The sequence below is a fragment of the Streptomyces sp. NPDC017993 genome (genome assembly GCF_044328065.1).
Lineage (GTDB): Bacteria > Actinomycetota > Actinomycetes > Streptomycetales > Streptomycetaceae > Streptomyces.
Genome location: NZ_JBIRGO010000005.1, coordinates 1 through 56039, shown reverse-complemented (window position 1 = coordinate 56039; position 56039 = coordinate 1). Strand labels below are relative to the sequence as shown.

The 56039-nt window shown below is 72.3% G+C and carries 52 protein-coding genes and 1 riboswitch (1 of these 53 running past the window's edge); of the genes, 27 read left to right on the top strand and 25 right to left on the bottom strand.

What is annotated here, in order from left to right; translation table 11 throughout:
* Both ACH4FH_RS09925 and ACH4FH_RS09920 read left to right on the top strand, forming a co-directional pair.
* Positions 1-99, top strand: the 3' end of a protein-coding gene (locus ACH4FH_RS09925; RefSeq protein WP_398555273.1) for a futalosine hydrolase. The gene continues 663 nt to the left of window position 1, outside the view; the window shows 99 of its 762 coding nt (coding positions 664-762); its start codon lies off the left edge, out of view; it ends in the stop codon at positions 97-99.
* On the top strand, positions 96-947 hold the full coding sequence (locus tag ACH4FH_RS09920) for a 1,4-dihydroxy-6-naphthoate synthase (RefSeq protein ID WP_398555272.1): 852 nt from the start codon (positions 96-98) through the stop codon (positions 945-947). Before ACH4FH_RS09925 ends, ACH4FH_RS09920 begins: the two co-directional genes overlap by 4 nt.
* 75 nt (positions 948-1022) lie before the next feature.
* Here ACH4FH_RS09920 and ACH4FH_RS09915 read toward each other — a convergent pair whose 3' ends face one another.
* Positions 1023-1406 (bottom strand): cold-shock protein, encoded by a 384-nt coding sequence (locus ACH4FH_RS09915; RefSeq protein ID WP_398555271.1) that lies wholly within the window; start codon positions 1404-1406, stop codon positions 1023-1025.
* Between the two features lie 249 nt (positions 1407-1655).
* On the opposite strand from ACH4FH_RS09915, the gene ACH4FH_RS09910 reads away from it, so the two are divergent.
* On the top strand, positions 1656-1853 hold the full coding sequence (locus ACH4FH_RS09910) for a hypothetical protein (RefSeq protein WP_398555631.1): 198 nt from the start codon (positions 1656-1658) through the stop codon (positions 1851-1853).
* On the opposite strand, the gene ACH4FH_RS09905 is transcribed toward ACH4FH_RS09910, so the two are convergent.
* Both ACH4FH_RS09905 and ACH4FH_RS09900 read right to left on the bottom strand, forming a co-directional pair.
* The gene (locus tag ACH4FH_RS09905; RefSeq protein WP_398555270.1) at positions 1817-2473 is read right to left on the bottom strand and encodes an HAD family hydrolase; all 657 of its coding nucleotides are present in this window, start codon (positions 2471-2473) and stop codon (positions 1817-1819) included. The two genes, ACH4FH_RS09910 and ACH4FH_RS09905, sit on opposite strands and share 37 nt — an antisense overlap.
* Positions 2474-2592: 119 nt before the next feature.
* Positions 2593-3828 (bottom strand): hypothetical protein, encoded by a 1236-nt coding sequence (locus ACH4FH_RS09900; protein ID WP_398555269.1) that lies wholly within the window; start codon positions 3826-3828, stop codon positions 2593-2595.
* Between the two features lie 176 nt (positions 3829-4004).
* Here ACH4FH_RS09900 and ACH4FH_RS09895 point away from each other — a divergent pair, with 176 nt between their 5' ends.
* Together ACH4FH_RS09895 and ACH4FH_RS09890 are read left to right on the top strand one after the other, a co-directional pair.
* The gene (locus tag ACH4FH_RS09895; RefSeq protein ID WP_398555268.1) at positions 4005-6521 is read left to right on the top strand and encodes a helicase-associated domain-containing protein; all 2517 of its coding nucleotides are present in this window, start codon (positions 4005-4007) and stop codon (positions 6519-6521) included.
* Between the two features lie 237 nt (positions 6522-6758).
* Positions 6759-8411, top strand: a complete 1653-nt coding sequence (locus tag ACH4FH_RS09890) for a DNA repair helicase XPB (protein WP_398555267.1) — start codon at positions 6759-6761, stop codon at positions 8409-8411.
* 264 nt (positions 8412-8675) lie between these two features.
* On the opposite strand, the gene ACH4FH_RS09885 is transcribed toward ACH4FH_RS09890, so the two are convergent.
* Together ACH4FH_RS09885 and ACH4FH_RS09880 are read right to left on the bottom strand one after the other, a co-directional pair.
* Positions 8676-9962, bottom strand: coding sequence for a glycosyltransferase 87 family protein (locus tag ACH4FH_RS09885; RefSeq protein ID WP_398555266.1), 1287 nt, complete (start codon positions 9960-9962; stop codon positions 8676-8678).
* 345 nt (positions 9963-10307) lie between these two features.
* On the bottom strand, positions 10308-10520 hold the full coding sequence (locus tag ACH4FH_RS09880) for a hypothetical protein (protein WP_398555265.1): 213 nt from the start codon (positions 10518-10520) through the stop codon (positions 10308-10310).
* Between the two features lie 344 nt (positions 10521-10864).
* Here ACH4FH_RS09880 and ACH4FH_RS09875 point away from each other — a divergent pair, with 344 nt between their 5' ends.
* Positions 10865-13063: a HelD family protein gene (locus tag ACH4FH_RS09875; protein WP_398555264.1), complete on the top strand. Its 2199-nt coding sequence runs from the start codon at positions 10865-10867 to the stop codon at positions 13061-13063.
* Between the two features lie 370 nt (positions 13064-13433).
* Here the strand turns inward: ACH4FH_RS09875 and ACH4FH_RS09870 are convergent, their stop codons facing one another.
* The gene (locus ACH4FH_RS09870; protein ID WP_398555263.1) at positions 13434-14180 is read right to left on the bottom strand and encodes a copper homeostasis protein CutC; all 747 of its coding nucleotides are present in this window, start codon (positions 14178-14180) and stop codon (positions 13434-13436) included.
* Between the two features lie 326 nt (positions 14181-14506).
* Between ACH4FH_RS09870 and ACH4FH_RS09865 the strand changes: the two genes are divergently transcribed.
* Positions 14507-15181: a hypothetical protein gene (locus tag ACH4FH_RS09865; protein ID WP_398555262.1), complete on the top strand. Its 675-nt coding sequence runs from the start codon at positions 14507-14509 to the stop codon at positions 15179-15181.
* Positions 15182-15355: 174 nt separating this feature from the next.
* On the top strand, positions 15356-16600 hold the full coding sequence (locus tag ACH4FH_RS09860; protein WP_398555261.1) for a Cmx/CmrA family chloramphenicol efflux MFS transporter: 1245 nt from the start codon (positions 15356-15358) through the stop codon (positions 16598-16600).
* Positions 16601-16738: 138 nt separating this feature from the next.
* On the opposite strand, the gene ACH4FH_RS09855 is transcribed toward ACH4FH_RS09860, so the two are convergent.
* The 3 genes from ACH4FH_RS09855 to ACH4FH_RS09845 are packed head-to-tail and all read right to left on the bottom strand — an operon-like array spanning position 16739 to position 18045.
* A complete protein-coding gene (locus ACH4FH_RS09855) occupies positions 16739-17269 on the bottom strand; it encodes a pyridoxamine 5'-phosphate oxidase family protein (RefSeq protein ID WP_398555260.1) in 531 nt (176 codons plus the stop codon).
* Between the two features lie 21 nt (positions 17270-17290).
* The gene (locus ACH4FH_RS09850) at positions 17291-17656 is read right to left on the bottom strand and encodes a DUF4031 domain-containing protein (protein WP_398555259.1); all 366 of its coding nucleotides are present in this window, start codon (positions 17654-17656) and stop codon (positions 17291-17293) included.
* A 26-nt stretch (positions 17657-17682) separates the two neighbouring features.
* A complete protein-coding gene (locus ACH4FH_RS09845; RefSeq protein WP_398555258.1) occupies positions 17683-18045 on the bottom strand; it encodes a hypothetical protein in 363 nt (120 codons plus the stop codon).
* 129 nt (positions 18046-18174) lie between these two features.
* Between ACH4FH_RS09845 and ACH4FH_RS09840 the strand changes: the two genes are divergently transcribed.
* From ACH4FH_RS09840 to ACH4FH_RS09810, 7 genes are all read left to right on the top strand, one after another.
* Complete coding sequence (locus ACH4FH_RS09840; RefSeq protein ID WP_398555257.1) at positions 18175-19119, top strand: MurR/RpiR family transcriptional regulator; 945 nt, start codon at positions 18175-18177, stop codon at positions 19117-19119.
* A 131-nt stretch (positions 19120-19250) separates the two neighbouring features.
* Entirely contained in the window at positions 19251-20189 is a 939-nt protein-coding gene (murQ, locus tag ACH4FH_RS09835; protein WP_398555256.1) for an N-acetylmuramic acid 6-phosphate etherase, read from the top strand.
* A gap of 37 nt (positions 20190-20226) precedes the next feature.
* A complete protein-coding gene (locus ACH4FH_RS09830) occupies positions 20227-21840 on the top strand; it encodes a PTS transporter subunit EIIC (RefSeq protein ID WP_398555255.1) in 1614 nt (537 codons plus the stop codon).
* Positions 21841-21931: 91 nt separating this feature from the next.
* Positions 21932-22795: a hypothetical protein gene (locus tag ACH4FH_RS09825; protein ID WP_398555254.1), complete on the top strand. Its 864-nt coding sequence runs from the start codon at positions 21932-21934 to the stop codon at positions 22793-22795.
* On the top strand, positions 22792-24201 hold the full coding sequence (locus ACH4FH_RS09820) for a hypothetical protein (protein WP_398555253.1): 1410 nt from the start codon (positions 22792-22794) through the stop codon (positions 24199-24201). Before ACH4FH_RS09825 ends, ACH4FH_RS09820 begins: the two co-directional genes overlap by 4 nt.
* Positions 24202-24522: 321 nt before the next feature.
* A complete protein-coding gene (locus ACH4FH_RS09815) occupies positions 24523-25500 on the top strand; it encodes a hypothetical protein (protein ID WP_398555252.1) in 978 nt (325 codons plus the stop codon).
* 55 nt (positions 25501-25555) lie between these two features.
* Positions 25556-26137 (top strand): Uma2 family endonuclease, encoded by a 582-nt coding sequence (locus ACH4FH_RS09810; protein ID WP_398555251.1) that lies wholly within the window; start codon positions 25556-25558, stop codon positions 26135-26137.
* A gap of 118 nt (positions 26138-26255) precedes the next feature.
* On the opposite strand, the gene groL is transcribed toward ACH4FH_RS09810, so the two are convergent.
* The 4 genes from groL to thrC form a co-directional block, all read right to left on the bottom strand.
* A complete protein-coding gene (gene groL / locus ACH4FH_RS09805; protein WP_398555250.1) occupies positions 26256-27881 on the bottom strand; it encodes a chaperonin GroEL in 1626 nt (541 codons plus the stop codon).
* A 304-nt stretch (positions 27882-28185) separates the two neighbouring features.
* Entirely contained in the window at positions 28186-28389 is a 204-nt protein-coding gene (locus ACH4FH_RS09800) for a cold-shock protein (protein ID WP_003986833.1), read from the bottom strand.
* Positions 28390-28802: 413 nt separating this feature from the next.
* Positions 28803-29081 (bottom strand): MoaD/ThiS family protein, encoded by a 279-nt coding sequence (locus ACH4FH_RS09795; protein ID WP_398555249.1) that lies wholly within the window; start codon positions 29079-29081, stop codon positions 28803-28805.
* 93 nt (positions 29082-29174) lie between these two features.
* The gene (thrC, locus tag ACH4FH_RS09790) at positions 29175-30458 is read right to left on the bottom strand and encodes a threonine synthase (RefSeq protein ID WP_398555248.1); all 1284 of its coding nucleotides are present in this window, start codon (positions 30456-30458) and stop codon (positions 29175-29177) included.
* Between the two features lie 17 nt (positions 30459-30475).
* Positions 30476-30636: riboswitch (SAM riboswitch) on the bottom strand.
* 171 nt (positions 30637-30807) lie between these two features.
* Between thrC and ACH4FH_RS09785 the strand changes: the two genes are divergently transcribed.
* On the top strand, positions 30808-31770 hold the full coding sequence (locus ACH4FH_RS09785; RefSeq protein WP_398555247.1) for a glucosyl-3-phosphoglycerate synthase: 963 nt from the start codon (positions 30808-30810) through the stop codon (positions 31768-31770).
* A gap of 48 nt (positions 31771-31818) precedes the next feature.
* A complete protein-coding gene (locus ACH4FH_RS09780; protein ID WP_398555246.1) occupies positions 31819-33300 on the top strand; it encodes a trehalose-6-phosphate synthase in 1482 nt (493 codons plus the stop codon).
* A 34-nt stretch (positions 33301-33334) separates the two neighbouring features.
* Here the strand turns inward: ACH4FH_RS09780 and otsB are convergent, their stop codons facing one another.
* From otsB to ACH4FH_RS09765, 3 genes are all read right to left on the bottom strand, one after another.
* On the bottom strand, positions 33335-34231 hold the full coding sequence (gene otsB / locus ACH4FH_RS09775; RefSeq protein ID WP_398555245.1) for a trehalose-phosphatase: 897 nt from the start codon (positions 34229-34231) through the stop codon (positions 33335-33337).
* Positions 34232-34317: 86 nt separating this feature from the next.
* The gene (locus ACH4FH_RS09770) at positions 34318-34596 is read right to left on the bottom strand and encodes a DUF3263 domain-containing protein (protein ID WP_398555630.1); all 279 of its coding nucleotides are present in this window, start codon (positions 34594-34596) and stop codon (positions 34318-34320) included.
* A gap of 106 nt (positions 34597-34702) precedes the next feature.
* Complete coding sequence (locus tag ACH4FH_RS09765; RefSeq protein WP_398555629.1) at positions 34703-35971, bottom strand: extracellular solute-binding protein; 1269 nt, start codon at positions 35969-35971, stop codon at positions 34703-34705.
* A gap of 278 nt (positions 35972-36249) precedes the next feature.
* On the opposite strand from ACH4FH_RS09765, the gene ACH4FH_RS09760 reads away from it, so the two are divergent.
* From ACH4FH_RS09760 to ACH4FH_RS09750, 3 genes are all read left to right on the top strand, one after another.
* Positions 36250-37182 carry an ROK family protein gene (locus ACH4FH_RS09760; protein WP_398555244.1) on the top strand — a complete coding sequence of 311 codons (933 nt, stop codon included), beginning with the start codon at positions 36250-36252 and terminating at the stop codon, positions 37180-37182.
* Positions 37182-38435 carry an N-acetylglucosamine-6-phosphate deacetylase gene (gene nagA / locus ACH4FH_RS09755; protein ID WP_398555243.1) on the top strand — a complete coding sequence of 418 codons (1254 nt, stop codon included), beginning with the start codon at positions 37182-37184 and terminating at the stop codon, positions 38433-38435. The genes ACH4FH_RS09760 and nagA overlap by 1 nt, the downstream gene beginning before the upstream one ends.
* Positions 38436-38692: 257 nt before the next feature.
* Positions 38693-39622, top strand: a complete 930-nt coding sequence (locus tag ACH4FH_RS09750) for a 1-phosphofructokinase family hexose kinase (protein WP_398555628.1) — start codon at positions 38693-38695, stop codon at positions 39620-39622.
* Positions 39623-39973: 351 nt separating this feature from the next.
* Here the strand turns inward: ACH4FH_RS09750 and ACH4FH_RS09745 are convergent, their stop codons facing one another.
* Together ACH4FH_RS09745 and cdgB are read right to left on the bottom strand one after the other, a co-directional pair.
* On the bottom strand, positions 39974-40909 hold the full coding sequence (locus tag ACH4FH_RS09745; RefSeq protein ID WP_398555242.1) for a CBM35 domain-containing protein: 936 nt from the start codon (positions 40907-40909) through the stop codon (positions 39974-39976).
* 373 nt (positions 40910-41282) lie between these two features.
* Positions 41283-42956 (bottom strand): diguanylate cyclase CdgB, encoded by a 1674-nt coding sequence (gene cdgB / locus ACH4FH_RS09740; protein ID WP_398555241.1) that lies wholly within the window; start codon positions 42954-42956, stop codon positions 41283-41285.
* Positions 42957-43256: 300 nt separating this feature from the next.
* Between cdgB and ACH4FH_RS09735 the strand changes: the two genes are divergently transcribed.
* Complete coding sequence (locus ACH4FH_RS09735) at positions 43257-43871, top strand: flavin reductase family protein (protein WP_398555240.1); 615 nt, start codon at positions 43257-43259, stop codon at positions 43869-43871.
* Between the two features lie 44 nt (positions 43872-43915).
* Here ACH4FH_RS09735 and arfB read toward each other — a convergent pair whose 3' ends face one another.
* Positions 43916-44344 carry an alternative ribosome rescue aminoacyl-tRNA hydrolase ArfB gene (arfB, locus tag ACH4FH_RS09730; RefSeq protein ID WP_398555627.1) on the bottom strand — a complete coding sequence of 143 codons (429 nt, stop codon included), beginning with the start codon at positions 44342-44344 and terminating at the stop codon, positions 43916-43918.
* Between the two features lie 257 nt (positions 44345-44601).
* Between arfB and ACH4FH_RS09725 the strand changes: the two genes are divergently transcribed.
* Complete coding sequence (locus ACH4FH_RS09725) at positions 44602-45177, top strand: TerD family protein (protein ID WP_227046785.1); 576 nt, start codon at positions 44602-44604, stop codon at positions 45175-45177.
* Positions 45178-45284: 107 nt separating this feature from the next.
* Here ACH4FH_RS09725 and ACH4FH_RS09720 read toward each other — a convergent pair whose 3' ends face one another.
* Positions 45285-45845: a heme-binding protein gene (locus tag ACH4FH_RS09720; protein WP_398555239.1), complete on the bottom strand. Its 561-nt coding sequence runs from the start codon at positions 45843-45845 to the stop codon at positions 45285-45287.
* A 447-nt stretch (positions 45846-46292) separates the two neighbouring features.
* Here ACH4FH_RS09720 and ACH4FH_RS09715 point away from each other — a divergent pair, with 447 nt between their 5' ends.
* The 3 genes from ACH4FH_RS09715 (at position 46293) to ACH4FH_RS09705 (ending at position 49159) form a co-directional block, all read left to right on the top strand.
* Positions 46293-47639, top strand: a complete 1347-nt coding sequence (locus ACH4FH_RS09715; protein ID WP_398555238.1) for a sensor histidine kinase — start codon at positions 46293-46295, stop codon at positions 47637-47639.
* Positions 47636-48346, top strand: a complete 711-nt coding sequence (locus ACH4FH_RS09710; protein ID WP_398555237.1) for a response regulator — start codon at positions 47636-47638, stop codon at positions 48344-48346. The genes ACH4FH_RS09715 and ACH4FH_RS09710 overlap by 4 nt, the downstream gene beginning before the upstream one ends.
* A 315-nt stretch (positions 48347-48661) precedes the next feature.
* A complete protein-coding gene (locus tag ACH4FH_RS09705) occupies positions 48662-49159 on the top strand; it encodes a hypothetical protein (RefSeq protein WP_398555236.1) in 498 nt (165 codons plus the stop codon).
* A gap of 87 nt (positions 49160-49246) precedes the next feature.
* Here ACH4FH_RS09705 and ACH4FH_RS09700 read toward each other — a convergent pair whose 3' ends face one another.
* Positions 49247-49891 (bottom strand): pentapeptide repeat-containing protein, encoded by a 645-nt coding sequence (locus ACH4FH_RS09700; protein WP_398555626.1) that lies wholly within the window; start codon positions 49889-49891, stop codon positions 49247-49249.
* Positions 49892-50270: 379 nt separating this feature from the next.
* On the opposite strand from ACH4FH_RS09700, the gene ACH4FH_RS09695 reads away from it, so the two are divergent.
* Both ACH4FH_RS09695 and ACH4FH_RS09690 read left to right on the top strand, forming a co-directional pair.
* Positions 50271-51443: an NAD(P)-binding protein gene (locus ACH4FH_RS09695; RefSeq protein WP_398555235.1), complete on the top strand. Its 1173-nt coding sequence runs from the start codon at positions 50271-50273 to the stop codon at positions 51441-51443.
* Positions 51444-51533: 90 nt separating this feature from the next.
* Positions 51534-52490 carry an alcohol dehydrogenase catalytic domain-containing protein gene (locus ACH4FH_RS09690; protein WP_398555234.1) on the top strand — a complete coding sequence of 319 codons (957 nt, stop codon included), beginning with the start codon at positions 51534-51536 and terminating at the stop codon, positions 52488-52490.
* Between the two features lie 62 nt (positions 52491-52552).
* On the opposite strand, the gene ACH4FH_RS09685 is transcribed toward ACH4FH_RS09690, so the two are convergent.
* From ACH4FH_RS09685 to ACH4FH_RS09670, 4 genes are all read right to left on the bottom strand, one after another.
* Positions 52553-53656: an aminopeptidase P family protein gene (locus ACH4FH_RS09685; RefSeq protein ID WP_398555233.1), complete on the bottom strand. Its 1104-nt coding sequence runs from the start codon at positions 53654-53656 to the stop codon at positions 52553-52555.
* Between the two features lie 75 nt (positions 53657-53731).
* Complete coding sequence (locus ACH4FH_RS09680; protein ID WP_398555232.1) at positions 53732-53920, bottom strand: hypothetical protein; 189 nt, start codon at positions 53918-53920, stop codon at positions 53732-53734.
* Positions 53921-54070: 150 nt separating this feature from the next.
* Positions 54071-54691 carry a sigma-70 family RNA polymerase sigma factor gene (locus ACH4FH_RS09675; protein WP_398555231.1) on the bottom strand — a complete coding sequence of 207 codons (621 nt, stop codon included), beginning with the start codon at positions 54689-54691 and terminating at the stop codon, positions 54071-54073.
* A 263-nt stretch (positions 54692-54954) separates the two neighbouring features.
* Entirely contained in the window at positions 54955-55785 is an 831-nt protein-coding gene (locus tag ACH4FH_RS09670) for a hypothetical protein (RefSeq protein ID WP_398555230.1), read from the bottom strand.
* Positions 55786-56039 lie beyond the last annotated feature (254 nt).

Here is a 56039-nt window from a genome sequence, read left to right as displayed (position 1 = left end):
GCCGCCCTGACCGAAGCGTTCCGGACGCTGCCCGACGCGCTGCTCACCGGCTCCGGTCCGGTTCCAGAAGAGCCGCCATCCCCGAGGAGGACCCCGTGACCCGGCCGCTGGACATCGCGTACTCGCCGTGCCCGAACGACACCTTCGTCTTCGACGCCCTGGCCCACGGCCGTGTCCCCGGCGCACCGGAACTCGCGGTCACCTTCGCCGACATCGACCTCACCAACGGCATGGCCGAGCGCGGTGAGTTCGACGTGCTGAAGGTGTCCTACGCGGTGCTGCCGTGGGTGCTGGAGGAGTACGCCCTGCTGCCCTGCGGCGGGGCCCTGGGGCGCGGCTGCGGGCCGCTGGTGTTGACCCGTGAGGCGGGACGGGCCGCCGACCTGGCGGGCCGGACCGTCGCGGTGCCCAGCGAGCGGTCCACCGCATATCTGCTGTTCCGGCTGTGGGCCGCGGCCGAGGTGCCGGGCGGCGTCGGCGAGATCGTCGTGCTGCCGTTCCACGAGATCATGCCGGCCGTCCGCGACGGCAAGGTCGACGCGGGCCTGGTCATCCACGAGGCGCGCTTCACGTACCAGGACTACGGGCTGTCCCGCCTGGCCGACATGGGCGAGCACTGGGAGGCCACCACCGGCCTGCCGATCCCGCTCGGCGCGATCATCGCCAAGCGGTCGCTGGGCGCGGACGCGCTGCGCGAACTCGCCGCGTCCATCCGCACCTCCGTCCGGATGGCCTGGGACGACCCGGAGGTCTCCCGGCCGTACGTCCTGGCGCATGCCCAGGAGATGGATCCGGCCGTCGCCGACCAGCACATCGGGCTGTACGTCAACGAGTTCACCGCCGACCTCGGCGAGGACGGCTACGCCGCGGTCCGCGGCCTGCTCACCCGCGCCGCGGCCGAGGGACTCGTACCGCCCCTCGGCCGCGATGCGCTGAACTTCGTCTGACGCCGCCCCCGCTTACGCACTTCGCCCCCGACCGCGGTGAACGGCCGGGGGCGAAGTGCGTTGACGGGCTGCCGGTCAGACGTCCAACTGGTCGGCGACCGCGCGCAGCATGCCGGCGATCTTGGAGCCGTGGACCTTGTCCGGGTAGCGGCCGCGCTCCAGTTGCTGGGTGACGTTCTCCAGGAGCGTGGTGAGGTCCTGCACGATCGAGGCGAGTTCGTCGGGCTTGCGGCGCTGCGCCGCCGCCAAGGAGGGCGCGGGGTCGAGGAGGGTGACGGTCAGCGCCTGGTCACCGCGCTGGCCTGCTACGACGCCGAATTCGACGCGCTGGCCCGGCTTGAGTGCGTCCACGCCGTCGGGCAGCACCGACGAGTGCACGAAGACGTCGCCGCCGTCATCGCGGGAGAGAAAGCCGAAGCCCTTCTCGCTGTTGAACCACTTGACCTTGCCGGTAGGCACGTCTGTCCTCGTCCTCGTACTCGTGGGAAAAAAGCTGGCCGGATCACTTGCGAAAATGTGTGGGAAAACGGGTCTGGATAGCAGTGCAGCGGGCCGCAGGGCCCGCCACAACACAAGGCTAATGGTCCGGTGCCCGGTGACAAGACGTCGCAGGGTGGTTCCTCTGTGCTTCTGGCCCGGACTTACCCTGGTCAGGTGTCTGACGAAACTCCCCAGGCCGGGGATCTGCTGGTCCGAATCGGCGCGATCATGTTCCTTGTTGGCGCGCTGGCCACTCTCGCCACGGTAACGCCGCTGTTCATCGGCGCCGAACCGCTGCCGTCCGTTTTCTACTGGGTCTGCATGCTGATGGGCGCCGGGTTCCTCGTCGCCGCGGCGGGCGTGATCCGGTCCGCCGTGGCCCAGCGCCGTCAGGCGGAAGCGGCGTCCGCGCCCTCGGTCACGTAACCGCCGTCGGCCACATACCGCTCCAGCCAGGCCGGGAACGCGGTCAGGTCGTCGAGCACTACATCGGCGCCGGCCGCGCGGAGTTCGGCGGCCGCGCAGGGGCCGGTGGCCACGGCCACGGACAGCGCGTCCGCGGCGCGTGCCCCGCGGACGTCACCGGTGTGGTCACCGACGTAGATCTGCGCGCCGTGCTCGCGCAGCGCGTCGGCCTTGGCCTCCGCCCACAGGGAGCCGATGACGGCGTCCGGCTCGATGCCGAGGTGCTGCAGGTGCAGTTCGGCGTTCGGCTCGAACTTGGCGGTGACGACCACGGCCCGGCCGCCCGCGGCATGGACCGCGGCGATGGCTTCCCGGGCGCCGGACATGGCCGGTGTGCCCGTGATCGCGTGCAGGGGGTACAGCGCGCGGTAGACCTCGCTGATCTCCGCCACCTGCTCCTCGGGGAACCAGTGGCGGATCTCCTGCTCCAGCGGCGGTCCGAGCCGGGTGACGGCGAGGTCGGCGTCCACGAAGGTGCCGGTCCGGGCGGACAGCGCCTGATATGCCGCCTTGATGCCCGGGCGGGAGTCGATCAGCGTCATGTCGAGGTCGAATCCGACCGTCAGGGGATGCGCAGCCATGCCCGCCATTGTGCCCGCCATGGCCGACGGCGGGGAAACGCGTGGTGAGACGCTCCTTGCCCCGCGGTGTGCATCGCGCACACACGGGCCCCGGCCCGGCGCGGCTCACCGCGCGCCCGTCACCTCGGGGCTCGCCTCATCCGCCAGACCAGGAACAGCGCGGAGGCGACCGCCGCGACCCGGGCCATCACCGGAAGCCCGTCGGCGAGTTCCTGCCCGAGCGCGCCCTGCGCGATCGGGTCGCCCCAGCGCCCGTCGAACCGCCCCCACAGCCACACCATCAGCCCGCCCGCGACGATCCCCGGCACACCGAGCGCCGCGAACTTGGCCTCCGTACGGCTCAGCCGCCGCGACACATACGCCAGCCCCCAGCCTCCGGCCAGCGCCCACCACGACCCCAGCAGCGCACCGGCGGCCAGCAGCAGGACCGCAAGACACAGCACCGGGCTCAGCGGCGCCCGAGCGACCACCTCCGGGGCGGCCGTGTCGTCCGCGCTCTCCGCCTCGGGCTCGGCGGCCGCGCCGCGCCTGCGGCCGAGCGCCTTGCGCAGCATCCCCTGGAGCGCCCCCGTCGCCCCGCCGGCCGCCGCGTCGGCGTCCGGCTCGTCGCCGGGGTCGGGCGTGCCGCCCTTCTTGAGGGACGGCGGGTCCTCGCCCGGGGGCCGTTCCCATATCTCCGGGACCTCGATGCCCCCGACGAAGCCGGGCACGGTCTCCCCCGGCCCGAAGGGCGACGCCTCCACCCGCCACCAGTCGGGTGCGTCGCCGGTGTCGCCCAGTTCGGCGGCGCTCGCCAGATGCGGCGGCGAGGCGGTCTGCCCGAGGTCGGGCAGCGGCGGCCGCTCGGTGCTGCCGGTCTTCTTCAGGAAGCCGAATCCGGTGGACGGGGCGGGCCCGGACCCGTCGCGCGGCGCGGGCAGCTTGCCGGTGAGGCCGGTCAGGCCGGTGAGCCCGTTGCGCCAGGCCAGGCCGCTGAGCTTCTGCCGCGGGGTCGACCACGGCCGTTCGGCGGGCTGCGCGGGCCGGATGCCCTGCGAGGACTCCGAGAAGCCCGGGGAATCCGGATGGAGGGGCACCGCGGGACCCGCCGGGCCGTCCACGTCCTGGGGAGCGCGGGGGCTGCCGACGGCCGGGCTCTCGCCCGATCCCGCGGCCGCCACCACTGCCTCCGGTGTCCCCAGCCGCGACAGAATCCGCCGCACACCCGGGACGGAGTCGGCCTTCTGTGCGTCTATCTCGGCACGCAGCGTGGCCACCAGCCGCATGCGCGCGGCTGACGGCAGACCCCGCTGCTGGGCCAGGTCGCCCACCCGGCTCAGATAGTCAAAGACGAGCTGATCGCTCTCGATCCCCACGAATTCCCCTGCGGCATGCGCTGGTTGCTGTTTCGACGGTACCGCGTCGATCGGCGTGCGGGCCGCAGGCCGCGGGCGGCGGCGCGCGCGCACCGACCCGGGCGGCACTGGCGTACGACGGGCCGCACATCGCCGGACGGTGCCCCCGCATCCCCGGCACCGCTAACGTAGGACGAATGACCGGTACACCCCGCACCCTCGCCGAGGAGCTCAGGACCCGCACCGACAGCGGGCTCGTCGGCCTGCTGCGGGCCCGGCCCGATCTGCTCAACCCGGTGCCGGGCGATGTCACCCAGCTGGCCACCCGGGCCGGCACCCGGGCGTCGGTCGTGCGCGCCGTGGAGCGGCTCGACCGCTTCGTCCTGCAGACCGCGGAGGCGCTGGCGGTGGCCCCCGACCCGTGCCCGTACGCGACGCTCGGCGCCCTGATGGCCGGGGACGCCGGGGACGAGGCGGTAGCCGCGGAGCTGCCGCGGGCGGTGGCCGAGCTGCGCGCGCAGGCGCTGGTGTGGGGCCCGGACGACCGGCTGCGGCTGGTGCGTACGGCCCGTGAGCTGCTGTCCCCGAGTGCCACCCATCCTTCCCCGACGGGCCTGGGGCCGACCGTCGCCGAGGCCACCGCCGGGATGTCCCCCACCCGGCTGCAGGAGATCATCGCCGCGGCCGGGCTGCCCGCGACCCACGACCCGGTCAGCGCGGTCGCCGCCCTGACCGGCCTGTTCACCGACCGCACGCGGATGGCGGAGCTGCTGGACACCGCCCCCGCGGAGTCGGTCGCGGTGCTCGACAAGCTGCTGTGGGGGCCGCCCTACGGCGGGGTCACCGAGCGCCCGGCGCCGCATCTGACGTGGCTGCTCGACCACGGCCTGCTGCTTCCCGCAGGGGCGCGCAATGTCGTGCTGCCCCGGGAGGCGGCGCTGCATCTGCGGGGCGGACGCGCCCACCGCGCTCCGGAACCCGTACCGCCCGTGCTCGCCCCGACCACGGAACGCGATCCACAGCTTGTGGACAACGCCGCCGCGAGCCAGGCGTTCACCGCGCTGGACACCGTCGAGGAACTGCTCAAGGAATGGGACCTCGGCGGGCCGTCGGTGCTGCGCGCCGGCGGGCTGAGCGTGCGCGACCTCAAGCGGACCGCCGCCGCCCTCGACACCACCGAGCAGCTCGCCGCCTTCTGGCTGGAACTGGCCTACGCGGCCGGACTGGTGGCCTCCGACGGTGAGGCCGACGAGCGGTACGCCACCACGCCTGCCGCGGAGGAATGGCTGCAACTGCCCGACCCCGAGCGCTGGGCCGTGATCGCGGCAGGCTGGCTGTCCGCCACCCGCACGCCGGGTGTCGTCGGCGTCGCCGACGCGAAGGGCCGGGCGCTCGCCGCACTGGGCCCCCACCTCGACCGCTCCCCGGCCCCCGAGGTCCGCCGCCGTGCCCTCGCCCTGCTCGGCTCCCTCCCGCCCGGCACGTCCGTCCCACCCACCGCCGTCCTCTCCCGGCTGCGCTGGGAGCGCCCCCTGCGGGGCGCGGGCTCGGCACCGTCCACCGGCCCGACAGCCTCCGGGGCGGGCGAAGGACCGGGCGCCGCACCCTCCTCCCCGGCCGACGACCTGCGCTCCCGCCTCGCCCAATGGGCGCTGGCGGATGCCGAGTTGCTCGGTGTCACCGGGCGCGGCGCGCTCTCCGCACACGGCCGCGCCCTGATCGACGCGACGACCGCCTCGGCGCACCCCACCGCCGCGGAGACCCATGCCGCGGCGAGCCGCGCCGCCGCGCTCCTCGCGCCCCTCCTCCCCGAACCGCTCGACCACGTCCTCCTCCAGGCGGACCTGACCGCGGTCGCCCCCGGCCCGCTGCGCCGCCCGCTCGCCGAGGCGCTCGGCATGCTCGCCGACATCGAGTCCAAGGGCGGCGCGACCGTCTACCGCTTCACACCGGGCTCCGTGCGGCGCGCCCTGGACGCCGGCCGGTCCGCCGCCGAACTCCAGGAGTTCCTCACCACCCACTCCCGGACGCCCGTGCCCCAGCCGCTGGCCTACCTGATCGAGGACGTGGCCCGTAAGCACGGCCGGCTGCGGATCGGTGCGGCCGCCGCCTACGTCCGCTGTGACGACGACGCGCTGCTCTCCGAGATCCTCGCGGACCGCCGCGCGATCGCCCTGCGGCTGCGCCGCCTGGCCCCGACGGTGCTGGCCGCCCAGACCTCGCCCGACCAACTCCTCGACGGCTTGCGGTCGATGGGCTACGCCCCGGCCGCCGAATCCGCCGAGGGCGACGTGCTGATCGCCCGCGCCGACTCCTACCGCACCCCGCCGCGCACGGCGCCCGCCCCGGTCCCCGACGGCCCGCCGTCCCCCGATCCGACGCTGCTCGACGCGGCCGTACGCGCCATCCGCGCCGGCGACCTCGCCGCGACCGCGGAGCGCAAGCCGGTGCACGCGCCCGCCCCCGCGTCCGGCGCGCTCCCCCGCACCACCTCGGCCGAGACCCTGGCCACGATGCAGGCCGCGGTCCTCACCAGCTCCGCCGTGTGGATCGGCTACGTCAACGCCGACGGCGCCGCCAGCCAGCGCGTGATCGCCCCGGTCCGGGTGGAAGGCGGCTTCGTCACGGCCTACGACCACACCTCCGACGAGGTCCGCACCTACCCGCTGCACCGCATCACGGGGGTGGCGGAACTGGCGGACGACTCGGTCTGAGAGCGGGCGGGCCCGGCAGGGGTGGCCGATTCCTCGGCGCCTGCGCGGCTCCGGCGGTTTGCGGGCGCCCGCGGGAATCCCCGTACCGCTGCGGAACGCTGAAGACAGTGACGGCGGGGAGGTGCCCCGTCGGCCGGTCGTACGGGGCCGTCCCGGCCGGGCGGGTTGCGGCGATGCGGCACACTGGACGTTTGGCCGTATCTGCGGCCGATGCCCGGGAAGCGAAAGGCGAGGCGCGTGAACGGACCTCTCATCGTCCAGAGCGACAAGACGCTGCTTCTGGAGGTGGACCACGAGCTGGCGGACGCGTGCCGGCGGGCCATCGCGCCCTTTGCCGAACTCGAACGCGCTCCGGAGCACATCCACACCTACCGCGTCACGCCCCTCGGGCTCTGGAACGCGCGGGCGGCCGGGCACGACGCCGAGCAGGTCGTCGACGCCCTGGTGCAGTTCTCGCGGTACCCCGTACCGCACGCCCTGCTGGTGGACATCGCGGAGACGATGTCCCGCTACGGGCGCCTCACCCTCACCAAGCACCCCACCCACGGTCTGCTGCTGACCACCACCGACCGCCCGGTACTGGAGGAGATCCTCCGGTCGAAGAAGGTGCAGCCGCTGGTCGGGGCCCGGCTGGACCCGGATTCCGTCGTGGTGCACCCCTCCGAGCGCGGCCAGATCAAGCAGACGCTGCTCAAGCTGGGCTGGCCGGCCGAGGACCTGGCGGGATACGTCGACGGCGAGGCACACGACATCGCGCTGGCCGAGGACGGCTGGGCGCTGCGGCCCTACCAGCAGCAGGCCGTGGAAGGCTTCTGGCACGGCGGCTCCGGTGTCGTGGTGCTGCCCTGCGGCGCGGGCAAAACGCTGGTCGGTGCGGGCGCGATGGCGCAGGCCAAGGCGACCACGCTGATCCTGGTGACGAACACCGTCTCGGCCCGGCAGTGGAAGCACGAGCTGGTGAAGCGGACGTCGCTGACCGAGGACGAGATCGGCGAGTACAGCGGGACGAAGAAGGAGATCCGGCCGGTCACCATCGCCACCTACCAGGTGCTGACGACCAAGCGGAAGGGCGTCTACCCGCACCTGGAGCTGTTCGATTCGCGGGACTGGGGGCTGATCATCTATGACGAGGTGCACCTGCTGCCCGCGCCGGTCTTCAAGTTCACCGCCGACCTCCAGGCCCGGCGACGGCTGGGGCTGACCGCGACGCTGGTGCGCGAGGACGGCCGGGAGTCCGATGTCTTCTCGCTGATCGGCCCCAAGCGGTTCGACGCGCCGTGGAAGGAGATCGAGGCGCAGGGGTACATCGCGCCCGCGGACTGTGTCGAGGTGCGGGTCAATCTGACCGACTCCGAGCGGCTCGCGTACGCGACGGCCGAGACCGAGGAGAAGTACCGCTTCTGCGCGACCACCGCCAGCAAGCAGCGGGTGACCGAGGCGCTGGTCCGTAAGCACCAGGGCGAGCAGACGCTGGTCATCGGGCAGTACATCGACCAGCTGGACGAGCTGGGCGAGCATCTGGACGCGCCGGTGATCAAGGGCGAGACGACCAACGCGCAGCGGGAGAAGCTGTTCGGGGCCTTCCGCGAGGGCGAGATCTCCGTCCTGGTCGTCTCGAAGGTCGCGAACTTCTCCATCGACCTGCCCGAGGCGACGGTCGCGATCCAGGTCTCCGGCACCTTCGGCTCGCGCCAGGAGGAGGCCCAGCGGCTGGGCCGGGTGCTGCGTCCGAAGGCGGACGGGCACGAGGCGCGCTTCTACTCGGTCGTCGCCCGCGACACCATCGACCAGGACTTCGCGGCCCACCGCCAGCGCTTCCTGGCCGAGCAGGGTTACGCGTACCGGATCGTGGACTCCGACGAGCTGCTGTCGGCGGACGAGGACGTCTGAGGGGCGTGGGCGGGCCGCGCGGGTAGCGGCCCGCCTGTGCGGGCCGGCCTGCAGAGGCGGGCCGCGACAGCTGGGGTCGTACCAGGAACGCACACGGGCACCGGCCCGACGGCCGAGCGGGGTGCGGGCCGTCGAGGGCGTCGAGTGGCGGGAGGCCGGCGTCCTGGCACGCGTTCTTGGGGAGAACGGCTGCCATGCTGCGGTCTCTGAAGCAGCCGGGCATCGAGGGCGTACTCAGCCGCAGCCGGGTCCGCGGCCGGATCCTCAGCCCGCCCGGGACCGCGTACTCAGAGTCTCGTGATCGGTGCGGGGCAGCGGGATGTGGCCGGGGCCTCCGACGGCCGGGGAGCCGCCGCGCGTCCACCGGACCATCGCCACCAGGAACGCCAGACCGAGCAGGGGGTAGGGCGCGGCGAGCGGCTGCTGCCACCAGGAGAAGTGCAGGTCGAGGTCGCCGGCGTGCGGCACCATCCACAGCGTGCGGGCGGTGAAGACGAGGGCGACGACGGCCGACAGGGCGCGGCGCCACGGCACGCCCCGGGTGTGCGCGGCGAGGGCGACGAGCAGCGGTACGCACCAGACCCAGTGGTGGGACCAGCTGATCGGCGAGACCAGCAGCGCCGTGACGGCCGTGACCAGCACGCCCCAGCTGTCGAGCCCGCGCCGCAGGTAGACCCGGCGGGCGACGAAGAGCCCGGCGCCCGCCGTGAGCAGCGCCGGCGCGGCCCACAGGATTCCGGGTTCGGGATGGTGCAGCGCGCGGGCGATCAGTCCTTGGAGGGACTGGTTGTCGACGATCCATGCCTTGCCGACGCGGCCGGTCTCGAACATCCGCCGTGTCCAGAACTCGATGCTCGGGCCCGGCAGGACCAGCACCCCGACCAGGACCGAGCCGAGGAATCCGGCGAGGGCGGTGCACGCCGCCTTCACCCGGCCGGTGACCAGGAGATACACCGCGAAGATCGCGGGGGTGAGCTTGATGCCGGCCGCGATGCCGACGGCGAAGCCCTTGAAACGGGCGCCGTCCGGGCGGGAGAGGTCCCACAGGACCAGGCAGGCGAGGGCGAGGTTGATCTGCCCGAAGACGAACGTCTGGAAGACCGGTTCGAGCCAGAGGCCCAGTGCGGTCAGGGCGAGCAGGGTGGGCGCGGTGCAGGCGGCCTTGCGCAGGCCGGCGGCCTTGCAGGAGAGGTGGATCAGCAGCGCGAGGAGGCCCGCATTGACCAGGACACAGGCGACCTTGAGGGTGCCGAGCGAGATCCAGGTCGTGGGGATGAACAGCAGGGCGGCGAAGGGCGGGTACGTGGCCGGAAGTGCCCACTTCGTGACAGTGAAGCCGTAGAGGTCACCACCGGCCGCGGCGGCTTCCCCCTCCGCGCGGTAGACGACTATGTCCGACATCGGTAGCGGCTGAACCGTGTACAGCAGCCAGAGTCCGGCGAACGAGGCCACCAGCAGGGCTGCCGCCATCAGCAGCCGTCCGGGTCTGGCGACGCTGAGCGCCCAGGTGCGTCTCCATGTCCACGTTCGTGCCCCATCGGCGGCAGACACCCGTTGTCCCCTTCTCGTCGCCCTGAGCGCGCTCTCTGCGGCGACGCTAGTGGATCGGAGCCGACCGTCCGTAACGGTTTCCGGTCATCCGGATGTCCGCCAGGTGCCGGCTCTTGCGCGTGATTGTGCGCGGTGTGCGCGGCCTTGTCCGTGGGGCGCGCGCGGGGAGGTGCGATGCGCGCCCCGGACGCGGAGCGCCGGGGCGTTGCGGGGCGTTACGCGGAGGGCTGGCGGGAGAAGGGCAGGGCGTTCGGCGAGGGGTTACCGGGCGGTTCGGAGGGTCGGTGGGTCGGAGGTTCGGTGGGTCGGGCGTCGATTCAAGGGCGTCTGCGGATCAGGGCACCGTCAATCGTCGGCGTGGTCGTCATGGCCGTACTCGCCCATGACGGCCACGCTGAAGGCGGCCGCGCCGAAGACCTTGATCGCGCGGAGCGCGTTGCCCAGCAGGTGGCGGTCGTGGCCGCCGTGCGTGGGTGCGACCCCCAGGGCCGTGGCGCCGGCGGCGCGCTGCGGGGAGGTCGGGCTGACAGGGACTGGGTGGAACGTTGCGCTGCTCATGTCTCCATGATGAATTTCACGCGATTGCCGCACATCGGCCCATGGGCCCATCCCGAGAGGGCCGGACGTCAGACTCCGGGCCTATTCCCACCCCTACGGGACTACGAGGGGGTCTCGGGGTCTTCGGTGCGGCGCCGGACGCCGAATATCCGTTGGCGCCCGGAATGCCCGCTGACTACAATCGCGCGTCTGCCCTGCCTCCCGTCGAGGAGTGCCGCCGACCGGACGGAAACCGGCCGGTCCTTCGCCGCACGCTGATGACCCGCCCGACGCACCGCCCCGGCCGACCGTGCCCGCTCCCGTGGCGCGCGCCCGCCGCAGTACATCTCACCGGAGGCAACGCCGTGCCCTCGCACGCCCACCCGTCACCCGCCGCCGCCCCGACCGCGGCCGCCCCGGCACCACCCGAGGCCCCCACCGCCGACGGCCGGCGGCCCGGCCCGGACGCAACCCGCCCGGAAGAGCCCGGCCCGATCCCCGACCCCCTGCAACGCGAGCGCGCCCATCTCGCCTCCTCCCGCGCCGCGCTCCGGGCCATGCGCGAGGACGCCGAGGCGTTGAACATCGCCGACGTCACCGCGAACTGGGTCAACGCCGAGGTGCTCCAGGGCGAGATCGACGCCCGGATCAAGGCACTCGCCGACCTCTCGCACACCCCGCTCTTCTTCGGCCGGCTCGACTATCTGCACGCCCCGGGCGTCGATCTGGCCGAGGGGGCAGCGGGCGAGAACTTCTACATCGGGCGCCGTCATGTGCACGACGCCGACGGCGACCCCATGGTCATCGACTGGCGCGCGCCGGTCTCCCAGCCGTTCTACCGGGCCTCGAAGAAGAACCCGTTGGACCTCAGACTGCGCCGCCGGTTCGGTTACACCGGCGGCGAGTTGACCGCGTACGAGGACGAGCACCTCACCGACCCGACCGAGGCCGAGCAGAGCAGCAAGCTGCTGCAGACCGAGATCGAGCGGCCCCGCGTGGGCCCGATGCGCGACATCGTCGCGACCATCCAGCCGGAGCAGGACGAGATCGTGCGTGCCGGGCTCGGCGGCACGGTCTGCGTCCAAGGGGCACCGGGCACCGGCAAGACCGCGGTCGGCCTGCACCGTGTCGCCTATCTGCTGTACGCGCACCGCGAGCGGCTGGCCCGCTCCGGCACCCTCGTCATCGGCCCGAACCGCTCCTTCCTGCACTACATCGAGCAGGTGCTGCCGGCCCTTGGCGAGCTGGAGGTCAAGCAGGCCACCGTCGACGACCTGGTGGGGCATGTGGAGGTGCGCGGCTCGGACGACCCGGCCGCGGCGACGCTCAAGGGCGATGCGCGGATGGCCGAGGTGCTGCGGCGGGCCGTCCGCTCGCACATCACCATGCCGCAGGAGCCGTGCGTGGTCGTCCGCGGCTCCCGCCGCTGGCGCGTACCGGCGTATGAACTCGAAGAGCTGGTACGGGAGTTGATGGCGCGCGAGATTCGCTACGGCGCGGCGCGCGACGCGCTGCCGCAGCGGATCGCGCATGCCGTGCTGGTCCGCATGGAGCAGGCAGGCGAGGCGCCGGACGACCGGGTACAGGACGCGGTGGCCCGCAACCCCGCCGTGAAAGCGGCGGTCAAGGCGGTCTGGCCGCCGGTCGAGCCGGCGAAGCTGGTACTGCGGCTCCTGGGGGACGCCGAGTTCCTGGCCGAGCAGGCGGAGGGCATCCTGACGCCGGAGGAGCAGAAGGCGATCCTGTGGGCCAAGCCGGCCCGGAGCGTGAAGAGCGCCAAGTGGTCCGCCGCGGACGCGGTGTTGATCGACGAAACCATGGACCTGGTGGCGCGCACGCCGTCCCTGGGCCATGTGGTCCTGGATGAGGCGCAGGACCTCTCCCCCATGCAGTACCGCGCGGTGGGGCGACGCTGCACGACGGGTTCGGCGACCGTCCTCGGCGATATCGCCCAGGGAACGACCCCGTGGGCGACCGACACCTGGGAGGACGCGCTGGCCCACCTGGGCAAGCCGGGGTCGGCGGTCGAGGAGCTGACCCTGGGCTTCCGCGTGCCGCGCGAGGTCATCGCGTACGCGTCCAGGCTGCTGCCGGCCATCGCCCCCGACCTGACGGAGGCGACGTCGATCCGTGAGTCCGCGGGCGACTTCGAGGTGCGCACGGTCGCCCCCGGGGATCTGGACTCCGCCGTCCTCGCCGCCTGCCACGAGTCCCTGACGAAGGAGGGCTCGATCGGCCTGATCGCCGCCGAGGCCCGCATCCCCGCGCTGCGCGCCGGCCTGGAGGAGGCCGGCGTGACCTGCCTGGCGCCGGGCGAGGAGACCTCGGCCGAGTCCCGGCTGACGCTGGTGCCCGCCACGCTCGCCAAGGGCCTGGAGTACGACTACGTGGTGCTGGACGAACCGGCGGCGATCGTCGACGGCGAGCCGGACGAGCGCACCGGCCTGCGCCGCCTGTACGTCTGCCTGACCCGGCCGGTGTCCGGCCTGACGGTGGTGCATGCCGCGCCGCTGCCGGCGCAGTTGGGCGGCACGCTGCCAGAGCAGTCGAGCGAGGAGCGCTAGGACGTGTCCGCGAAGTCCCGGCGTCCGCCCGTAGGGGCGGGGCCACGCGGTGCCCGGCGCCCTGCGCTCGTCGCACTCGCTCCGTCTCGGCTCACAGCCGCCTTCGGAAGCCGAGCGCGATCGCAAGGCGGAAGGTCGTCCTCGGCCTCGGCCTCGCCCCCGTCCTCGTCCTCGTCCTCGTAGTGGGTCTACATGGACGGTCCCGACACGGCGGCGAGCCTGCGTACCTGGGGGCACCTCCCAGCGGTAGCTGGGGGAGCGCCGCGGGCAAGGCGGGACTTTGCGGACACGCCCTTGGTGCTGGGGGTGATGGCCAGGGGTGGGCGGTGGCCGACGCCGCGCCGCCCACGCGCCCCTGGCGCCGGGGGCGCTACGCCGGCGCCCCGTCCAGCACCCCGTCCAGCGTGTCGCGCCACTGCCGGACGGCCGCCACGTCCACCGGGGCCGACCACCCGGCGGGGCGGGCCGCGCCGCCGATGTGGAACGCGTCGATGCCGGCCGCGCGCAGCGCCGGCAGGTGGCCGAGCCCGAGGCCGCCGCCGACCAGGATGCGCGGCGCGTACCCGGGTTCGCCCGCCGTCGTGCGGGCCTGCTCGGCCAGGAGCGTCGGCAGCCCCGCGTCGACACCTTGCGCGGCACCGGCCGTGAGGAACGTGTCGAGCCCCGTCGTCGTCCCGGAGGAGCCGGTCACCGCGCAGTGCGCCGCCAGAGCCTTGCGCAGCGCGTCCCGGTCCGCGGCCCGGTCGAGGGCCCGGTGGAAGGTCCAGCGGCAGCCCTCGATCACTTCGGCCAGCGCCCGTACGGCGTCGAGGTCCGGCCGCCCGTCCGGGGTCAGGAAGCCGAGCACGAACTCCTCGGCGCCCTCCGCGCGCAGCGCCGCGGCCTCCTCGCACAGCGCCGCCACGTCACCGGCGGCGAAGCCGTCGGCGGACCGCAGCATCACCCGCAGCGGAATGTCGACGGCCGCCCGGATCGCCGCGAAGGTGCTCCGGGGCGGCGTCAGCCCGTCGGCCGCCATATCGGCGACCAGTTCGAGGCGGTCGGCTCCACCGGCCTGCGCCGCGACCGCATCCTCCGGGCCGAGCGCGATCACCTCCAGGAGTGCGCGCTTGCTCATGTGACCCCAATCCTCCGACGACGACGTGACAAGGCATGACGAAACGAGACGAACAGATATCGGACGGGACCCGAGGTGCCACCAGGCCGAACCGTCGACAGGTCTAGTCCAATATCCAGCGTAAGGGGTGACCCGGACCGCCGGGGCCACATCGGCCCGGCACGCGGCGGAAACCACCGGTGTGTACCAAGCCGGGGCCGGCCCCGCCGGGTGTGCCTGCCCCGGGGGCGGACCCGGTCGACGCCGCCTCGGGCCGGCGCGAGGCGGCATCCTCACGGGCAGGGCCGTTCGCGCCCCTCGCCCGCCCCCGAGGCACAATGGCCCACATGACTCCCGTGTCCCGTACGGCGCGCACCACCGACCTCGCGCCGGAGCTGCGCAGGCGCTGGGCCATGACCGTGGCAGAGGCCCGTGGCGCCAAGGGGGCCGAGGACCCCGACCCGTACGCGGAGAACCTCCTGGCCCGGTGGGACGAGCCGCAGCGGCGCTACCACACCACCCACCACCTGGCCGATGTCCTGCACCACATCGACGAACTGTCGGACTGCGCAATGGACTTGGCCGCCGTCCAGTTGGCGGCCTGGTTCCACGACGCGGTCTACCGGCCGGACCGCTCCGAGAACGAGGAGCGCAGCGCCGCCCTCGCCGAACGCGCCCTGCCCGAGCTGGGCATCGATGCGGCGCGGACGGCCGAGGTGGCCCGCCTGGTGCGCCTCACCATCACCCACGATCCGGCGCCCGGAGATCTCAACGGCGCGGTGCTCTGCGACGCCGATCTCGCCGTGCTCGCCGGTTCGCCCGAGGGGTACGCCGCCTATGCCGCCGCCGTCCGCGAGGAGTACGCGTTCGTGCCGGACCCCGACTTCCTCGTCGGCCGGTCCGCGGTACTGCGTCAACTCCTCGCCCTCCCGCGCCTGTACAGGACGCCGCTGGGGCACGACTGGTGGGAGCACATCGCACGCCGCAACCTCACCACCGAACTCGACCTGCTGAGCGGCTGAGGGAGTCCCGGCCGCCTCCTGGCGCCCGCACGACAGGCCATGGCGGAAGTCCATGACGGACTCATGACGGCCGTCACCGCACGGCCATGGGTCCGGGCGCGACATGGGCAAGGTCACTCGCTGCGGCCGCCCCGACGGGGAATGTCATCGGCTTCGGCACTGTTGGTTGCTGTCATGCCTGCTCCTTCCGAACGCGCCCGCATGCCCATAGCCGTCTACGTCCTCGGCCTGTCCGTCTTCGCGCTCGGCACGAGCGAATTCATGCTGTCCGGCATCCTCCAACCGCTGGCCCGCGACCTGGGGGTCTCCATCCCGCAGGCGGGGCTGCTGGTCTCGGCCTTCGCGATCGGCATGGTGGTCGGCGCCCCCGCGCTGGCCGCCGCCACCCTGCGGCTGCCGCGTCGGACGACGCTGATCGCCCTGCTGGCGTTGTTCGGCCTCGGGCAGGTGGCGGGCGCGCTCGCCCCCTCGTACGGCGTGCTGTTCGCCTCACGGGTGGTGAGCGCACTGGCCTGCGCCGGCTTCTGGGCGGTGGGCGCCGCGGTCGCCGTCTCGCTGGTCCCGGTGACCGCGCGGGCCCGTGCGATGGCCGTGATGGTCGGCGGCCTGAGCATCGCGAACATCGCCGGAGTCCCGGCCGGCGCGCTCCTGGGCCAGCACGCCGGCTGGCGGGCGGCGTTCTGGGCGGTGGCCGGACTCGCCGCGATCGCCCTGGTCGGCGTGATCGCGCTGGTGCCGCGTACGGCTGTCCCCACGGGCGACGACCGGCCGCAGCTGCGCCGTGAGCTGACCATCTACAAGGACAAGCAGGTCTGGCTCGCGCTGACCGCCACGGCCCTGAACGGCGCGGCGGTCTTCGCGCTCTTCTCCTACCTCTCGCCCCTGCTGACCGACACCGCGGGGCTCTCCGAGAGCTGGGTGCCGACGGTGCTCGCGCTGTTCGGCGTCGGCGCGCTGATCGGTACGTTCACCGGGGGCCGGATAGCCGACGCCCATCTCTTCGGGACGCTGTTCGCCGGTATCTCCGCCTCCACGGTCGTCCTGGCCGTCCTGGCGCTGACCGCCCACAGCCCGGCCGCCGCCATCGTGCTCTCCCTGCTGCTCGGTGTCACCGCGTTCGCCACGGCCCCGGCGCTGAACGCCCGGATGTTCAATGTCGCGAACGCCGCGCCGACACTGGCCGGCGCGACCACCACCGCCGCGTTCAACATCGGAAACACGCTCGGTCCCTGGCTGGGCGGCCTGACCATCGGTGCGGGCTGGGGCTACCCGTCCGTCGCATGGACCGGTGCGGCGCTGGCCGCCGTCGCCGTCGGCACCACCGCCATCGCCTTCCGGCTTCAGCGCTCGCCCCACCCCTCGCGACTCGTCGCCTTCTCGAAGGCCGCCCCCGCGCCCGAGAACGCGGACCGGCACTGATTGGTACTTAGGGGCACGTGGGGGCACGCGCGGCTACGGGGGGGCGGAGCGGCACGGGGCCGGGGCCTACCGGCACTGACCGGCACGGGCCGCGCGGGGCCTACGGGCAAAGGGGAGGCTGCGCCCTTCCCCCTCACCTCACCCCTCGCCGTCGAAGCTCCAGCGGGTCTGGCTGTAGGTCTCCCCGCGACCGAAGCCGAAGGCCCTGACGGGCTCGACGCGGAAGACGTCGGCCCGGTCGCCGGCGCCGTAGAACGCGCCGTCGCGTACGTCGAAGTGCCAGTCGCTGCCGTACTTGGCGGCGTACAGCTCGGCCAGCCCGCGCAGCGTGGTCTCGTCCTGGACCTGCACCGCCTCCCCTTCGACGATCACGTCGAGTCCGGCGTGCAGGTCGTTGCCGCCGGCCGTCGAGGTGGTCAGCACGCACCGGGCATTGGCCGCGAGGTTCTTGGCCTTGCGCTCGTCAGCGCCGGTGCAGAAGTGGAGGGCGCCGTCCGCCCAGACGGCGAGCAGCGGGGTGACATGCGGGCGGCCGTCGGGCCGGACGGTGCTGAGCCAGAAGATCTCCGCCTCCGTCAGGCCGCCCACCGCCGCGGACCACGCGGTGGGGGTGGCGTCCTCGCTGCTGTACCTCGTGGTGAGCGTGGTGGCCGGTTCCGTGGCTGACATGGCTGTCCCTTTCGGTGCGCCTCACGAACTGGGCCCATCGTGCGCGGGCGACCCGTCGCCCCGGCGTTGCGACGCGCCGCGGGCGGGCGCACCGGGCGCGCCCTCCTCGCCGGCGGCCGCGGGCCTCGGGCGGTGTTTGGGCCTGCGCAGCCCCGCGGCAGTCAGCAGGCGGACGAGCTCCTTGCTGCCGATCTCCACCGCCCCGGCGCGCACCGCGTCGGCGTACCGCTCCGCGGGCAGGTCGTAGTGATCACGCTCGAAGGCACGCCTGGGCGCACCGAGGGCGGCCGCGAAGCCGTGCAGCTCCTCGAAGGAGGTATCGCTGACCAGGTGCGACCACATCCGTCCGTGGCCCGGCCACGTCGGCGGATCGATATAGATCGCCACGTCAGCTCTCCGACCCGGTCACCGCGTCAGCCCTCGGTGGGGGCGCGCAGCCTGCCGACGCGGGCCACCGCGACCGCCGTCTTGGGGCAGACCCAATGCGGATCGGGCCCCAACTCCGGCTCGACATCCAGCGCGTGCGGGTCCCCGGACTGGGTGCAGACGGGGCACAACGGCCAGCGGCCATACCTCTCCAGCAACGCGTCCTGGACGTCCTGCGCTATCAGTCCCGCGACGAATCCGACACCTTCAGGCCACTGCTCGACCCACCATCGGCGGTGGACGACCGCGTCCTCGACGAGCGAGACGATGTCGGCGTCCGCGACGTCGTCCGCCATCAGGTCGGCGAGCACCAACGCTCGCGCGGCATGCAATGCCTGTTCCAGCTCCATGCCGTCCATTGTCTCGCGGACCCGCGCCGCACCCCACCGTCATCCACAGGTCGATGCGCGCCACGCCGCTTGTCCACAGGTCTCTCGGAGGGTATTGACGCGCGACGTCTATGAAATTACTTTTCAGCTGTGAGCAGCAGCCTGAAGGAAACTTTCAAGGACGTGGCCGCCGAGACCCGGCCGGCCCCGGCCCCACCCGCCCCCGCGGCGCTGGCAGCCAAGGTCCGCACCCTCGCCCCGACGATGACCCGCTCCATGCAGCGGGTCGCCGAAGCGGTCGCGGGTGACCCGGCCGGCTGTGCCGCCCTCACCGTCACCGGCCTCGCGGAACGCACCGGCACGAGCGAGGCCACCGTCGTGCGGACCTCGCGGCTGCTCGGCTACCCCGGCTACCGCGATCTGCGCCTGGCGCTCGCCGCACTCGCCGCGCAGCAGGCGGCCGGTGGCGCGCCGGCCGTGACGGCCGACATAGCGGTCGACGACTCCCTGACCGATGTCGTCGCCAAGCTCGCCCAGGAAGAGCAGCAGTGCCTCGCCGACACCGCGGCCGGTCTGGACGTCACCCAGCTCGAAGCCGCCGTCGGCGCGCTCTCCGCGGCCCGTCGCATCGACGTCTACGGCATCGGCGCGTCCAACCTCGTCGGCCAGGACCTCGCCCAGAAGCTGCTGCGCATCGGCCTGATCGCGCATGCGCACGCCGACCCGCACCTCGCCGTGACGAACGCCGTGCAGATGCGGACCGGCGATGTCGCCATCGCCATCACCCACTCCGGGCGCACCACCGATGTCATAGAGCCGCTGCGGGTCGCCTTCGACCACGGCGCCACGACCATCGCGATCACCGGCCGACCCGACGGTGAGATCGCCTCCTACGCCGACTACATCCTGACCACCTCCACCGCCCGCGAGAGCGAGCTGCGACCGGCCGCGATGTCCTCCAGGACGAGCCAACTCCTGGTCGTCGACTGCCTGTTCATAGGAGTCGCGCAGCGCACGTACGAGACCGCGGCGCCCGCCCTGTCCGCGTCCTACGAAGCCCTCGCACACCGCCACTCCCCGCGCTCCCCTCGCTGAGCCCGAGCACTGGGACTCAGCACCGGGACTCAGCGCTGGGCTCCAGCACTGAGCCTCCCTGCCCACTGCCGCCACGCCCCGCACAGATCACGTCGTACTGAGCCGTACGAGCCCGGAAAGAGCCGACACCCATGACTTCCCCCGTCGAACACGCACAGCTGCGGGCCCAGCTGGACACCCTCACCACCGAGGCGTTCCGGCCGGAGCTCGCCGAGATCGACAGGTGCGCCACGCTGGAGATCGCCCGGACGATGAACGGCGAGGACGCCCAGGTCCCCGCCGCCGTCGCCGGGCAGCTCCCGCAGATCGCCGCCGCCATCGACGCCACCGCCGCGCGGATGGCCGACGGCGGCCGGCTGATCTACGCCGGCGCCGGCACGGCCGGGCGGCTCGGGGTGCTGGACGCCAGCGAGTGCCCGCCGACGTTCAACACCGACCCCTCCGAGGTGCTCGGGCTGATCGCGGGCGGCCCGTCCGCGATGGTGACCGCCGTCGAGGGCGCCGAGGACAGCAAGAAGTTCGCCGCCGAGGATCTGTCGACGATCGGCCTGACGGACCGGGACACCGTCGTCGGCATCTCCGCCTCCGGCCGCACGCCGTACGCCATCGGGGCCGTCGAGCACGCCCGTTCGCTGGGCGCGCTGACCATCGGCCTGTCCTGCAACGCCGACTCGGAGCTGGCCGCGTCCGCCGAGCACGGCATCGAGGTCGTCGTCGGCCCCGAGCTGCTGACCGGCTCCACCCGGCTGAAGGCGGGCACGGCCCAGAAGCTGGTGCTCAACATGCTCTCGACGATCACCATGATCCGGCTGGGCAAGACCTACGGAAACCTGATGGTCGACGTCCGCGCCTCCAACGAAAAGCTTCGGGCCCGCTCCCGGCGCATCGTCGCGCTGGCCACCGGCGCCTCCGATCAGGAGATCGAGGCGGCCCTCGCCGCGACGGACGGCGAGGTGAAGAACGCCATCCTCACCCTCCTCGGCGAGGTCGACGGTCCGACCGCCACCCGCCTCCTCCACGATTCCCACGGCCATCTCCGCGCAGCCCTTCAAGCCGCGCGGAACAGCTGACCCGCCCCCTGGTCGCTCGCACAGCAAGGCACCGCACATGACCGAAGACAAGAACCGCGCCACCGCCGCCGCGATCCTCCCCCTCGTCGGCGGCGCCGGGAACCTCACCTCCATCGCCCACTGCATGACCAGGCTCCGCCTCGGCATCGTGGACCGCTCCCTGGTCCAGGACGAGGCCCTGCAAGCACTGCCGGCCGTGATGGGTGTGGTCGAGGACGACACCTACCAGATCGTGCTGGGCCCGGGGACGGTCGCCCGGGTCACTCCCGAGTTCGAGCGACTGGTGGAGGAGGCGCGCGCCGCCACCCCCGAACCGGCCACCGCCGCACCCTCCGAACCTGAGCCCGCCACCGCCACCGCCACCCCGGCCCCGACGTCCGGCCCCGCCGCGTCGCACTCCACCACCGCCGATGAACTGGCCGCCCAGGGCGCCGCGCTCAAGGCCCGCCAGAAGGCGAAGAACGCCACCCCGGTCAAGCTCTTCCTGCGCCGGATCGCCAACATCTTCGTCCCGCTGATTCCGGCCCTGATCGGCTGCGGCATCGTCGCGGGCATCAACGGCCTGCTGACCAACCTCGGCTGGCTGCCCTCGGTCGTCCCGGCACTGGCCGCCATGGCCTCCGGATTCATGTCGCTGATCGCCGTGTTCGTCGGCTACAACACCGCCAAGGAGTTCGGCGGCACCCCCATCCTGGGCGGCGCGGTCGCCGCGATCATCGTCTTCCCCGGCGTCGCGAACATCACCGCCTTCGGCCAGAAGCTCTCCCCCGGCCAGGGCGGCGTCCTCGGCGCACTGGCCGCGGCCCTGCTCGCCGTCCAGGTGGAGAAGTGGTGCCGCAAGTGGGTGCCCGAGGCGCTCGACGTCCTCGTCACCCCCACCCTCACGGTCCTCCTGACCGGCCTGGTCACCATCTTCGGCCTGATGTACGCCGCCGGGGAGGTATCCACCGCCATCGGCAGCTTCGCCAACTGGCTGCTCGCACACGGCGGCGCCTTCGCCGGCTTCGTCCTCGGCGGCCTGTTCCTGCCCCTGGTCATGCTGGGCCTCCACCAGGCACTGATCCCCATCCACACCACCCTCATCGAGCAGCAGGGCTACACCGTTCTGCTGCCCATCCTCGCCATGGCAGGCGCGGGCCAGGTCGGTGCCGCACTCGCCGTCTACCTCCGCCTCCCGCGCAACGGCTCCCTCCGTACGACCATCAAGTCCGCCCTCCCGGCAGGCTTCCTGGGCGTCGGCGAGCCCCTGATCTACGGCGTGTCACTCCCCCTCGGCCGCCCCTTCATCACCGCCTGCGTCGGCGGAGCATTCGGTGGCGGCTTCGTCGGCCTGTTCAACCAACTCGGCGACGCCGTCGGCTCCACCGCCATCGGCCCGTCCGGCTGGGCCCTCTTCCCCCTGGTCAAGGGCAACCAAGGCATCGGCACCACGATCACCGTCTACGCCATCGGCCTGGCCGTCGGCTATCTGGTCGGCTTCCTCGCCACCTACTTCTTCGGCTTCAGCAAGCAGATGCTGACGGACCTCAACGCCGCACCCGAGCCCGCCGCCGCCTCCGAGGCGCACGCCTCACCCGCCCCGGCGACCGCACCCGAACCGCCTGCCGCACCCGAACCGATGGGCCCGGAGAAGGAATCGGTGCCCAGCTGACCCACCTGAACGGACACCCCCGTGCTGTGGCTGGATTCCGCCCGGTACCCTCCCGTTCCAAGGGCCAGGGCAGCACGGGGAGTTGAGGGCTATGACCGGCGACGCGCCAAGAACACCGCCACCGCCGGACCAGGACCCCGCCACCCCGCCACCCGCTCAACAGCCCCCACCCGAGCCCCCGGCACCCGAGCCGTCCGCCCCGTCTCAACGGCCAGGGTTACCGGTCCGGCTCTGGCGACGCTTCGCCGCGCTCGGCACCACCAACAAGATCGCCGCGATGGGACTGGTCATCGCGGCGGTCCCGGTACTCACCCCGGTGGTGACCTCCGGCTACGACGCCCTCTTCGGCGAGGACGCCATCGTCATGTACACCGAGCAGAGCGATGAAACCTGCTCCTCGTTCTGGATGGTCGCGCCGGGCCAGGAGAGCCTGCGCAGCAGCATCAAGCCGGCAGATTCCCGCGCCCTCACCCGCTGGGAACGCGAATCCAAGATCACGCATGTCGACACCGTGCGCTCCTCGATCAGCATTCGCGGCAACATCGACCAGGCCGTGCAGATCCGCGATCTGTCCATCACCGTCCTCCGCCGCGGCCGACCGCTCCCCGGCAGCCCGACACCGACAACGGAATGCGGCGCAGAGCAGCCCCCGGAAGCGTTCTACGTCGACCTGGACACGCTGCCGCTGCACCGGCCCGTCTCCGGAAGCTACTTGATGACCAGCCCGCATCAGCGCGAGGCACGCAAGGCGAATCCGACGTACGGGCGCAAGGAGATGTCCCTGCCCAGGGACATCGACACCGGCAGTGTCTACGACCTTCTGCTGATCGGCGCCACCCAGCGGCACTACTGCGAATGGCGCGCCACGCTCACCTGGTGGGACGGCAAAAAGGTGCACACCACGACGATCGACAATGACGGCCGCCCCTTCCGCGTCACGGCAGTCGCCCGATGACCGCCCCGCGCCCCGTCCCGCCCCCACGCCGCCCGCACCCCCGGCGTCCCCTCAGCACCCTCCCCTCCCGCCTCCCCTCTCTCCTCCGCCTCTCCCTCCGCTCCCCACTGGCCTTCGCCGCCCTCACCGTCCTGCTCGTCCATCTGGCCGGCACCCTCCCCCAACAGGTCGACTGGGCAAGCCGGATCCCACCGGAATTCCCGAACACCGACCTCACCCTCCCCAACGCCCTCCGGCTGCTGACCGTGTCCCCGGTACGCCGGTTCAGCACCGCGACAGGACCGGCCGCCGTCCTCCTGGAAGTGGTGTGGACGGCGAGTTTCCTGGCACTGCTCACCGCCGCCACGACCGCCATCACCGCGCGCGCCAGTGGCTACACCCGGCTGGCCGCCCTGTCCATCGCCTGGCCCGCCTTCGCCCCGCTCGCCAATCTGCTCGCACTCGCCCTGCTCCGGCTGCCCGACCTGTCCTTCGACCCGCTGCTGCGCGGGAGGGCGGCGGCCGACCTCCTCCGCGACGCACAAGCCGGAACGGGCCATGCGCTGCTGCTCGGCCTGATCGGCGGTCAGGCCGCCGCCTGGATCGGCGTGATCGCCCTCCAACGGCGCCACCGCACCGAGCCGGACGACACCACCTCCGCGCCCCCGGAGCGCAGCGCCACCCCGCAGCCCCCCTCCCCGTCCCCGCTCGCCCCCCTGCTCCTCGGCCTCGCCGCGATGCGCGGCCCCATGGACACCCTCTGGCCACGCATCGGCGCCACCCTCGTCGCCACAGCGGCCGGCGCCGCCCTGCTCAGCCTGCTGTCCGGCGGCATCGCCACAGCCACCCTGGACCCTTTTCTCCGCTTCTGGTGCGCCTCCGACGAGTTCCCCGGGCCGTGCGTGACCCGGCTGCACGGCCATCTGGACGGCAGCCTGCCAACGGGCGAGAACCTCTTCGCGCCCCCGCTCGTGACCCGCTTCTTCCTGATCTACGCCTGGCAGGCGTTCCTGCTGCTGTACGCCATCTGCTACTTCTTCGCGAGCACCATGGCGGCCGGTCTGCCGCGCACCGCCCGCGTGACGCTGAGCGTCTGGGTCGCGTACACCGCCGGCACCACCGGTTTCGTCGCCATCCTCAACTCCGAACCCCTGACATCGCAGAACGCCCCCCTGAGCACGCTCCTCAGCAAGGCGCTCCTGCTGTTCCTGCCACCCCAAGGGCTGACCCACGCGCTCTACGGAGCCCCCCTTGCCGCCGCCGTATGCGCCGCCATCACCGCCCTACGCACCCGCCTCACCCGCCTCACCCCACCCCCCACCGGCACACCCGGCACCGGCACCGGCACCGGCACCGGCAACTCCAGCTCCAGCTCCAGCTCCAGCTCCAGCTCGTCGAGCAAGCCCGAGGAAGCTTCGGAGCGGTGACGAGATCGCCCCACCGTCGGCCCCGATCTCCAAGCCCCGAGCCCCGAGCCCCGGGCGCCGAGCTTCGTACTCCGAGCTTCGCGCTCCGAGCCCTGCTTTCAAGGAACGGGTGGGACGGGTAGAACCCACCACCCACCCTCCCCAACTGCCGCGCACACCAGCGGGGATGACAATCCGTGATCGGTTTGCCACGGCACGTCGCGTCGGTCTAGCGTGCGCAGCAAAGAAACAACCCCGGCAGGTGCTACCAACACCGACCGGGGTCTGACCAACAAGATCGAAAGCAGCGATCCCATGGCTTCCCCAGACTTTAGCGTCGGCATGCCCACGCCCGCATCCACGCACCCCAGCGCCACCCCCGGTTACGGCAAACGCAGCGCCCCGGATCAACGCCCCCGCCGCCCCGCCGACTTCGCGCATCTCCCCGCCCGCGAGGCGTCCATCGCCGCGTACATCGACCACCTGCCCGACGGCTCGGACATCTCCGTGAAGACGCTGGCCAAGGTGTTACCGGACTACGGCCAGTGCGCGTTACGCACCGCGCTTCGCCGCCTCTCCGAGGCCGGGCATCTGCGCCGGATCACCGAGATCCGTGGCGGCGACGGCAGCCCGCGCTGGGTGACCCGTACGTACTTCACCCGTACGGCACGCGACGACACGTGGTGGGCAGCCCTCAGCGCAGGCGACGTCCCACCGGCGCAGGAGCGGGAGCCGCAAAGGGCGCCACGGGAACCACAACGGGAGCCCCAGCCCCAGTTGCAGCCCCAGCCCCAGCCCCAGCCGACCACACCCCTCCCCCAACCCAGCGCCCCTCGCACACCCCGCAGCCCCGCCTACGCAGCCCTGGCCGGGCTCGGCCGCACCGATCCCCGTATGACGCTCTCCGCCGCCGACTGCGCCGCGCTCGAACCGCTGGCCGCCGAGTGGCTGGCCCGCGGCGCAACCACGACGTACCTGACGCAGGCCCTCACGGCGGGGCTGCCGTCGCCCATTCACCACCCGGGCAATCTGGCCCGCAGCCGCCTCGTCAGCAAGCTCCCACCGGAGCCGGAGCCGGAGCCAGCGCCGGCACCGGAGTCGGAAGCGCACACACCGAGCCAGGCGCCACCGCCCCTGCGCCTCATGGAGTGCACCGTGTGCGCGGCCCCCGGTCGCCCCGAAGCGCTCCCCGGCGGCCTCTGCAGTGCCTGTCGAGGCGAGGCGCCACCACCGCCCCCCGGGCTGCCCCCGGCAGAGGTCCACACCCACATCCAGCGCCTACGAGCCGCCAACCGCCCACGGGAACGGAGCCACGCATGACCGCAGCAACTACCAGCACCAGAACCGGGGCACATGGAGCCGTGGAGGCGACACCATGACCTCCAGCACCGCTGACCACCCGCAGATGCCCGTCGAGGACTTCGAGGAACTCGCCCGCTCCGCGCCGGAAACCGTCACGCTGGAATTCATCAACGGAAAAAAGCTGGAGGTCAAGCCGGGGCCGGACGGCGATCACGGAGCGATCATCATGTGGCTGCTGGAGTGCTGCATGCAGCAGCGCCCCGACCTGAGGCTCTACCCCGAGCAAGGTCTCAAGGCGGAGACCTACCGAAAGGGCCGCGCCCGCCCCGATGGCAGCCTCGCACCGAAGAACCACTTCGTGGGGCAGGGAGAGTGGGCCGATCCGGACGGCGTCCTCATGACCGTGGAAGTGACGTCCCACGACGCCGACACCGACCCCCGTGACCGCGACGAGAAACGCGACGGTTATGCCGCCGCCGGCATCCCCGTTTACCTCCTCATCGACCGCGACACGTGCACCGTCACGGTGTACAGCGAGCCGAGGAACGGCAAGTATCCGGTCCGGGTCTCGCACCCCTACGGAACCGCCGTCGAAATCCCTGGCCCTGTAGGCATCACCTTGAAGACGGAAGAGCTCAAGGACTACGCCCGCTGACCGACGGCGGCAGCTGTGGCCACAGCACCGCAGGCCCATGAAAACGCCGCCGGGGCGGCACCCTCCTGGAAGGAAGGTGCCGCCCCGGCGAACGTTCAGGACAGTTGATCCGGGAGGATCAGAAGTCCATGTCACCGCCCGGCATGCCGCCGCCGGCCGGGGCAGCGCCCGCCTTCTCCGGCTTGTCGGCGATGACGGCCTCGGTGGTGAGGAACAGCGCCGCGATGGAGGCGGCGTTCTGCAGCGCGGAGCGCGTGACCTTGGCGGGGTCGATGATGCCTTCGGCGATCATGTCGACGTACTCGCCGGTCGCGGCGTTCAGGCCGTGGCCGACGGCCAGGTTGCGCACCTTCTCCACAACGACGCCACCCTCGAGGCCGCCGTTGACGGAGATCTGCTTCAGCGGGGCCTCCAGGGCCAGCTTCACAGCGTTGGCACCGGTGGCCTCGTCGCCCTCGAGGTCGAGCTTCTCGAAGACCGAGGAAGCCTGGAGAAGGGCGACGCCACCGCCGGCGACGATGCCCTCCTCGACGGCCGCCTTCGCGTTGCGAACGGCGTCCTCGATGCGGTGCTTGCGCTCCTTGAGCTCGACCTCGGTGGCGGCACCGGCCTTGATGACGGCCACGCCGCCGGCCAGCTTCGCCAGGCGCTCCTGGAGCTTCTCGCGGTCGTAGTCCGAGTCCGAGTTCTCGATCTCGGCGCGGATCTGGTTCACCCGACCCTGAACCTGCTCGCTGTCACCGGCACCGTCGACGATGGTGGTCTCGTCCTTGGTGATGACGACCTTGCGGGCGCGGCCCAGCAGGTCGACGCCGGCGTTCTCCAGCTTGAGGCCGACCTCCTCGGAGATGACGGTGCCACCGGTGAGGATGGCGATGTCGCCGAGCATGGCCTTGCGGCGGTCACCGAAGCCCGGGGCCTTGACGGCGACGGACTTGAAGGTGCCACGGATCTTGTTGACGACCAGGGTCGACAGGGCCTCGCCCTCGACGTCCTCGGCGATGATCAGCAGCGGCTTGCCGGACTGCATGACCTTCTCCAGGAGCGGCAGCAGGTCCTTGACGTTGCCGATCTTGGAGTTGACGATCAGGATGTACGGGTCGTCGAGCGACGCCTCCATACGCTCCATGTCGGTGGCGAAGTACGCCGAGATGTAGCCCTTGTCGAAGCGCATGCCCTCGGTGAGTTCCAGCTCCAGACCGAAGGTCTGGGACTCCTCGACGGTGATGACGCCTTCCTTGCCGACCTTGTCCATCGCCTCGGCGATGAGCTCGCCGATCTGGGTGTCAGCGGCGGAGATGGAGGCGGTGGAGGCGATCTGCTCCTTGGTCTCCACATCCTTGGCCTGCTCCAGCAGAGCGGCGGAGACGGCCTCGACGGCCTTCTCGATGCCGCGCTTGAGGGCCATCGGGTTGGCGCCGGCGGCTACGTTGCGCAGGCCCTCGCGGACCAGCGCCTGCGCCAGGACGGTCGCGGTCGTCGTGCCGTCACCGGCGACGTCGTCCGTCTTCTTCGCGACCTCCTTGACCAGCTCGGCGCCGATCTTCTCGTACGGGTCCTCGAGCTCGATCTCCTTGGCGATGGAAACACCATCGTTGGTGATCGTGGGGGCGCCCCACTTCTTCTCGAGGACGACGTTGCGGCCCTTGGGGCCGAGGGTGACCTTGACGGCGTCGGCGAGCTGGTTCATCCCGCGCTCGAGACCGCGCCGTGCCTCCTCGTCGAACGCGATGATCTTGGCCATGTGAAGTGGTCCTCCCGGACAGGGGTGGATTGCTCCGGACCGCGCTGGCGCCCGCGACGGACGGTCTGCGAGCCTGTGGTTCCTTGCCCCACCGGCCTGCCGACCTCACCGAGTCGGTCCTTAACTGTCACTCTCACTCGGAGAGTGCTAACGCAATGATTAGCACTCGGGGGGTGCGAGTGCAAGCGCCTCCCGCGATGGCCCACCCTCCGGACGCACACCGGACGCACACCGGAACGCACAGCAGAGGGTCCGCACCCCCTCAGGGATGCGGACCCTCATCACGCTGCAGTAGGTCGGCGCTTCAGCCGGCCACCCGGACCATGTCCGCCTGCGGCCCCTTCTGGCCCTGCGAGATCTCGAACTCGACCCGCTGACCCTCCTCAAGGGTGCGGTAGCCGTCCATCTGGATCGCGCTGTAGTGGACGAAAACATCCGCACCACCGTCGACCGCGATGAAGCCGTACCCCTTCTCCGCGTTGAACCACTTGACGGTGCCCTGAGCCATGCCTAACTCCCCTATTACTGGCCCTTGCACAGGACCGCACTCCGCGGACCCGGGTCAGACCTCACCCCCCGAAAGGCCCGCGGGGTGTGCGCCGGAACGCGTCGACCGCCGCTGAATGTATCTGCACCACTGCCCAGCGCAACAGGTCAATCGGACGAGAATTCTGGCGCCGGAGAATCGGCAATATGCGGTGAAACACCGTTTTCCCTGGGCAAGCCGGGCCGGGCATAACGCACCTGGGCGACAAATGCCGCACACACTTCGGGCACAACTCGGCGCGGCCTCATATGCGTTCGGCATGCGCGCGGAGCGGGATCAGCGCCATGGTATCCCCTTTCACAGAACGGAATTGCCCCGTCCGCTTTTCGGCGGACGGGGCAATTCAAGTCAAGCGAGAGGCGAGATGGCGCGAATTAGCACCCGCCGGCCACTGCCGGAATGATCGAGACGCCCGCGCCGTCCGGCGTCGGCGTCTCAAGGCCCTGCTCGAAACGCACGTCGTCGTCATTGACGTAGACGTTCACGAAACGGCGCAGCTTGCCCGCGTCGTCCAGCACCCGGGCCGCGATGCCCTGGTGGTTCTTCTCCAGGTCGGCGATCACCTCGGCGAGGGTCGCGCCGTCCGCGGCGACCTCGGCCTTGCCGTCGGTGTAGGTGCGAAGGATGGTGGGGATGCGGACGTTGACGCTCATGGGTTCTGCCTTCCAGCGACTTCGGAGTACAAGTTCAGGGCTGTGCGACTGCCGTATGGCCGCGCTCGACGCCGTACGGCTGCGTACGGCGGGTCAGCCGGCCAGGCCGGCCGCGCGGAACGCGTCCAGGCTCGGACGGATGGTCGCCGAGGGCCCTGTGGTGGGGGCGACGGCGTCAAGCGTCTTGAGGCCGTCACCGGTGTTGAGGACGACCGTGGACAGGGACGGGTCGAGCAGACCGCTGTCGATGAGCTTCTTGGTCACGCCGACGGTCACGCCGCCCGCGGTTTCCGCGAAGATCCCTTCCGTCCGGGCCAGCAGCTTGATCGCGTCCACGACCTGCTCGTCGTTGACATCCTCCACCGCACCGCCCGTACGGCGCGCGATGTCGAGCACGTACGGCCCGTCGGCCGGGTTGCCGATCGCCAGCGACTTGGCGATGGTGTTCGGCTTCTGCGGCCGCACCACGTCGTGGCCGGCCTTGAAGGCCGTCGAGACCGGCGAACAGCCCTCGGCCTGCGCGCCGAAGATCTTGTACGGCTTGTCCTCGACGAGGCCGAGCGCGATCAGCTCCTTGAGGCCCTTGTCGATCTTCGTCAGCTGCGAGCCCGAGGCGATCGGGATGACGATCTGGTCCGGCAGCTGCCAGCCCAGCTGCTCGCAGATCTCGTACGCCAGCGTCTTGGAGCCCTCGCCGTAGTACGGGCGGAGGTTGACGTTGACGAAGCCCCAGCCCTCGCCCAGCGGGTCGCCGATGAGCTCCGAGCAGAAGCGGTTGACGTCGTCGTAGTTGCCCTCGATGCCGACCAGGTCGCCGCCGTAGACCGCGGCCATGACGACCTTGCCGGCCTCCAGGTCGTGCGGGATGAACACGCAGGAGCGGAAGCCCGCGCGGGCCGCCGCGGCACCGACCGCACCGGCGAGGTTGCCGGTGGAGGAGCAGGACAGGGTGGTGAAGCCGAAGGCGCGGGCGGCCTCGACGGCGATCGCCACGACGCGGTCCTTGAAGGAGTGCGTCGGGTTGCCGGAGTCGTCCTTGACGTACAGACCGCCGGTGACGCCCAGCTCACGGGCGAGATTGTCTGCCTTGACCAGCTTGGTGAACCCCGGGTTCAGGTTCGGCTTGTCCGCGACGTCGGTGGGGACGGGCAGCAGCGGCGCGTAGCGCCAGATGTTGTCGGGGCCGGCCTCGATCTGCTTCCTCAGGCCCTCGGGGTCGCCGCTCGGCAGGTCGTACGCGACTTCGAGCGGCCCGAAACATTCCTGGCACGCGAAGATCGGGCCGAGGTCGAAGCGCTGTCCGCACTCGCGGCACGAGAGCGCCGCGGCGGGACCGAGAGCGACGGAGGGAGTGTTTTCGGTGACTTGCACAGCCATGGAGGCGAGGCCCTTTCTCCTCATCTTCCTCGCGGCGCATCTCGCCACGAGACGGATTTGGCACCTTCCCTAGCCGGGAGCCTCACGCGCGCGGGACATCAGCGTCCTGGCGGCAAGACCGGCTGGAGGGTTGCCGGGGCTTCAACGGGCCGTTTCCCTCTGCCCCTCTGGATGAGCGGTATGGCGCTGGGCCGAAACCCAGGCGTTTGTTCTGCGGTACCCCCGACATACGACGGTGATCCGCGTTGTTCAAGACTGTAACCGAAGGCAGTGACTGTTGAGATAGTCGTCCGAACCGCGAGATGGATCACACGGTCGTCGATCGGCGGCCACCGAGGAGATCGTAGACGTGCTGGAAGAAGTGGAGCGCTGGCTCAGCAGCCGCTCCTGGTCCGATGCCGACCGGCCGCTCGGCCGGCTCCTGGAGGCCAAGCGCCAGACGGGCCGGACGGTCAGTGTCGTACTGCCCGCACTCGACGAGGAGGCGACGGTCGGCGCGATCGTCGCGGCGATCCGCGGCGAGCTGATGACGGAGTCGGTGGCGCTGGTCGACGAGCTGGTGGTGCTCGACTCGGGCTCCACCGACCGTACGGCCGAGGTCGCGGCGGCGGCCGGGGCCAGGGTCGTCCACCGCGACAGCGTCCTGCCGCGGCTTCCCGCGCTGCCCGGCAAGGGCGAGGTGCTGTGGCGCTCGCTGCTCGCCACCAGCGGCGACATCGTCTGCTTCGTCGACGCCGACCTGCGCGAGTTCTCGCCGTCCTTCGTCTCCGGGATCGTCGGCCCCCTGCTGACGGATCCGGACATCCAGTTCGTGAAGGCGATGTACGACCGCCCGCTGGAAGCCGGCGTGGACGGCTCGGGCGCCGGACAGGGCGGCCGGGTCACCGAGCTGGTGGCCCGCCCGCTGCTGAATCTGCACTGGCCGCAGCTGGCCGGCTTCGTCCAGCCCCTGGGCGGTGAGTACGCCGCACGCCGCTCGCTGCTGGAGCGGCTGCCCTTCCCGGTCGGCTACGGCGTCGAGCTGGGCCTGCTCGTCGACGCGCTGCACACCGTCGGCCTGGACGCCCTGGCGCAGGTCGACGTGGGCGTCCGCAAGCACCGCCACCAGGACGGCCAGGCCCTCGGACGGATGGCCGCGGCGATCTACCGCACCGCGCAACTCCGCCTCACCCGGGGCCACTTGATCCGGCCGCGGCTGACCCAGTTCGACCGCGGGCAGGAGGGATTCGTGCCGCGCACGACGGACGTGGACACCGAGGAGCGGCCTCCGATGGCCGAAATCCCGGAGTACGCCGAGCGACGGGCGGCCTGACCGAGCTCCGTACGTTTGAGCGGATCTGTCGCGGGTTAGTCTCGCGGCATGGTCTCCGAGCGCAGTGGTGCCGAGGTTCTCGTCGCGTCCAATCGCGGTCCGGTCTCCTACGCCCTGGGGGAGGACGGCGTGCTGACCGCCAAGCGCGGCGGCGGCGGGCTGGTCTCGGGCCTGTCGGCCATCGGCCCGGAGACCGACGCGGTGTGGGTGTGCGCCGCGCTCGGCGAGGGCGACCGGGAGGCGGTGCGGCGTACCGGTGGGCTGCTCGCCGTGGACGACACCGGCGGACAGCGCGTCCGGATGCTGGACATCCCGGCGGAGGTGTACGCCGACGCCTACAACGGCATCGCGAACTCCGTGCTGTGGTTCGTGCACCACATGCTCTACCAAACGCCTCTGGAGCCTGCCTTCGATTCGGGCTTCCGCGCGCAGTGGGCGTCCTACGTGGCCTACAACGCCGCCTTCGCCGACGCGCTGGCCGAGCAGGCGGCGCCCGGCGCGGCCGTCCTCGTGCAGGACTACCACCTGGCGCTGGTGCCCGGCCTGCTCCGCGACCGCCGCCCCGACCTGCGCATCGCCCACTTCTCGCACACGCCATGGGCCCCGGCGGAGTACTTCGCGATGCTGCCCGACGACATCCAGCGGCAGCTGGCGGCCGGCATCCTCGGCGCGGACCACGCGAACTTCCTGACCGAGCGGTGGGCGCGGGCCTTCATCGGCTGCTGCGAGACGGCGCTCGGCGCGGACTGCGAGGCGCGCCGTCCCGGGGACGAGGCGCCGTATCTCCTGTCGGCCACGGCGGGAGGCAAGCCGCACAAGACCTCGGTCGGCGTCTACGGCCTCGGCGCGGACGCGGAGTTCCTGCGCGAGCGGGCGCACCGCCCCGATGTCGAGGAGCGGCTGACGGCGCTGCGCGGGCAGATCGGCGGGGTGGGGCGCAAGACCGTCGTCCGGGTCGACCGCACCGAGCTGTCCAAGAACATCGTGCGCGGGCTGCTCGCCTACCGGCGGCTGCTGACCGACCGCCCCGAGTGGCGCGAGCGGGTCGTGCACATCGCCTTCGCCTACCCCTCGCGCCAGGATCTGGCCGTCTACCGCGCGTACACCGACCAGGTCGGCCGGCTGGCCGAGGAGATCAACGAGGAGTTCGGCACGGCGGACTGGCAGCCGGTCGTGCTGCACGTCAAGGACGACTTCGCGCGCTCGCTGGCCGCCTACCGGCTGGCGGACGTCGCCCTGGTCAACCCGATCCGGGACGGCATGAACCTGGTCGCCAAGGAGATCCCGGTGGTCTCCGACGAGGGCTGCGCCCTGGTGCTGTCGCGGGAGGCAGGCGCCCACGCCGAGCTGGGCGAGGACGCGCTGAGCGTCAATCCGTACGACGTCAACGCCACCGCCGAGGCGCTGCACACGGCGCTGTCGATGGACGGCGAGGAGCGGGCCGAGCGCACCCGGCGGCTTGCCGCGGCGGCCACCGCGCTGCCGCCGGCCCGGTGGTTCCTCGACCAGCTGCGGGCGCTCCAGGCGTAGGCCGCGCGCTGCCCGGACGGGTACGCCCGCGCGCTCAGCCGGCGGCCAGCCGGTCCGCCAGCGCGCCGAGCAGCCCGACGACGCCTGCCGGGCCGTCCACGACCAGATCGGCGCGCTCCGCCAGCTCGGCGACCTCGTTGCTGCCGCTGCATACCAGCACGCCCGTGAGGCCCTCGGCGCGCAGCTTCTCCACGGCGGCGAAGGCGGCCAGATCGCCGAGGTCGTCACCGGCGTACAGGACGGTCTTGGCACCGGTCTCACGGACCCAGTCGGCGAGCGCGACGCCCTTGTCCATGCCCGGTGGGCGCAGCTCCAGGACCAGCCGGCCGGGCTCCACGATCAGGCCGTGGCGTTCGGCGAGCGAGGTCAGCGGGCCGCGCAGCCGGTCGAAGGCGGTCTGCGGGTCCGCGGCACGGCGGGTGTGGACGGCGAGTGCCCGGCCGCCCTTGAGCTCGATGGCGGTCTCGACCCAGGGGCCGTGCCAGACGCCGGTGCTCTCCAGGGTGGCGGGGAGTTCGGCCTGTACGGCGGCGACGCCGGGGTGCGGGGGCGCGGCCTGCACGGCGCCGGAGGCCGCCTCCCAGCGCTCCGCGCCGTAGTGGCCGAGGACGACGAGGTGTTCCAGGCCGGGGGCGTGCGCGACGCCGCTGAGGCGGACCGCGAGGCCGGCCGGGCGTCCGGTGATCACCGCGGCGGCGCGCAGCCGGGGCACGAGCCGGCCGAGGGCGGCGGTCGCGCCGGCGTGGGCGCGGGCCTTCTCGGGGTCGGGGACGATGTCGGCGAGGGTGCCGTCGAAGTCGAGAGCGATGGCGGCGCGTTCGGGCCGGGCCAGCAGCGCGGCGATGCCTTCTCGGCCCGCGGCGGTGGCCGGCGTCGGCACGGAGTGCGGCGTCGGTGAGGACTGTGGCGCGTCGTTCGAGAGGCTGCCCATGTCGACGACCCTACCGGCGGACCACCGGCGCACGCCGGGTGCACGGGGGCATCCGGGCGGCGGGCGCTGCGTCCCCGGGGCGGCCGTCAGCGGCGGGCGCGGCGGGCGTCCCGTACGCGGCGCAGGCGGTTGACGGTGACCGGGTCGTGCGCGAGGGCGCGCGGGTCTTCCAACAGGGCGTTCAGGAGCTGGTAATAGCGGGTCGGGGAGATGCCCAGGCGCTCACGGATGACGCGCTCCTTGGCGCCGGGGCCCGGCCAGGAGCGGCGCTCGACCGCGAGGACCGCCTCGTCCCGGGTGGAGAGAGGCGTTATGCCGGGACCGTCGGCGGCACCGGCGTCCGCCCCGGCTCCGCTCCCGCTCACATCGGCCTCTCCGCCGGCGCCACGCCCCGCGCCGCCCGGTCCGCTCGTCATCACGATTCCACGATAAGCCCACCGTCTGACACCTCCCGGTGGGCCGCCGTGGGCGTCACTCGCCGGTGTTGTCGGCGGCGTCCGCGGTGTTCTGGATGTCGGTGAGGACACCGGCCGGGTTGCCCTTGGGGCCGACCGCGCCGGCCACCTTGGCCTTGATGGTCTTGGAGACCAGTGGCCAGGAGGTCTTGTCGGCCGGGTAGAACTCGGCGTTGCCGAGCTGCTTGAGGAAGCTGTGCAGCTTGGCGTAGCGGCGGTCGGCGAGCATGGCCTCCGACGCCGACTCGGTGACCGGCAGCAGGCCGTAGTCGCCGGAGAACTTCAGGACGTTCTTCTCGCTGTAGACGAAGTCCAGGAACTTGCCGATCTGCCTGCTGTGGCCGTGCTGCTTGAACGCCATCATCCAGTCGGCGACGCCCATGGTGGCCTTGGCCTTGCCGTTGATGCCGGGCAGCTCGACGGTGCCGTAGTCGATGCCCTTGGCGGCTGCCTGCTTCATCAGCGTGGGATGGCCGTTGAGCATGCCGACCTCGCCGTCGGCGAAGCCCTGGAAGGCGTCCGCGCGGTTGAGCTCGGCGGGGTCGGTACCGGTCAGTCCCTTGCCCACGAGGTCCTTTTGGAGCCACTGGAAGGTCTTGACGTTCTCCGGCGAGTCGATCGTGTACTTGCCGATGCTGTCGGTGTAGCCGCCGCCCCCGCTGAGCATCCACATCAGCGTCTCGGCCTGCGTCTCCTCCCGGCCGAGCGGCAGCGCGAACGGCATCTTCACGCCGTGTGCCTTCAGCAGCTCGGCGTCGTGGGCGATGTCGTCCCAGCTCTTCGGGGGTGTGGTGATGCCGGCCTCGGCGAACAGCTTCTTGTTGTAGAACAGCCGCCGGGTGCTCGCGCCGAACGGCATGCCGTACTGGATGCGCTCGTATTCGCCGGCCTCGGCGAGGGAGGGGGTGAAGTCCGCCTGGGTGGGGATGGAGAGCAGCTGGTCGGCGCTGTAGAGCTTGTGGTCGGCGGCGTAGTCGGCGTACGCGCCGATCTGCGCGAGGTCCGGGGCGTTGCCCGCCTCGACCATGTCCGCGACCTTCTTGTCGACGTCCGTCCAGGGCTGGACCTCGACATCGATCTTGATGCCGGGATTCTTCTTCTCGAAGGCGCGGCTGAGCCGGTCCCAGTAGTGCTGGGAGCTGTTGGACCGGCTGTCGCCGTAGTCCGCCGCGACGAGCTTGAGGGTGACGTCGCCGTCGTCACCGGAGCTGCCGCAGCCGGTGAGAGTCAGTGTCATGGCGGTGGCTATCCCCGCCGCCGTCAGGCTCACGTACCGCCGCTGCACTGCCACTACCGCCCTTTGTCCTGAAATTCCGTGCTGTACGGGTTTGCCCCGCGGCCTCGGGGATCGCCCTCGGCCGGCATGAACAGCGGGTGTCTCCCGCGTTCCGACACAAGGTCTACACCACTCGGCATTCGGGTTCGCCGCCGCCCTTCCCCAGGCCGCCCGGGGCCCCTCGGGGCGCCGGGCGGTCAGGCACCGTCGGGACCGCGGCGGACAGAAAGCAGAACGTACGGTGAGTGGACTAGACCTTTTGTATCGGATCGCGCGAAACTGTTCCCGTGAAACACGTCATCGCCCTTGATGTGGGCGGCACCGGGATGAAAGCCGCCCTCGCCGGGGCGGACGGCACGCTGCTCCACGAAGCGCGGCGGCCCACCGGCCGCGAGCGCGGCCCGGACGAGGTCGTCGAGACCGTGCTCGGCTTCGCCGCCGAGCTGCGCGACATCGGCCTCAGGCGTTTCGGCGCCCCCGCCCTGGCCGCCGGGGTCGCCGTCCCCGGCATCGTCGACGAAGCCGACGGGATCGCCGTCTACGCCGCCAACCTCGGCTGGCGGGACGTCCCGATGCGGGCCCTGCTCTCCGAGCGCCTCGGCGGCATCCCCATCGCCCTCGGCCACGACGTCCGCACCGGCGGCCTGGCCGAAGGCCGGATCGGCGCCGGCAAGGACGCCGACCGCTTCCTCTTCGTGCCCCTGGGCACCGGCATCGCGGGCGCAATCGGCATCGGCGGACGCATCGAAGCCGGTGCCCACGGCAGCGCCGGCGAGATCGGCCACATCGTCGTACGCCCCGGTGGGCGCGAGTGCGGCTGCGGTCAGCGCGGCTGCCTGGAGACGCTGGCCTCGGCCGCCGCGGTCGGCCGCGACTGGGCCGCCGCGTGCGGCGATCCGCAGGCCGGCGCCGCGGACGCCGCCAAGGCCGTGGCATCAGGCGACGAGCGCGCCCTGGCCGTCTGGCAGACCGCCGTGGACGCCCTCGCCGACGGCCTGGTCACCGGGCTCACCTTGCTCGACCCGCAGACGCTGATCATCGGCGGCGGACTCGCCGAGGCGGGTGACACGCTCTTCGAGCCTCTCCGGGAAGCGGTCCGCCGGCGCGTTACGTTCCAGCGGCTCCCCTCGATCGTTCCGGCGGCCCTGGGGGATGCCGCCGGGTGCCTGGGCGCAGGACTCCTCGCCTGGGATCTTCTCTCCACGGAGGTAACCGCCTGATGGCACAGCAACACACCGCGGGACGGCCCTCGGACCCCCGGCGCACCGTGCTGACCGGCGCCCGGATCGCCCGGCCGTCCGGCGTCGTCGACAACGGCCGGATCACCGTCGAGGGCAGCCGCATCGCCGACATCCGCAGCCGGGACGCCGACCGGGGCGGGGACCGAGGCGGCGACAGCCGAAGAAGGGGCGACGTCGCGCCGCCCGCGGCGGCCACCACCGTCGACCTGACCGGCCACCTCATCGTCCCCGGCTTCGTCGACGTGCACGTCCACGGCGGGGGCGGCGGCTCCTTCTCCTCCGCCGACCCCGAGGAATGCCTGACGGTCGCCGCCACCCACCGCCGGCACGGCACCACCTCCATGGTCGCCTCGACCGTCACCGGCGACCTCGCCGACCTGGCCCGGCAGGCCGCCGTGCTCGCCGAACTCGTCCAGCAGGACGAGCTGGCCGGCATCCACTTCGAGGGCCCCTTCATCTCCCCGCACCGCTGCGGCGCACACCAGCCGGAGCTGCTGCGCGACCCCGACCCGGCCGACGTCCGCAAGCTCATCGACGCCGCCCACGGCACCGCCCGGATGATGACCGTCGCCCCCGAACTGCCCGGCGGCCTGGACTCCGTACGGCTGCTCGCCGACGCCGGCGTGATCGCCGCCATCGGCCACACCGACTCCTCCTACGAGGCCACCCGCGAGGCCATCGACGCGGGCGCCACCGTCGCCACCCACCTCTTCAACGCGATGCCGGGCCTCGGCCACCGGGCCCCGGGCCCGATCGCCGCCCTGCTGGAGGACGAGCGGATCACCGTCGAGCTGATCAACGACGGCACACATCTGCACCCCGCGATCCTGCAGATGGCCTTCCGCGACGCGGGCGCCGACCGGGTCGCGTTCATCACCGACGCCATGGGCGCGGCCGGCATGACCGACGGGATGTACCCGCTCGGCCCGATGCGGGTCGAGGTCAGGGACGGCGTCGCGCGGATCAGCGAAGGCCCCACGGCGGGCTCCATCGCGGGCTCCACGCTCACCCTGGACCGCGCCTTCAAGCGTGCCGTCACCGTCGACGACCTGACGGTCGACCAAGCCGTCCAGGCGCTTTCCACCAACCCCGCCCGGCTGCTCGGCATCGACGACCGGACCGGCTCCCTCGCGCCCGGCAAGGACGCCGACCTGGTGGTGCTCGACGCCGCGCATGACCTGGTGGGCGTCATGCGCCGGGGCGAGTGGCTGGTCCGTCCGGCAGGCGTCTGACCGCCCGCACGGGAACGCTCGGTGGCGAGCGGCCGGCCACCCGGTGGCCGGCCGCTCATCGGATGGTGACCGGCCCGGGTCTGGGCCAACGACCGTCGGCGATGGCATGATCGCTCGCGCACTTGTCCGCATGCCACCGCCGAGGGCGGTTGCGATACCAGCAGCCGTCCGACCGGCGGCTGCTCGGCCAACGACTGCCCGGCCAACGGCTGCTGTCCACCGGTAAGCCGTCCGAGCACGGCGCGGGAGGGGGAACCATGATCCTCACGGTCACGCTGAACGCCGCCCTGGACATCACCTATCGCGTCCCCGGGCTCCGACCGCACACCACCAATCGGGTCACCGAGGTCGCCGAACGGCCCGGCGGCAAGGGCCTGAACGTCGCCCGGGTCCTGGCCGCGCTCGGCCACCGCACGGTCGCCACCGGCTTCGCGGGCGGCGGCACCGGCGACTCCCTGCGCGCCCTGCTCACCCAGGAGTCCGACGTCACCGACGCGCTGGTGCCGGTGGGCGGCGCCACCCGACGCACCGTCGCCGTCGTCGACGGGGCCTCCGGCGACACCACCCAGCTCAACGAACCGGGCCCGGTCGTCACCCCCGCCGAATGGGACACCTTCCTCGGCACCTACCGCGAACTGCTGGGCGACGCGCAGGCGGTGGCGCTGTGCGGCAGCCTCCCGCCGGGCGTCCCGGTCGATGTCTACGCCCGCCTCACCCGCGCCGCGCGCGGCGCCGGGGTCCCGGTCCTGCTGGACACCAGCGGCGAACCGCTGCGCCGCGGCCTCGCCGCCCGCCCCGACCTCGCCAAGCCCAACGCCGACGAACTCGCCGCCCTCACCGGCAGCACCGAACCGCTGCGCGCCGCCCGCGACGCCCGCCGTCGCGGCGCCCACGCGGTGGCCGCGTCGCTGGGCCCGGACGGCATGCTCGCCGTCACCGCCGACGGCGCCTGGCAGGCCGCCCCGCCGCGCCGCATCGCAGGCAACCCGACCGGCGCCGGCGATTCCGCCGTGGCCGGTCTGCTGTCGGGGCTGGTCGAGGGGCTGTCCTGGCCGGAGCGCCTGACCCGCGCGGTGGCCCTCTCGGCGGCGACCGTACGGGCCCCGGCCGCAGGGGAGTTCGACACCGCGACCTACGAAGAGCTGCTGTCCCGCGTGGCCGTGACGGAGCATCCGACAGCGGCGTGAACAGCCCCAGGGCGTGTCCGCGAAGTCCCGTCGTCCGCCCGTAGGGCGGGGGCCGCGGCGTCCGGTGCACTGCGCTCGTCGCACCCGCCCCGTCTCAGCTCACAGCCGCCTTCGGAAGCCGGAGCGCGATCGCAAGGCGGAGGGTCGCCCTCGTAGTGGGTCCACGTGGACGATCCCGACAACGCAGCTGGGCCCCTCTCGGGGAGTGCGTACCTGGGGGCACCTCCCAGCGGTAGCTGAGGGGAGCGACGCGGGCGAGACGGGCTTTGCTGACTCGCCCCAGGCCGTGTCCGGGGCGCGCGCGGGGCCGGGGGAAGGGGGCGGGCGCCCGGTGCCAGCGGACGCCGGGGCCTACTTGTGGGCCAGCCACACCTTGTCGAGGTTCACATCGCACTGGTTGCCGCTCTCGCAGGACAGCTTGACGCTGTTCGTGCCCTTGTTGAGCTGCACATACGACCAGGTCTTGGTCCAGCCCTTGTCCCAGGCGCCCTCGGCGGCGTGGGCGAAGTTCTCCATGTTCACCGGACGGGTCGCGGCCGCGCCGTTCACACCCAGGGTGAGGTTCGCGTCCTTGCCCGGGACGCCGTAGCCGACCCAGAGCTTGTACTGGCCGGACTTGTCGACATCCACCGTCCACGTGGCCGACGCGCCGGGGGTGTTCATCCCGGCGACGTAGGCGCCGCTGGACGAGCGCGCGCCCGGGACGTCCTTCGCGGTGCTCGCGCCGCCGTCGAGCCGCAGGCCACCCGCGTCGATCTTGGGGAGTTCGCCCGCGCTGGGCTTGCTGGTGGGCTCGTCGCTGGGCGCCACCGAGGCGCCGGCCGACGGACCGGCGTTGCCCGCCTCGTCGTCCGCGCCGTCCTTGCCGTTGGTGAGCATCGCGACGCCGATGCCTATGCAGACCACCGCGACCACCGCGACGGCGCCGATCAGCAGGCCGTTGCGGTTACGGCGGGGCTCCTGGCCACCGCTGTACCCCGGGCCGGACCCGTTGCGCGCGCGGTCACCGCCGGGCAGCGTCTCCGGGGCGGCGTAGTGGGCGTTCTGCTGCCCGTACGCCTTCTGCGGAGCCTGCTGCGGGCTGCCGTACTGCTGCTGGCCGCCGTACTGCCGCTGGCCGACCGCACGCACCTGGTTGTAGGAGGTACGCGGGACTCCCGGCTGCCGCGCCGCCGCGCCGTCGCCCGACGGGCCCGCCGCGCCGTCCTCGCCGCCTTCCGAGCGGTAGAGGTAGGCGAACGGGTCGTCGTTCTCCGGCGTGTCCGCGCCGTTGTTGCCGGCCGTCATTCCGTGTCACTCCCAAGCGATCTGTACGCGTCTGTACGCGTCCGCACGTAGATGCGCGAACTGTCTCTTTCGGGCCCCCGGCGGCACCGCGCCGCATCGGCGCAGCCTACCCCTTTCGGGCATTGTCACGCCGGGCCCGGACAGCCACAAGATCGCTACAAAACGGTGAACGGGGGGTGCGGGGCGGCGGTGCGCGACGCGTGCGACGAGCGGATGAGCTGGGACGACAGGCGCGCGGAAAGGGGTGCGGTGGGTCGCACCTTACGGCACCTCTGCGGGCGGGCGGGAGGACCTGGTGGTGACCGGAGTCTCAGGCCGGAGGGGAGGAGCGGGCGGAGCCTGCGCCACCGGAGCGGCGAAGGCGGACCGGGCCTCAGCCCGCCCGCCGGTTCGCCTTCGAACGGGACCGCTTCTCGACGTACATCCGCTGGTCCGCCGACGCGAGGACCTCCTCGGCGGTCATCCCGCAGCTCGCCCAGCCGATGCCGAAGCTGGCACCGACCCGGACCGCCCGGCCGTCCACCCGGATCGGCGGAATGATCGCGTTCCGCAGGCGGACGGCGAGATCCTGGGCGTCGGCCGTGCCGAGGCCGTCCGCGAGCACCACGAATTCGTCGCCGCCGAGCCGGGCGACCGTATCGCCGTCACGGACGCCGCTGGTCAGCCGGCGGGCGACCTCGATCAGCACCGCGTCACCGGTGTGGTGCCCGAACCGGTCGTTGATCGACTTGAAGCCGTCGAGGTCGCAGAAGAGCACCGCGAGCCCCTTGGACCCGTCGTCCGCGGCGCCGTCCGGGGGCGCGACGGTGTGCACATGGTGGTCGTACGGGGCCGGGCCCTTGCCCTCGAAGCCGTCGACCCCCTCGAACGGCTCCTTGCCGTCCGCCCCGAAGCCGTGCGGGTCCCGGGGGTCGGCGAAGACGGTCGCCGAGGCGGCGTAGGAGTCGGCGAGTGAGCTGGGCGGGCGGGAGCACAGCCGGGCGCCGAGCCGGGAGCGCAGCTCGGCGCTGTTCGGCAGGCCGGTCAGCGAGTCGTGGCTGGCACGGTGCGCGAGCTGCAGCTCGTGCCGCTTGCGCTCCTCGATGTCCTCGACGTGGGTGAGCAGGAAACGCGGCCCGTCGGTGGTGTCGGCGACGACGGAGTTCCGCAGCGAGACCCAGACGTAGGTGCCGTCGCGGCGGGCCAGCCGCAGCTCCGCCCGGCCGCCCTCGGCAGAGGTGCGCAGCAGGGTGCCGATGTCCTCGGGGTGCACCAGGTCGGAGAAGGAGTACCGGCGCATCGCGGCGGCCGGGCGGCCCAGCAGCCGGCACAGCGCGTCGTTGGTGCGCAGCAGCCGACCGTGCTGGTCGCCGCCCATCTCGGCGACTGCCATCCCGCTGGGCGCGTACTCGAAGGCCTGGCGGAAGCTTTCCTCACTGGCCCGCAGGGCCTGCTGATCGCGCTCCAGCCGGACCAGCGCGCGCTGCATGTTCGCCCGCAGCCGTGCATTGCTGATCGCGATCGCGGCCTGGAAGGCGTACATCTGCAGCGCCTCCTGCCCCCAGGGCCCGGGGCGCCGGCCGTTGCGCGGCCGGTCGACGGAGATCACGCCGAGCAGCTCGCCACCGCCGTTGGCCGCCGCGTACATCGGCGCGAACAGGCGGTCCATGGGGTGCCACTCGTCGGGGAAGCGGGGCGCGGGGCCCGCGGTGTGCCACTGGGGGACGTCATCGTCGTCCAGCACCCAGCCCTCGGTGTGCGGGATGAAGCAGAGGTCGCCCCACCGCTCACCCATGGCCAGCCGGCGCTCCCAGGAGGACCGCGAACCGACCCGCCCGGCCATCAACGCCTCGGCACCCGCGCTGCCGGCCACCGCGGCCACGACGAGGTCGCCGTCGGGGCGGACGAGATTGACCGCGGCCAGCTCATAGCCCAGCCCGGCGATCGCGCCGTCGGCGACTGTCTGCAACGTGTCCGCAAGGCTGCGTGCGGTGTTCAGCTCGGCGACCACTTGGTGCAGCTGCCGCAGGGTCGCAAGACGGACGTATGGCTCCGACTCGGTCTCCATCGCTCGCTCTCCCTGAGACCTCGACAGCAACTCCACGATTCTTGGTCGTCCGATTCCTCGCTCACTGAATCACAGTGAGCTGTTCACCCGGTACACAGGGTCAACAATTAACGCTTGCTGTGACCCAAGTCACAAGAGATCAGGAGTGGTTGGCGCTCCCCCAGGGAAGCCGGGTGGGAGCGCTCCTACACTTCCTGAACGCAAATCCGTCCTTCCGCACCCCTCCGTCGACAGACCTAGGACACAGGTGGTCCCAGGGCCCGATGCGCGGAGCGGGGGGACGAAGTTAGCGTGCATGGCGTGTTCACGAAAACCGCCGCCGCAGACCGGCCCACCACCGCCGACACCGCCGCCGCACCGACGGTCGCGCCCACGTCCGTGCCGGGCGGGCCGCCGATCCCGCATTCTGTGGGGGTGAGTGACGACGAGTTCCGCGCCGCCCTGTCCCGACTCGCCGCCGGAGTCGTGCTGATCACCGCGCACGACCCGGACGACGGGCCGCGCGGCGAGGACGTCGGCATGACCGCGACCGCTTTCTTGTCCGTATCGCTCGAACCGCCGTTGGTGATGGTGAGCGTTCGCAACGACTCACGCATGGATGACCTCCTGGAGCAACAGCCGCTCTGGGCGGTTTCGGTGCTGTCGGAGAGTCAAAGCCACATTGCCGGGCGTTTCGCGATGAAGAACCGCATCAGTGACCGGCTTCTCTTCGAGGGCATTCCGCATGAACGCGGCGAAGCGGCCGGGGCTCTGCTGATCGGCGGCGCCCTCGCCACCCTGGAATGCCGCACCGAACAGCGGATCGTCGCCGGCGATCACACCCTCGTCATCGGCCGCGTCCTGACGGCCTCGGCCCTGGCGGAGGACGACGGGCCGCTGACGTACTTCCGGGGGAAGTACCGGCGGTTGGGCTGAGGTGGTGGCGGGAGCGGAACAGCTGGCTCCCGGGGCGCGCCTTCTCAGCCCCAGTCGCGGCCGGAGCGTCCGCGCTTGGTGTCGCCGCGCTGCTTCTTCTCCCGCAGCCGCCGTTCGTTGATGCCGCGCGGAATGCGGGACTTGCGGCGCGGCTTGGGCGGTGGCGCGGTGGCCTGCGCCAGCAGCGCCGCCAGCCGGACGGCCGCGGTCTCGCGGTTGCGCCACTGCGAGCGGTGGTCGGAGGCCCGTACGGACAGCACGCCGTCGACCAGCCGGCCATCCAGCCGCTCCAGGGCGCGCTCCTTCCACACAGGAGGCAGCGCATGCGTTCGGCCGAGGTCGAAGCGCAGCTCGACCTGGCTGTCGCTGGTGTTGACGTGCTGGCCGCCCGGACCTGAGGACCGCGAGAAACGCCATACGAGCTCGGCCTCTGGAAGGACGACCGAACCGCGGATGACATAGGGCCCGGACATGCGTCCCATGATCCCGCCTTCGCGGCCGTCCCGTCACCCACTTTTCCCGCTGCACACGACTGGGTAGGCGCAAAACCGCCGGTGGGGCGACCCCTGAGGGGGCCAACCTCAGGATTTCTCGGGGCACGGCATCAGGATTCGGCAAAGAAAGTAAAGGCAGCTGGAACCTCGTGGTCCCCTGACGGCGTTGAGGTGGATGACGGTAGCTTCGTCCGCAGTACGGAGCCCGACGAATTCGACGAGGAAAGGGCATCCCCATGGCTGTAAGCCTGTCCAAGGGCGGCAACGTCTCGCTCACCAAGGAGGCACCGGGCCTGACCGCCGTCACGGTCGGCCTCGGCTGGGACGTCCGGACCACCACCGGCACGGACTTCGACCTCGACGCGAGCGCCATCGCGGTCAACCCGAGCGGCAAGGTCTACTCCGACCAGCACTTCGTCTTCTTCAACAACAAGGTGACGCCGGACCAGTCCATCGAGCACACCGGCGACAACGTCACCGGCCAGGGCGAGGGCGACGACGAGCAGATCAAGGTCAACCTGGCGGGCCTGCCGGCCGACGTCGAGAAGATCGTCTTCCCGGTCTCCATCTACGACGCCGAGAACCGCAGCCAGAACTTCGGCCAGGTGCGGAACGCCTTCATCCGCATCGTCAACCAGGCCGGCGGCACCGAGATCGCCCGCTACGACCTCAGCGAGGACGCGGCGACCGAGACCGCCATGGTCTTCGGCGAGCTGTACCGCAACGGCGCCGAGTGGAAGTTCCGCGCCGTCGGCCAGGGCTACGCCTCCGGCCTCGTCGGCATCGCCCAGGACTTCGGCGTCAACGTCTGATCACGACACCCGAGTTCTGACGCGTTCAGCGCAGCCGAGGGCCGGTTCCCATGGGGAGCCGGCCCTCGGCGCTTCGTGCCGGCGAGGGGCACGGCGCTCGCGACGGGTTACTTCCCGAGCGCCGCCGCGCCCGCCTGGGCGAACTGCTCGTCGGCGGCACCGCTCGGGGCGCCGGCCACACCGATGCCCGCGACCGGCGCGCCCTCGGCCTGCACCGGCGCGCCGCCCGCCAGGAAGAGGGTGCCGGGGATGTCCTTGAGGGTGGGCGCCGTGTCGAGGCGCTTGACCAGCTCGGAGGTCGGGGCGTTCCAGGCGACGGCGGTGTATGCCTTCTTGGTCGCCGACTCGAAGGACTGCGGGCCCGCGCCGTCGCCGCGCAGCTGCACGAGCGTGTTGCCGTTGCGGTCCACCACGGCGACCGAGACCTTCTGGCCCGCCTTCTCCGCGGCGTCCAGTGCGGCCTGCGCGGCCTTGGTGGCGGCGTCGATGCGGAGGTGCGTGGACCGGGTCAGGTTCTTGTCGCCGGCGTCGGCAGTGGCCGCGGCCGGCTGGGAGGCGGCCGGCGACGGCGCGGCCGTCGCGGACACGGCTCCGAAGGTGCCCGCGCCGACCAGGGCGACAGCGGCGGCACCGGTGACAACACGGGCGCGGAGGGACAGCTTCTTCATGATCTCGGGCTCCTTGAGGTGACGCTGGGACGGGAGGGAGGGGCGGGTTCTGAGGGCTGAGGACGACGGCGAGGGTGTCTCGGACCTGCTGGGTCGGACTGCGTGCCGTACCTGCCGTGTCGGCCCACATCCATCCTCGGAGCGGGGCGGGGCCACGCGGGTCGACGTACCGGCTGGGGTGGCCGTGCATGATGGTGGATACGGGTGTCAGCCGATCGGTTGATGCGGGCCGCGCCCCGGCCGGGTTACGACTACGGGGTAACGACCACCGGGCAGCGGCCGCCCCACGGCAGTCACGGCTACGGCCGGGCGCCCGAGCGCCCCACGGTCGGCCACTCCCGAGGGCGATGCCCGCAGGGCCGGCGGTGCCGGCGGCTCCGGCCGTGACCAGCCGTTCCGGCGGCGCCCCGGGTGACGATCACGAAGCGCCCGGGCAAGGAGACCCACGTGCACACACCGCAGCAGCGCCCCTCCCCCTCCTCGCCCACCCCGGCGGACCTCCTCCGTGACGCGGAACGACGCAGAGGCCAGGCCCCCGTACGGAACGACCGCCACGCCGACCAGGACCCCAATCCGGACGCCCGACTCCTGGGCCCGGTCATGCACACGGCGTTCTTTCTGCTGCTAAGCGCCTCGCTCGCCCGCTTCCTGATCCGGCACCCCGGCGAGCCCCGCACGCCGTGGATCATCGCCCTCAGCCTCGCCCTCGCCCTGCTCTACGTCCTCGGGCCGACGCTCGGTCCCCGTACGCACGACGAGCGGCGGCCCACCCCACGCAGGCTGGTCTGGCTGGGTGCGGTCGTCGCGATCTGGGTCGTCCTGGTCCTCCTGGCGCCGAGCTTCGCCTGGTGCGCGGTGCCGCTCTTCTACACGGGCCTGCGTACGTTGCCCGCCGGCGCCGCGTCGCTGCTCGTCGGGGTGCTGACCGCGTTCGTGGTCGCCGCCCAACTGCGGCTGTCGACCGGTTTCGACCCGAATCTGCTGCTGGCCCCGCCGGCGGTCGCCGCACTCGCCACCGCCGTCTTCGTCCACATGGAGCGGCAGGCCGCGCGCCAGCGTGCGCTGATCGACGACCTGATCCGGACCCGCCGCGAACTGGCCGCCACGGAACGGCGCGAGGGAACCCTCGCCGAGCGCCAGCGGCTGTCCATGGAGATCCACGACACGCTCGCCCAGGGCCTGTCCAGCCAGCAGATGCTGCTGCAGGCTGCCGAGCGCACGTGGGACACCTCCCAGGACACCGCTCGCGGCCACGTCCGTACGGCCACGGAGATCACCGCACGCAACCTCGCCGAAGCGCGCCGCTTCGTCCACGACCTCGCCCCCGCGGACCTCGCCGACGGCACATCCCTCCCCGAAGCCCTCCGCCAACTGGCCACCCGCGCAAGCCGGTCAGCGCCTGACGCGACGGGAGCGCTCGCCGTGCGCTTCCACCTCGACGGCACGCCCACCCCATTGCCCGACCGGGTGCAGTCCGCCCTGTTGCGCGTTGCCCAAGGCGCCCTGGCGAACGTCGATGAACACGCCTTCGCGACCTCCGTCGCCCTGACCCTCAGCTACCTCGGCGACCAAGTCGTCCTGGACATCGCCGACGACGGCCACGGCTTCGACCCCGCGGACGCGTCCGGCCGGGCCGGGCCGGCGCAACCGCCCGCCGCCACTCCCGTACGGGGCCACGGCCTGCCCGCCATGCGCGCCCGGATGCGGCAGCTCGGCGGCACCCTCACCATCGAGTCGGCGCCCGGCGAGGGCACCGTCCTGTCCGCCGCCGTCCCCCTGGAGCCCACCCCATGAGCACACCTCACGCCCCGGCGCCCGTGCCGGCGTCACCGCCCTCGCCCGTCCGCGTCGTGCTCTGCGACGACCACGCCGTCGTACGCGCCGGGCTGCTCGCGCTGCTCAGCAGCGCGCCCGGCATCGAGGTCGTCGGGGAGGCAGGCAACGGTGAGGAGGCCGTGGCGATGGCCGCCAAGCTCCGACCCGATGTCGTACTGATGGATCTGCAACTCGGCGCCGGTATCGACGGCATCGAGGCGACCCGACGCATCACCGCCCACCGGGCGGCCCTCTCCGGCTCCTCCAGCTCTTCCGCTGATCCCGCCCCCGGCCCCCACGTCCTCGTCCTGACCACGTACGACACCGACGCCGACATCACCCGCGCCATCGAGGCCGGCGCCACCGGCTACCTCCTCAAGGCCGAGCGCCCGGAGGAACTCTTCTCCGCCATTCATGCCGCGGCACAGGGCCGCAGCGCCCTGTCCGCGCCGGTCGCCCACCGCGTCCTGGCCCGTATGCGCAGCCCGCGCCCCACCCTCACCGACCGGGAGCGCGACATCCTCGGCCAGCTCGCGCGGGGCCTGGGCAACCGGGAGATCGCCCGTGCGCTGTTCATCAGCGAGGCGACCGTCAAGACGCACCTCGGGCGCATCTACGACAAACTCGGGGTGGACACCCGCTCCGGCGCGGTCTCCGTGGCAAAGGAGCAGCGGCTGTTGCCCTGACCCGAGCGGCAGCCGCGGCCGCGGCCGGGCCGCGATCTGTGAGCGCTCCCCCGCGGTGACGCACGCCGTCCGGCGCCCGGAGTCCATGCGGCGGACTCCTCGCGGTCGCCCGGAGCTGCAGCCGACTCCTCACGATCACCGGGATCGTCCGCGCCCTCAGGCACCCGAATCAGAACAGCCCGGCGGTAGCCGTTGCCCCGTGCCGGCGCCCCCGTGTCGCGCCCGCGACCGCTCACGAACCTACGGCCCCGACGGCCCGGGCGCCCGGGCCGATGCGGGCGATGCCCCGCCACACCGGCGTGACACCATCAAGAGGTGATCGACCTCGGCTACTCCCTCTCCCGGCGCTTTCCGGATCCTTCGCACTTGGATTACCGGACCGCCGATGTGCGCACGCTGCGTCACGACCTCTTCTGCGGCGACGTCTACATCGCCGACACGAAGTCGGACCGCGAGCTGTCCACGGCATGGGGATGGGTGCCGGTCCTGGACTTCGCCTGGGCGCTGTGCGACATCGTCGAGCAGCTCGACACCGACCCTCGTGGCAACCGCTCCGCCCGCTCGATCTACGCCGAGCTGGACTTCACGGAATCCAGCGACCGGATGCTCTTCGAGCGCCGCTTCGGGTGGGTGGAGGTCGAAGCCGACTGGATGCCGGCCGACGAGCCCCCGCTCAACTTCAACCACTCGGCGCTCCGCCGGGAGGCGCGCGACTTTCTGCACGACCTGATCGCCGACCTCACCGATATGCACGACGGCCTCGGCGACAACCCGATCATCTGGGACCTCCAGGCCCGCTTTCCCCGTATCTGAGTGACGTCTCTCCCTGGGACCGACGCGGCCGGCCCCTCCCTCCCGTAGGTGCTCGGGGGTGGCCCCCGGCACCATCCAGCGCCTCCCTCAATCCACCCGCACCCCGATCTGCGCCGCGAACGCCGGTGCCAGATCGAGCAGTTGGGCCGGGCTGATCACCGCGCCGGCCAGTCGGTCGATGCCGCGCGCGATGTCCACCACGGCGGCACCCCGCAGATCGACGTCCTTCATCCGCACATCCGTGAAGTCCACCCGGGCGAGGGTGCAGTCGTCGAACGTCACCCGATGCAGCTCCGCACCCGCGAAGTCCGCCTCGACCAGGACGCACCCCTCGAAGACGACATCCCGCAGCTTCGCCTTGCGCAGATTGGGGAAGTCGATCTTCCCGCCGCGCACCACGACCCGCTCCAGCACCGCGCCGTGCAGCTGCGTCCCCCCGAGCCTGGCGTCCGTCAGCTCCACGTCGCGCAGTGATGCCTCGGACAGGTCCGTCCCGACGCCCCGCACGCCGCTGAGCACGCTGTCGATGATCCGCGCCCGGCTCAGCACCGTCTCGTCCAGCGCGCACCGGCGCACCGCACAGTCCATGAAACGGGCTCCGCGCGCCGCCTGCCCCGCCCAGTCGGCCTCCGTGAACTCCAGGCCGTCGTAGTCCCCTTCGGGCTCCAACGCGCCGCCGTCATGCGGTTGCAGCTCCGGCAACCGCACCTCGGCCCGCCGCACCGCGCGCACCGTCTCCTTGCCGCGCCCCGTCACGCGATCACCGCCTTCCAGCCACTGGACCCCGATCGACGGACCGCTCCTCGGACCGATCCGCTCCTGCCCACCCATCGTGAACCACGCCACTGACAACGCCCCGGACGGCGCCCTCGACAACAGCGCGAGGCACCACCGCGGACACCCCGCGGCCCCCACCGCCCACAGCCCGCACGACCTGCGAAAACACGGACTCCGCGAGGCCCGCCCCGAGCCCGTGTCACAACCGACCCCCGGCCACCCGTCCAAGTCCACGACCGCCACAACCCGGAACCCGCCGTCCACCACCGGCCGCCCACCGGCCACCAAAGGCCCCCCCAGCACCCACGACGACCGACCCACCAAGGAGCACCCCATGCCCCAGCAGATCACCGTGATCGGAGGCGGCTTCGCGGGCCTGACCGCGGCCATCTCGGCCGCGGAGGCCGGCGCCGTCGTCACCCTCCACGAGGGACACCGGACCCTAGGCGGCCGCGCGCGTACCGCCGACGCGCCGTACCGCACCAACGAGGGCCCGCACGCCCTCTACAACGGCGGCCCGCACTGGGCCTGGCTCAAGCAGCGCGGCCTGCTCAAGCCACTGGCCGCACCGCCGCTGCGGGACCTCGCCGGGCTGCGCTTCTTCCACCGCGGCAGCCTGCACCGGCTACCGCCGCTCGGCGTCCTGAAACTGCGCGGACGCAAGAACGCCCCCGTCGACCAGGACTTCTTCAGCTGGGCGAGCGGCCGGGTCGGCGAGTCGGCCGCCCGCGCGGCGGCGAACTACGTGGGCGTCGCGACCTTCCACCACGACCCGGGCCTCCTCTCCGCCGCGTTCGTGCAGGAACGACTGCGCCGCACCACCAGCCTGCCGCCCGAGGCCCACTACCTCCGCGGTGGCTGGGGCGCACTGATCGCGCGGATGGCGAGCCACGCCCGCGGCCTCGGCGTACGCATCGAGACCGGCTCCCGCGTCGACTCGCTTCCGGAGGAGAACCCGGTCATCGTCGCCACCCAGCTCGACGCCGCCCGCACCCTTCTCAAAGATGACGGCCTCCACTGGACGGGCGCACGGACGGTGCTGCTCGACATCGCCGTGCGGACCCGGCGCGGAGACCCGTTCGCGCTGTCCGGGCTCGATTTCTCCGGCTGGATCGAGCGGTTCACCTCCCAGGACCCGGGCCTGGCCCCGCGCGGCGAGCAGCTCCTCCAGGGCCAGATCGGCATCGCCCCGGACGAACGGCGTGCCGACGGCGTCGCACGCGCCGAACGCCTCCTGGACGCGGGCTTCCCCAGGTGGCGCGAACGCACCACCTGGCGTCGCGAGTCGCTGGCCATCGGCCGTACGGGGGCGGTCGATCTGCCGGGCACCACATGGCGCGACCGCCCGGCAGTGGACCGCGGATACGGCGTCTACCTGGCGGGCGATCAGGTCGCGGCCCCCGGAGTGCTGAGCGAGGTGTCGTTCACCAGCGCCATCGGGGCAGTCTCACGTGCCCTCGGAGCCACCACGGCCCACCGCACGGGTGTTGACCTCAACCAACCTTGAGGTAGTGGAGTGGTGGGCACGGCCACCATGCACAGCCACCCGACGGGGAGCGCGGCCACCGCGAAGCCACGTCCCAGGAGGCACCACGCCATGCACGCCGTACGGCTGCACACCTTCGGTCCCGCAGAGAACCTCACCTACGAGACGGTCGACGATCCCCGGCCGGGCCCCGGTGAGGTCCGGATCGCCGTGGCGGCGGCCGGCGTGCACCTCTTGGACACGGCCCTGCGCCAGGGCAGACACCGCGGCCCCGCGCCCCCTCCGGAGCTGCCGACGGTGCCGGGCCGCGAAGTGGCCGGCACCGTCGACGCCCTGGGCGTGGGCACCGACCCCGCGTGGCTCGGCCGGCGCGTCGTCGCCCACCTCGGGATGGTCCCCGGCGGCCACGCCGAACTGGCCGCCGTACCGGCCGACCGGCTGCACGCGATCCCCGACAGCCTCGACGCCGGCCAGGCGGTCGCCATGATCGGCACCGGCCGTACGACCATGGGCATCCTGCTCTTCGCCGACCTCACCGCCGACGACATCGCGATCGTTCCCGCGGCCGCGGGCGGCATCGGCTCACTGCTCGTGCAGTATGCGAAGAACACCGGGGCGACGGTCATCGGGCTGGCCGGCGGCACCGCCAAGGTGGCGCGGGCCCGCGAACTGGGCGCCGATCTCGCCGTCGACTACACCGACGACGAGTGGCCTTCCCTCGTACGCGGCTTCCTCGACGCACGCGCGGCTCCCGGCGCCGGCATCGTCTTCGACTCCGTCGGCGGCGCGGCGGGCCGCGCCGCCGTCGGCCTCCTCGCACCGGGCGGCCCGGCACCTCGTCTTCGGCTGGTCCTCCGCAGGCCCGCTCGACGGCGGCCCCCTGGAGCTGACCGACGGAGAGCGGGCGGCGACAACCCGCTCCGCACCCTGGAGACGGCAGCACTCGCGGAGGCGGCCGCCGGCCGACTCATCCCTACGGTGCAGACGTTCCCCCTGGCGGAGGCCGCGGCCGCCCACCGCGCGCTGGAGACCCGCGCCACGATGGGCAAGGTCGTACTGATCCCCTAGGGCATGTCCGCGAGACGAAGACCGGCCCCGGTGCTGGGCCCTGGGCCGGCACCAGGCGCCGGCTAGCCCACCACCGCCATCTCGCGCGCCGTCTCGTTCAGCCGGCGTCCGCCCGTCTGCGTACACGTCACGATGTCCTCGATCCGCACCCCGAACCGCCCCGGAAGATAGATCCCCGGTTCGATCGAGAAGCACATCCCCGGCACCAGCGGCAGATGCTCCCCCTCGACCATGTACGGCGGCTCGTGGGTGGTCACCCCGATGCCGTGCCCGGTCCGGTGGATGAAGTACTCGCCGTATCCCGCGGCCTTGATCACCTTCCTGGCCACCCGGTCGATCTCCTGGCACGCCACCCCGGGCCGTACCGCCTCGAACGCCGTCTGCTGCGCCTCCCGCACGATGTCGTGCACCTTGCGCTCCTCGGCGTTCGGCGGCCCGACATGCACGGTCCGCGTCGTGTCCGAGCCGTACCCGTCCTTCAGGCCACCGAAGTCGAGCACCACCATGTCCCCGTCCTCGATCACCCGGTCCCCGGCCTCGTGGTGCGGATTGGCGCCATTGGGGCCCGACCCGACCACCGTGAAGTCGACCTGGCTGTGCCCGTGCTCGGTCAGCAGCCGCGCGAGATCCGCCGCCACCTCGCGCTCCCGGCGGCCCCCGAACGGAAAGCCCAGGATCTTCTCGTACGTGGCGTCCGCGGCCGCCCCGGCCGCCGCGAGCCGCTCCACCTCATGGGCGTCCTTGACGGCGCGCAGCATCGGCAGGACCTCTGTCAGCGCGCCATACGCGCTCCCCGGCAGCGCGCGCTGGAACCCCAGCAGGTGCATCGCCCAGGTCGAGTCCGACACCCCGTAACGCCCCTCGCCGTCCAGCCACTTGGCGACCTCCGCGTACGGGTTCGCGCCGTCACGCCACCCGGACATCTGCATCGCCTTGGCACCCTCGGACCGCTTCGCGTCGGGCAACTCCAGCGCGGGCGCCAGCAGCCGCGGCCGCTGCCGGGGCTGGAGGACCAGCGCGGTCAGCCGCTCGGTGGCGGCGGGCGGCCGGTAGCCGCACAGCCACTCCATGTCCGGTCCCGGGGTCACGATGAGCCCGGCCAGCCCGGCATTGGCGGCCGCCTGCCCCGCTCGCTCCATGCGTCGCTCATAGTCATCGCGCGTCATCGAAGTCACCATGCCGCGAATTTACGCCGCCGGGAGCCCCGCCGCCCCTGCCGGAACGGGCGCGTCTCGGGCCCCTCAGCGCTTCAGGGCCCGGTACCTCTTGAGGAGAGCCGTGATCTTCCCGTGGTCGGCGGCGCCGTTCAGTTCGGTGAGGAGATCATCAGGGCACAGTTCGTAGTGGTCACCCCACCACCTGCGCCCCTTGTTGTCCCAGATGCGGTACCCGCCGGGGACCCCTCTGGCCACATACCGTCTTCGACTCATGCCGTGCCCCCCGTGCCCGGTGCCCCCTGTCCAAGGGGCACCGGGCACGGTACATCGAGACCGAGCGGGTTCGGGATCTCAGCTCAACAGCTCATCGGGCCGAACTCGCCGCCCTGTAGAGCTGGTTGCTGCCCCCACGAACGGAACTCGCTACGCCGCCACCCCACGGGAGGCCGTAGCGGCGCGCTCCGCGGTCTCCAGCCAGGTGATGAGGTCGGCGCGGGCGCGGGCGACACGTGAGCGCACGGTGCCGATCGGGCAGCCCACCACCGCTGCGGCATCCGCGTAGGGGAGGCCGACCAACTGCGTGAGCACGAATGCCTCACGGCGCTCGCAGTCCAGCGATTCGAGCAACTCGCCCATCGCCAGGCCCTCGTCGAATCCCGGCAGCTCGCGTGGCTGGGTGTGTTCGGCCACGGTTTGCCAGTCCGCGACGTCGGTGATGCGCGGGCGTGCGGCGGCCGCTCGGTAGCGGTCGATCACGACGCGGCGGGCGATGGACATCAACCAGGTGCGTGCCGAGGAGCGTCCGGCGAATCTCGGCAGGCTGGTGAGGGCCCGCAGGAAGGTCTCCTGAGTCAGGTCATCGGCTCCGTTCAGGTCGTTGCTCAGGTGCGCCACGAACCGCCACACATCTTGGTGCGTGGCACGGACGAAGCGGTCGACGGCGTCGGAGTTTCCGTCTCGCGCCGCCAGCGCCAAGGCGGTCACGCGCTCGTCTTCGACGGGGGCCCGCGATCCACGGGTCGTCGCGGGCAGGACAGGGGTCATCGCAAAGGGTCTCTCGGTGACTGCGGGACTGTGCCATGGCGTGGCACGGCTCCGCCGGCGAGCGGCGCTCCGCGACCCCGCCGGCCGTCGGCCTACCGCACCGACGGCCGGCGGGGTCCGGGAGAGCACCACATGGTCAAAGGGCCGGCATGCGGGAGCGCGGGACGTCCATCGGGACGGCCGCGCGGGCACGCCGGTACGCCACCCGTCGACGCGGCAACGCCCCTAGCCCTTATGGCCCGGAGCGCACCGGCGACGCGCGGTCAGCCGCACAGCGAAAGCCCGGGCGGGCCCCTTCGGGAGAGGACATGCTGGAACAGCACGCCGCGCAGGCGCACCACCGTCGGGCAGGCCACCGGAGCGGCGGACGGCGTACGTCCGGCCCACCGCAGTGTCGTCAGCACCAGCAGCAAGGGGGTGAACAGCGACGCCGCCAGGCTGCGGCCGAGCCGGAATCCCGCCGCCTCGCCGCGCCACAGCCACAGTCCGCAGAGCACCGCGGCCAGTGCGTGGGCCAGCGACATCCCCATGGAGCTGTGGCCCGCATGCGACATCGGCATGTGGTCCATGGCGCCGGACATGGCGGCCATGTGCTCCCCGTGAGCCATGTGCCCCATGCGAGCCATGTGGTCCATGCCGCTCATACCGCCCGAGGACGTCGGGAGAGGTACGTCCGCATTCCCGGATCCGAGGCCGGCGTGGTGCAGCAGCCGGATCACTGCCTCCTGCGAGGCGTGCGTGGGTGCGGCGCCGGGCGTCCCGCACAGGAACTGTGCCGTCCAGCCGGCCGCGGACGAGGCATGACCTGCCTGTCCACCGGAAGAGGCCGGCCCACCGGAAGAGGCCTGCGCGAGGCTGAACAGTGAGTGCAGACCGAGCTGGGCGAGGACGGTGGAGCCGATGATGACCAACGGACCGCGTTCCCGTCCGGTCAGCCACCACGCCGCCCCGCTGGTGCCGCAGAAAGCTGCGGCGAGAGCCCACCACGGCAAGGGCGCGGCGGACATCAGCGCGTGCCCCAGGGCCGCCGTCGCCACACAGACGACCGCGAAGATCGCGGCGCGTGCGGCGCGTGCGGCGGGCCCGGTGGTCATGCGGGACATCGTGCCATTCGGCTCAACGGCCCGGGCGGGGTGGGTCAGCGGACCGTATCGGGTGGTCGGAGTGGCCGGCGGGGCGCGATATCGGAGGGGTGGTGGGGTACGGGGACGCGTCATGACGCGTCCCCCGAACCCCCCCCCCCCCCCCCCCCCCCCCCCCCCCCACCGGGCCCCCCCCCCCCACCCCCCCCCAAAAACACCCCCCCCCCGCCCCCGGGCCCAACCGCGCCCCCCGCGGCCCCCCCCCC

Bases quoted from the DNA above. Each gene is read 5' to 3' on its own strand.
- ACH4FH_RS09910 (WP_398555631.1), top strand. From the start codon at position 1,656: ATGTTCCTTGTTGGCGCGCTGGCCACTCTCGCCACGGTAACGCCGCTG.
- ACH4FH_RS09905 (WP_398555270.1), bottom strand. From the start codon at position 2,473: ATGGCTGCGCATCCCCTGACGGTCGGATTCGACCTCGACATGACGCTG.
- ACH4FH_RS09895 (WP_398555268.1), top strand. From the start codon at position 4,005: ATGACCGGTACACCCCGCACCCTCGCCGAGGAGCTCAGGACCCGCACC.
- ACH4FH_RS09880 (WP_398555265.1), bottom strand. From the start codon at position 10,520: ATGAGCAGCGCAACGTTCCACCCAGTCCCTGTCAGCCCGACCTCCCCG.
- ACH4FH_RS09870 (WP_398555263.1), bottom strand. From the start codon at position 14,180: ATGAGCAAGCGCGCACTCCTGGAGGTGATCGCGCTCGGCCCGGAGGAT.
- ACH4FH_RS09865 (WP_398555262.1), top strand. From the start codon at position 14,507: ATGACTCCCGTGTCCCGTACGGCGCGCACCACCGACCTCGCGCCGGAG.
- ACH4FH_RS09860 (WP_398555261.1), top strand. From the start codon at position 15,356: ATGCCTGCTCCTTCCGAACGCGCCCGCATGCCCATAGCCGTCTACGTC.
- ACH4FH_RS09855 (WP_398555260.1), bottom strand. From the start codon at position 17,269: ATGTCAGCCACGGAACCGGCCACCACGCTCACCACGAGGTACAGCAGC.
- ACH4FH_RS09845 (WP_398555258.1), bottom strand. From the start codon at position 18,045: ATGGAGCTGGAACAGGCATTGCATGCCGCGCGAGCGTTGGTGCTCGCC.
- murQ (WP_398555256.1), top strand. From the start codon at position 19,251: ATGACTTCCCCCGTCGAACACGCACAGCTGCGGGCCCAGCTGGACACC.
- ACH4FH_RS09830 (WP_398555255.1), top strand. From the start codon at position 20,227: ATGACCGAAGACAAGAACCGCGCCACCGCCGCCGCGATCCTCCCCCTC.
- ACH4FH_RS09825 (WP_398555254.1), top strand. From the start codon at position 21,932: ATGACCGGCGACGCGCCAAGAACACCGCCACCGCCGGACCAGGACCCC.
- ACH4FH_RS09820 (WP_398555253.1), top strand. From the start codon at position 22,792: ATGACCGCCCCGCGCCCCGTCCCGCCCCCACGCCGCCCGCACCCCCGG.
- ACH4FH_RS09815 (WP_398555252.1), top strand. From the start codon at position 24,523: ATGCCCACGCCCGCATCCACGCACCCCAGCGCCACCCCCGGTTACGGC.
- ACH4FH_RS09810 (WP_398555251.1), top strand. From the start codon at position 25,556: ATGACCTCCAGCACCGCTGACCACCCGCAGATGCCCGTCGAGGACTTC.
- groL (WP_398555250.1), bottom strand. From the start codon at position 27,881: ATGGCCAAGATCATCGCGTTCGACGAGGAGGCACGGCGCGGTCTCGAG.
- ACH4FH_RS09800 (WP_003986833.1), bottom strand. From the start codon at position 28,389: ATGGCTCAGGGCACCGTCAAGTGGTTCAACGCGGAGAAGGGGTACGGC.
- ACH4FH_RS09795 (WP_398555249.1), bottom strand. From the start codon at position 29,081: ATGAGCGTCAACGTCCGCATCCCCACCATCCTTCGCACCTACACCGAC.
- thrC (WP_398555248.1), bottom strand. From the start codon at position 30,458: ATGGCTGTGCAAGTCACCGAAAACACTCCCTCCGTCGCTCTCGGTCCC.
- ACH4FH_RS09780 (WP_398555246.1), top strand. From the start codon at position 31,819: ATGGTCTCCGAGCGCAGTGGTGCCGAGGTTCTCGTCGCGTCCAATCGC.
- otsB (WP_398555245.1), bottom strand. From the start codon at position 34,231: ATGGGCAGCCTCTCGAACGACGCGCCACAGTCCTCACCGACGCCGCAC.
- nagA (WP_398555243.1), top strand. From the start codon at position 37,182: ATGGCACAGCAACACACCGCGGGACGGCCCTCGGACCCCCGGCGCACC.
- ACH4FH_RS09750 (WP_398555628.1), top strand. From the start codon at position 38,693: ATGATCCTCACGGTCACGCTGAACGCCGCCCTGGACATCACCTATCGC.
- ACH4FH_RS09745 (WP_398555242.1), bottom strand. From the start codon at position 40,909: ATGACGGCCGGCAACAACGGCGCGGACACGCCGGAGAACGACGACCCG.
- cdgB (WP_398555241.1), bottom strand. From the start codon at position 42,956: ATGGAGACCGAGTCGGAGCCATACGTCCGTCTTGCGACCCTGCGGCAG.
- arfB (WP_398555627.1), bottom strand. From the start codon at position 44,344: ATGTCCGGGCCCTATGTCATCCGCGGTTCGGTCGTCCTTCCAGAGGCC.
- ACH4FH_RS09725 (WP_227046785.1), top strand. From the start codon at position 44,602: ATGGCTGTAAGCCTGTCCAAGGGCGGCAACGTCTCGCTCACCAAGGAG.
- ACH4FH_RS09720 (WP_398555239.1), bottom strand. From the start codon at position 45,845: ATGAAGAAGCTGTCCCTCCGCGCCCGTGTTGTCACCGGTGCCGCCGCT.
- ACH4FH_RS09710 (WP_398555237.1), top strand. From the start codon at position 47,636: ATGAGCACACCTCACGCCCCGGCGCCCGTGCCGGCGTCACCGCCCTCG.
- ACH4FH_RS09695 (WP_398555235.1), top strand. From the start codon at position 50,271: ATGCCCCAGCAGATCACCGTGATCGGAGGCGGCTTCGCGGGCCTGACC.
- ACH4FH_RS09690 (WP_398555234.1), top strand. From the start codon at position 51,534: ATGCACGCCGTACGGCTGCACACCTTCGGTCCCGCAGAGAACCTCACC.
- ACH4FH_RS09685 (WP_398555233.1), bottom strand. From the start codon at position 53,656: ATGACGCGCGATGACTATGAGCGACGCATGGAGCGAGCGGGGCAGGCG.
- ACH4FH_RS09680 (WP_398555232.1), bottom strand. From the start codon at position 53,920: ATGAGTCGAAGACGGTATGTGGCCAGAGGGGTCCCCGGCGGGTACCGC.
- ACH4FH_RS09675 (WP_398555231.1), bottom strand. From the start codon at position 54,691: ATGACCCCTGTCCTGCCCGCGACGACCCGTGGATCGCGGGCCCCCGTC.
- ACH4FH_RS09670 (WP_398555230.1), bottom strand. From the start codon at position 55,785: ATGACCACCGGGCCCGCCGCACGCGCCGCACGCGCCGCGATCTTCGCG.